At 41.1% G+C, this 57,671-nt stretch carries 54 protein-coding genes (2 of these 54 cut by a window edge); 29 read left to right on the top strand and 25 right to left on the bottom strand.

From position 1 onward, the window contains the following. A protein-coding gene (locus VK664_RS02350; RefSeq protein WP_461396989.1) for a S8 family serine peptidase crosses the window boundary here: on the top strand, positions 1-734 show its 3' portion. The gene continues 988 nt to the left of window position 1, outside the view; 734 of the gene's 1,722 nt are visible here — the last part of the coding sequence; its start codon lies beyond the left edge, outside the window; its stop codon occupies positions 732-734. Positions 735-953: 219 nt separating this feature from the next. Then, a complete protein-coding gene (locus VK664_RS02345) occupies positions 954-1,511 on the top strand; it encodes a DinB family protein (RefSeq protein WP_461396988.1) in 558 nt (185 codons plus the stop codon). A 23-nt stretch (positions 1,512-1,534) separates the two neighbouring features. On the opposite strand, the gene VK664_RS02340 is transcribed toward VK664_RS02345, so the two are convergent. Continuing rightward, complete coding sequence (locus VK664_RS02340) at positions 1,535-2,341, bottom strand: Rossmann-like and DUF2520 domain-containing protein (RefSeq protein ID WP_461396987.1); 807 nt, start codon at positions 2,339-2,341, stop codon at positions 1,535-1,537. Between the two features lie 58 nt (positions 2,342-2,399). On the opposite strand from VK664_RS02340, the gene VK664_RS02335 reads away from it, so the two are divergent. Then, positions 2,400-3,248, top strand: a complete 849-nt coding sequence (locus VK664_RS02335) for an alpha/beta hydrolase (RefSeq protein ID WP_461396986.1) — start codon at positions 2,400-2,402, stop codon at positions 3,246-3,248. 58 nt (positions 3,249-3,306) lie between these two features. Here the strand turns inward: VK664_RS02335 and VK664_RS02330 are convergent, their stop codons facing one another. From VK664_RS02330 to epsC, 13 genes are all read right to left on the bottom strand, one after another. After that, the gene (locus tag VK664_RS02330; protein WP_461396985.1) at positions 3,307-3,963 is read right to left on the bottom strand and encodes a protein-L-isoaspartate(D-aspartate) O-methyltransferase; all 657 of its coding nucleotides are present in this window, start codon (positions 3,961-3,963) and stop codon (positions 3,307-3,309) included. A 42-nt stretch (positions 3,964-4,005) separates the two neighbouring features. Then, positions 4,006-5,172 carry a THUMP domain-containing class I SAM-dependent RNA methyltransferase gene (locus tag VK664_RS02325; protein WP_461396984.1) on the bottom strand — a complete coding sequence of 389 codons (1,167 nt, stop codon included), beginning with the start codon at positions 5,170-5,172 and terminating at the stop codon, positions 4,006-4,008. 90 nt (positions 5,173-5,262) lie between these two features. After that, positions 5,263-6,612 carry an alpha-L-fucosidase gene (locus VK664_RS02320; protein ID WP_461396983.1) on the bottom strand — a complete coding sequence of 450 codons (1,350 nt, stop codon included), beginning with the start codon at positions 6,610-6,612 and terminating at the stop codon, positions 5,263-5,265. 103 nt (positions 6,613-6,715) lie between these two features. Next, positions 6,716-9,013: a S41 family peptidase gene (locus tag VK664_RS02315; protein ID WP_461396982.1), complete on the bottom strand. Its 2,298-nt coding sequence runs from the start codon at positions 9,011-9,013 to the stop codon at positions 6,716-6,718. Between the two features lie 136 nt (positions 9,014-9,149). Further along, positions 9,150-10,466 carry a sensor histidine kinase gene (locus tag VK664_RS02310; protein ID WP_461396981.1) on the bottom strand — a complete coding sequence of 439 codons (1,317 nt, stop codon included), beginning with the start codon at positions 10,464-10,466 and terminating at the stop codon, positions 9,150-9,152. An 84-nt stretch (positions 10,467-10,550) separates the two neighbouring features. Then, positions 10,551-11,924, bottom strand: coding sequence for a sigma-54-dependent transcriptional regulator (locus VK664_RS02305; RefSeq protein ID WP_461396980.1), 1,374 nt, complete (start codon positions 11,922-11,924; stop codon positions 10,551-10,553). Between the two features lie 21 nt (positions 11,925-11,945). Then, positions 11,946-13,133 (bottom strand): ABC transporter permease, encoded by a 1,188-nt coding sequence (locus tag VK664_RS02300; protein WP_461396979.1) that lies wholly within the window; start codon positions 13,131-13,133, stop codon positions 11,946-11,948. 20 nt (positions 13,134-13,153) lie between these two features. Beyond that, positions 13,154-14,389, bottom strand: a complete 1,236-nt coding sequence (locus VK664_RS02295; RefSeq protein WP_461396978.1) for an ABC transporter permease — start codon at positions 14,387-14,389, stop codon at positions 13,154-13,156. A 28-nt stretch (positions 14,390-14,417) separates the two neighbouring features. Then, positions 14,418-15,083, bottom strand: a complete 666-nt coding sequence (locus tag VK664_RS02290; protein WP_461396977.1) for an ABC transporter ATP-binding protein — start codon at positions 15,081-15,083, stop codon at positions 14,418-14,420. Between the two features lie 171 nt (positions 15,084-15,254). Beyond that, entirely contained in the window at positions 15,255-16,835 is a 1,581-nt protein-coding gene (locus tag VK664_RS02285; protein WP_461396976.1) for a TolC family protein, read from the bottom strand. 80 nt (positions 16,836-16,915) lie between these two features. Further along, positions 16,916-18,163, bottom strand: coding sequence for an efflux RND transporter periplasmic adaptor subunit (locus VK664_RS02280; protein WP_461396975.1), 1,248 nt, complete (start codon positions 18,161-18,163; stop codon positions 16,916-16,918). A gap of 239 nt (positions 18,164-18,402) precedes the next feature. Further along, positions 18,403-19,275 (bottom strand): cysteine synthase CysM, encoded by an 873-nt coding sequence (gene cysM, locus VK664_RS02275; RefSeq protein ID WP_461396974.1) that lies wholly within the window; start codon positions 19,273-19,275, stop codon positions 18,403-18,405. A 4-nt stretch (positions 19,276-19,279) separates the two neighbouring features. Next, positions 19,280-20,092 (bottom strand): serine O-acetyltransferase EpsC, encoded by an 813-nt coding sequence (gene epsC, locus VK664_RS02270; protein ID WP_461396973.1) that lies wholly within the window; start codon positions 20,090-20,092, stop codon positions 19,280-19,282. A 268-nt stretch (positions 20,093-20,360) separates the two neighbouring features. Between epsC and VK664_RS02265 the strand changes: the two genes are divergently transcribed. Together VK664_RS02265 and VK664_RS02260 are read left to right on the top strand one after the other, a co-directional pair. Continuing rightward, on the top strand, positions 20,361-20,687 hold the full coding sequence (locus VK664_RS02265; protein ID WP_461396993.1) for an SRPBCC domain-containing protein: 327 nt from the start codon (positions 20,361-20,363) through the stop codon (positions 20,685-20,687). 84 nt (positions 20,688-20,771) lie between these two features. Continuing rightward, positions 20,772-21,803 carry an LLM class flavin-dependent oxidoreductase gene (locus VK664_RS02260; RefSeq protein ID WP_461396972.1) on the top strand — a complete coding sequence of 344 codons (1,032 nt, stop codon included), beginning with the start codon at positions 20,772-20,774 and terminating at the stop codon, positions 21,801-21,803. Here the strand turns inward: VK664_RS02260 and VK664_RS02255 are convergent. Next, positions 21,800-23,269: a hypothetical protein gene (locus tag VK664_RS02255; protein WP_461396971.1), complete on the bottom strand. Its 1,470-nt coding sequence runs from the start codon at positions 23,267-23,269 to the stop codon at positions 21,800-21,802. The genes VK664_RS02260 and VK664_RS02255 overlap by 4 nt on opposite strands. Next, positions 23,257-23,829, bottom strand: coding sequence for an RNA polymerase sigma factor (locus VK664_RS02250; protein WP_461396970.1), 573 nt, complete (start codon positions 23,827-23,829; stop codon positions 23,257-23,259). Before VK664_RS02250 ends, VK664_RS02255 begins: the two co-directional genes overlap by 13 nt. Positions 23,830-24,018: 189 nt before the next feature. On the opposite strand from VK664_RS02250, the gene VK664_RS02245 reads away from it, so the two are divergent. The 6 genes from VK664_RS02245 to VK664_RS02220 all read left to right on the top strand — a co-directional run bounded on the left by VK664_RS02245 (position 24,019) and on the right by VK664_RS02220 (position 27,816). Beyond that, entirely contained in the window at positions 24,019-24,393 is a 375-nt protein-coding gene (locus VK664_RS02245; RefSeq protein WP_461396969.1) for a hypothetical protein, read from the top strand. Position 24,394: 1 nt separating this feature from the next. Continuing rightward, positions 24,395-24,859 carry an OB-fold protein gene (locus VK664_RS02240; protein WP_461396968.1) on the top strand — a complete coding sequence of 155 codons (465 nt, stop codon included), beginning with the start codon at positions 24,395-24,397 and terminating at the stop codon, positions 24,857-24,859. Positions 24,860-24,865: 6 nt separating this feature from the next. Next, positions 24,866-25,426, top strand: a complete 561-nt coding sequence (locus VK664_RS02235; protein ID WP_461396967.1) for a YceI family protein — start codon at positions 24,866-24,868, stop codon at positions 25,424-25,426. A gap of 50 nt (positions 25,427-25,476) precedes the next feature. Further along, positions 25,477-26,364, top strand: a complete 888-nt coding sequence (locus VK664_RS02230; RefSeq protein WP_461396992.1) for a DUF5777 family beta-barrel protein — start codon at positions 25,477-25,479, stop codon at positions 26,362-26,364. An 88-nt stretch (positions 26,365-26,452) separates the two neighbouring features. Beyond that, positions 26,453-26,800 carry a hypothetical protein gene (locus VK664_RS02225; RefSeq protein ID WP_461396966.1) on the top strand — a complete coding sequence of 116 codons (348 nt, stop codon included), beginning with the start codon at positions 26,453-26,455 and terminating at the stop codon, positions 26,798-26,800. A 137-nt stretch (positions 26,801-26,937) separates the two neighbouring features. After that, positions 26,938-27,816: a CE1 family esterase gene (locus VK664_RS02220; RefSeq protein ID WP_461396965.1), complete on the top strand. Its 879-nt coding sequence runs from the start codon at positions 26,938-26,940 to the stop codon at positions 27,814-27,816. Between the two features lie 51 nt (positions 27,817-27,867). On the opposite strand, the gene VK664_RS02215 is transcribed toward VK664_RS02220, so the two are convergent. Beyond that, on the bottom strand, positions 27,868-30,009 hold the full coding sequence (locus tag VK664_RS02215) for a T9SS type B sorting domain-containing protein (protein ID WP_461396964.1): 2,142 nt from the start codon (positions 30,007-30,009) through the stop codon (positions 27,868-27,870). Positions 30,010-30,270: 261 nt separating this feature from the next. Here VK664_RS02215 and VK664_RS02210 point away from each other — a divergent pair, with 261 nt between their 5' ends. Next, positions 30,271-31,083 (top strand): PIG-L deacetylase family protein, encoded by an 813-nt coding sequence (locus tag VK664_RS02210; RefSeq protein ID WP_461396963.1) that lies wholly within the window; start codon positions 30,271-30,273, stop codon positions 31,081-31,083. Between the two features lie 149 nt (positions 31,084-31,232). Here VK664_RS02210 and VK664_RS02205 read toward each other — a convergent pair whose 3' ends face one another. Then, positions 31,233-32,216: an ankyrin repeat domain-containing protein gene (locus tag VK664_RS02205; RefSeq protein ID WP_461396962.1), complete on the bottom strand. Its 984-nt coding sequence runs from the start codon at positions 32,214-32,216 to the stop codon at positions 31,233-31,235. Positions 32,217-32,472: 256 nt separating this feature from the next. On the opposite strand from VK664_RS02205, the gene VK664_RS02200 reads away from it, so the two are divergent. Beyond that, a complete protein-coding gene (locus VK664_RS02200) occupies positions 32,473-32,652 on the top strand; it encodes a hypothetical protein (RefSeq protein ID WP_461396961.1) in 180 nt (59 codons plus the stop codon). 175 nt (positions 32,653-32,827) lie between these two features. Next, positions 32,828-33,883: an NAD(P)-dependent alcohol dehydrogenase gene (locus tag VK664_RS02195; protein ID WP_461396960.1), complete on the top strand. Its 1,056-nt coding sequence runs from the start codon at positions 32,828-32,830 to the stop codon at positions 33,881-33,883. Between the two features lie 263 nt (positions 33,884-34,146). Here VK664_RS02195 and VK664_RS02190 read toward each other — a convergent pair whose 3' ends face one another. The 3 genes from VK664_RS02190 to VK664_RS02180 are packed head-to-tail and all read right to left on the bottom strand — an operon-like array spanning position 34,147 to position 36,298. Continuing rightward, on the bottom strand, positions 34,147-34,782 hold the full coding sequence (locus VK664_RS02190) for an outer membrane beta-barrel protein (protein ID WP_461396959.1): 636 nt from the start codon (positions 34,780-34,782) through the stop codon (positions 34,147-34,149). 30 nt (positions 34,783-34,812) lie between these two features. Beyond that, positions 34,813-35,436, bottom strand: coding sequence for a DUF4136 domain-containing protein (locus tag VK664_RS02185; RefSeq protein WP_461396958.1), 624 nt, complete (start codon positions 35,434-35,436; stop codon positions 34,813-34,815). Positions 35,437-35,476: 40 nt separating this feature from the next. Then, entirely contained in the window at positions 35,477-36,298 is an 822-nt protein-coding gene (locus VK664_RS02180; protein WP_461396957.1) for a hypothetical protein, read from the bottom strand. Between the two features lie 459 nt (positions 36,299-36,757). Here VK664_RS02180 and VK664_RS02175 point away from each other — a divergent pair, with 459 nt between their 5' ends. The 15 genes from VK664_RS02175 to VK664_RS02105 all read left to right on the top strand — a co-directional run bounded on the left by VK664_RS02175 (position 36,758) and on the right by VK664_RS02105 (position 52,803). Then, positions 36,758-37,351 carry an RNA polymerase sigma factor gene (locus VK664_RS02175; protein ID WP_461396956.1) on the top strand — a complete coding sequence of 198 codons (594 nt, stop codon included), beginning with the start codon at positions 36,758-36,760 and terminating at the stop codon, positions 37,349-37,351. Between the two features lie 100 nt (positions 37,352-37,451). Continuing rightward, complete coding sequence (locus VK664_RS02170; protein WP_461396955.1) at positions 37,452-38,624, top strand: FecR family protein; 1,173 nt, start codon at positions 37,452-37,454, stop codon at positions 38,622-38,624. Positions 38,625-38,935: 311 nt separating this feature from the next. Next, positions 38,936-41,602, top strand: coding sequence for a TonB-dependent receptor domain-containing protein (locus VK664_RS02165; protein WP_461396954.1), 2,667 nt, complete (start codon positions 38,936-38,938; stop codon positions 41,600-41,602). A 661-nt stretch (positions 41,603-42,263) separates the two neighbouring features. Next, a complete protein-coding gene (locus tag VK664_RS02160) occupies positions 42,264-42,500 on the top strand; it encodes a hypothetical protein (protein ID WP_461396953.1) in 237 nt (78 codons plus the stop codon). A 131-nt stretch (positions 42,501-42,631) separates the two neighbouring features. Further along, positions 42,632-43,852: a DcaP family trimeric outer membrane transporter gene (locus tag VK664_RS02155; protein WP_461396952.1), complete on the top strand. Its 1,221-nt coding sequence runs from the start codon at positions 42,632-42,634 to the stop codon at positions 43,850-43,852. A gap of 88 nt (positions 43,853-43,940) precedes the next feature. Beyond that, entirely contained in the window at positions 43,941-45,014 is a 1,074-nt protein-coding gene (glsA, locus tag VK664_RS02150) for a glutaminase A (protein ID WP_461396951.1), read from the top strand. A 37-nt stretch (positions 45,015-45,051) separates the two neighbouring features. After that, entirely contained in the window at positions 45,052-46,359 is a 1,308-nt protein-coding gene (locus tag VK664_RS02145; protein ID WP_461396950.1) for a hypothetical protein, read from the top strand. Between the two features lie 77 nt (positions 46,360-46,436). After that, the gene (locus VK664_RS02140) at positions 46,437-47,531 is read left to right on the top strand and encodes an amidohydrolase family protein (protein WP_461396949.1); all 1,095 of its coding nucleotides are present in this window, start codon (positions 46,437-46,439) and stop codon (positions 47,529-47,531) included. Between the two features lie 104 nt (positions 47,532-47,635). After that, positions 47,636-48,520, top strand: a complete 885-nt coding sequence (locus VK664_RS02135; RefSeq protein WP_461396948.1) for a pentapeptide repeat-containing protein — start codon at positions 47,636-47,638, stop codon at positions 48,518-48,520. 67 nt (positions 48,521-48,587) lie between these two features. Further along, positions 48,588-48,989, top strand: coding sequence for a YidH family protein (locus VK664_RS02130; RefSeq protein WP_461396947.1), 402 nt, complete (start codon positions 48,588-48,590; stop codon positions 48,987-48,989). Positions 48,990-49,095: 106 nt separating this feature from the next. Then, positions 49,096-50,121 carry a DUF481 domain-containing protein gene (locus VK664_RS02125; protein ID WP_461396946.1) on the top strand — a complete coding sequence of 342 codons (1,026 nt, stop codon included), beginning with the start codon at positions 49,096-49,098 and terminating at the stop codon, positions 50,119-50,121. A gap of 108 nt (positions 50,122-50,229) precedes the next feature. Then, complete coding sequence (locus tag VK664_RS02120) at positions 50,230-50,910, top strand: outer membrane beta-barrel protein (RefSeq protein ID WP_461396945.1); 681 nt, start codon at positions 50,230-50,232, stop codon at positions 50,908-50,910. A 212-nt stretch (positions 50,911-51,122) separates the two neighbouring features. Then, positions 51,123-51,458, top strand: a complete 336-nt coding sequence (locus VK664_RS02115) for a DUF1622 domain-containing protein (protein ID WP_461396944.1) — start codon at positions 51,123-51,125, stop codon at positions 51,456-51,458. 199 nt (positions 51,459-51,657) lie between these two features. Beyond that, positions 51,658-51,960, top strand: coding sequence for a hypothetical protein (locus VK664_RS02110; RefSeq protein ID WP_461396943.1), 303 nt, complete (start codon positions 51,658-51,660; stop codon positions 51,958-51,960). Positions 51,961-52,236: 276 nt separating this feature from the next. Further along, positions 52,237-52,803, top strand: a complete 567-nt coding sequence (locus VK664_RS02105; RefSeq protein ID WP_461396942.1) for a carboxymuconolactone decarboxylase family protein — start codon at positions 52,237-52,239, stop codon at positions 52,801-52,803. A 228-nt stretch (positions 52,804-53,031) separates the two neighbouring features. Here the strand turns inward: VK664_RS02105 and VK664_RS02100 are convergent, their stop codons facing one another. The 4 genes from VK664_RS02100 to VK664_RS02085 form a co-directional block, all read right to left on the bottom strand. Beyond that, on the bottom strand, positions 53,032-54,396 hold the full coding sequence (locus tag VK664_RS02100; protein WP_461396941.1) for an enolase C-terminal domain-like protein: 1,365 nt from the start codon (positions 54,394-54,396) through the stop codon (positions 53,032-53,034). A gap of 25 nt (positions 54,397-54,421) precedes the next feature. Beyond that, the gene (locus VK664_RS02095) at positions 54,422-55,732 is read right to left on the bottom strand and encodes an MFS transporter (protein WP_461396940.1); all 1,311 of its coding nucleotides are present in this window, start codon (positions 55,730-55,732) and stop codon (positions 54,422-54,424) included. A gap of 89 nt (positions 55,733-55,821) precedes the next feature. Next, a complete protein-coding gene (locus tag VK664_RS02090; protein WP_461396939.1) occupies positions 55,822-57,360 on the bottom strand; it encodes a SusD/RagB family nutrient-binding outer membrane lipoprotein in 1,539 nt (512 codons plus the stop codon). A 38-nt stretch (positions 57,361-57,398) separates the two neighbouring features. After that, positions 57,399-57,671, bottom strand: partial view of a SusC/RagA family TonB-linked outer membrane protein gene (locus VK664_RS02085; RefSeq protein WP_461396938.1) — the 3' portion only. The gene runs 2,868 nt beyond the window's last position; 273 of the gene's 3,141 nt are visible here — the last part of the coding sequence; its start codon lies off the right edge, out of view; its stop codon occupies positions 57,399-57,401.

Here is a 57,671-nt window from a genome sequence, read left to right as displayed (position 1 = left end):
ACAATGTTAAGATCATGATGATCCGCGCCGTTCCTGATGGAGATGAACATGATAAAGATGTTGCACTCGGTATCCGCTACGCGGTAGATAATGGTGCAAAGGTTATCAATATGTCTTTCGGAAAGGATTTCTCACCTGAAAAGAAATGGGTTGATGAAGCGGTTAAATATGCTGAATCAAAAGGTGTTTTGCTTGTGCATGCAGCCGGAAATGACGCAAAGAATATTGACACGGCAGATAATTTTCCAAATAATATAGAAGCGGGTACAAACATCCGGGCTTCAAACTGGATAACAGTTGGTGCCAGCGGCGATGAAAAAGCTGGTGGTATTACCGCATCATTTTCAAACTTTGGCAAGGACCAGGTTGATGTTTTTGCTCCCGGTGTGAAGATCTATTCAACAATACCTGGTGGAACCACCTATGGCAATGCACAAGGTACTTCCATGGCCTCGCCGGTGGTTGCGGGCGCTGCAGCATTCCTGCTTGAATATTTCCCTTATCTAAGTCCGAAACAAGTGAAATATTGCCTTGAAAAATCTGCACAACCACTGAGTTCCAAGGTTAGAAAACCAGGAACTGATGAGATGATTAATCTTTCAGAAATCAGCCGCACCGGTGGTGTGATCAATGTATATGAAGCTGCAAAAATTGCTTCAACATTGAAACCTGAAGGAACAGAGACACCAGCTCCAAAAAATCCTAAGCCTACCATGAAAAACAAGAAAGGTTGATTTCGGCACGTTATTAAAATATTAACAATTTCAGTAAATAAGGGGAGCCATAAGATCACAGTTAGTGATTTTATGGCTCCTTTCTTTTTGCTATAGCCGAATTAAGCCATATTTGTATATATTTCATCCATTATTTTAACCACTTAGTAATTTCACCTAATGTAAACCCTTACATGGGCGTATCTATTTGATGAAACAGTTAATTTTTAATTGAGTAATATGATTTCCAGACCTGATGCTATTGCCGCCGAATCATTTTGGACCTATATCAATTTGGTGAACGAAAAGGATCCAGTACTTGCGCTGCAGAAAAACACAAAAAGTTTTCGTAAACTCCTAAAGAAGATACCCCGCAAAAAAATCAATTTCAGTTATGCTGATGGGAAATGGACATTAAAAGAAATGATGCAGCATATCGTAGATGCTGAACGGGTATTTGTATACCGGGCACTTACATTTTCGCGTAAGGATATTGCTCAATTACCTGGTTTTGATGAAAATGAATGGGCCATCACTTCAAAAGCGGTGAAACGTAAATGGGATGACCTGGTCGGCGAATTTGAATGTCTCCGGGCTTCTACAGAATTCATGTTTGCATCCCTTGATGAAGATCAACTGCTGCATGCCGGTATAGCCAACGGGAAAGGAATGAATGCGATGGCTTTGGCCTTTGTTTGTTCGGGACATGTGCAACATCACATGAACATCATGCTGGAAAGATATCTGTTTGATATTGACATCAAAGTGGATAAGAAAAAAAAGAAGAAAAACAACTGAGTGCCACACTTATATTTTAAGCGTTAAAGCGGGCCTGCTTTCTCCGGGTCTGATTCGGCGATATTGACGCCATCATAATATGCAAGTATTTTTTTTGTAAACAGCGAATAAACTTCAGATAGATCCGGATAATTCTTCAGTTTTTCAAGATGTTCGGTAATGGTTATCAAATCCTTCCTTATTGCAGGTCCGGTCTGCACCTGGTTTGGTTTCAGGTATTTTAATCTTTCAGCAGTTTCTGAAATAAGCGGTGTTAATAAACGGAAATCAAGATTTTCATTGCTGCAAAAATCTGCGGCAAGTGTATAAAGATGATTTGAAAAATTATTCATGATCACTGCCGCTATATGTAACTGCGACCTTTTTTTATCATCTGCAACCTGGACGTTACCCGATAGGGTTTGAGCGAATTGAAATAATGCTGTTTTTGTCAGATCATCATTGCCATCTATTAACAATGGAATCTCAGGCAGCGTATTTGATTCTTTTCTTATCGTTTGCAAAGGATAGATTACTCCGTAACGCGAACTGCAGCCTCTCAGTGCCTCTATTGAAACAGAACCAGCTGTATGGGCAACCAGCTTGTCCTTAACTTTTAACCATTCTGAAATACCTGGGATAGCACTATCAGAAACCGCTACCAGGTAAAGGTCAGCTGTCATATCAATCGCAACTGGTTCTATGCATGGTGCAGCACCGGTTTCCCTGGCCAGCCTGGCTGCAGCGCCGCCATTCCTGCTATAAACCTGTATGATGTCGTGACCGGCCACGTAAATTTTTCTACCCAGAACAGTAGCCACATTTCCCGATCCAATGATAACTGTACGCATAATATATTTTGGTATTCGTCACTCTGCCGATAGATTTGCGCTTACAACCTGCGAGATCATGAAGTTAGTACAAAAATTAGGGCTTGCATATTATCGCGCTAACCTACAACTGCTTTCCATGGTCTCCCCAAAAAAAGCAGCAAAAAAAGCCTTTAAGATATTTTCCACGCCTTTAAACAGATCAACATCAAAACCAGCAGCCGTATTTGAAGATGGAGAATTGCTGAGTTTCCGCCTTGAAAATATTCTGATCAGCGGTTTTCGCTGGAACCACCCGGCCCGGAAAAAAGTGCTGATTGTGCATGGCTTTGAGTCCAGCTCAAAAAACTTTCACCAGTATATCAGCGAACTAATAAAACTTGATTTTGAAGTGCTGGCCTTTGATGCACCGGCACATGGGCTATCAGGAGGGAAAAGGATTTTATTGCCCGATTATGTTAATACGATTCATACTGCGATCGGGAGATTCGGACCGATGGATTGTTATATCGCGCATTCATTTGGCGGCCTTGCCCTGATGCATGCACTGGAAACAATCCCTGATACCGAAACCAGCAAGGTTGCCCTGATCGCGCCGGCAACAGAAACAACTTCTGCCGTAGACAGGTTTTTCAGGATATTTAATTTGAACGAATCGGTGCGTGCACATTTTGATGAATTGGTAATTAAACGCGGTGGAGAAGAGACGGCCCATTACTCCATAAGACGGGCGATTAAACATACCAAAGCTTCGATTCTTTGGATACATGACGACACCGACAAAATAACGCCACTGGAGGATGCATTAAAAGTAAAAGATGACGGCCATGGGCATCTCGAATTTATTAAAACAACAGGGCTCGGTCATCGCAGGATTTACAAAGATGAAATTGTCATCAAAAAAGTGCTCGAATTCCTGAATAAATAATTGATGCAATTTCATAACTCATAACTCATAATTCATATCTCTCTTCACATAATTCTCTTCAGTTGTTCCTGCCTTTAATCATAGGCACAAAAGAAAAATTATCAAACACCTCCTCTTCAACTGTACCATCATTGAGTTTTGTTAATCGCAACATTTGCTGAACACCGGGACCGCCAACAGGTATCACCATCTTCCCATTAATTTTTAATTGTTCTACCAGTTTCGGAGGTATATACTCAGCGGCTGCGGTTACAATTATTTTGTCGAACGGGGCATAGGTTGGCAATCCTTCATAACCATCGCCATAAAAATACTTGATGTTTGTATATTTATTCCGAAGGATAAAGTTTTTATGCTGATCAAATAATTTTCGTTGTCTTTCAATGGTAAAAACCTGGGCACCAAGTTCTGCCAGAATAATAGCCTGGTATCCACTGCCTGTCCCAATTTCCAGCACCTTTTCAAAAGGTTTGAGTTCCAGGAGCTGTGATTGATAAGCGACAGTATAAGGCTGTGAAATAGTCTGATCTTCAGCAATGGGAAAGGCCTTGTCTTCGTAGGCTGATTTGTCGAAGGCTGAATCCAGGAAATAATGCCTTGGAACATTCATGATAGCAGCAAGCACACGTTCATCCGTAATGCCTTTATCACGCACTGTATCAACGAGTTTTTTTCTTAGTCCTTTATGGCGGTAATTGTCTTCAAATGTTCTCATAAGCAAAGGCAAATATACATCAAAACAAAAACGTTTAAATCATTAAACTACTCTCCTGCTACCTTCATATAATTCATATTCCATCAAACGACAATCGATCGTACTTGTATAGAATTCTATTTTTCTCGAAGCTTTCAAACCGATTTTTTTGGCAAGTTCAAGGTTACCCGTAAACACATAACCAAAATATCCGCCACATTTCTTTTTCATAAAGTCACCGATTCGGTTATATGTTTCCGTTAGTAAATCTGTTTGCCCGAGTCTTTCGCCATATTCCGGGTTAATAAACATCACTCCTTTCTTTCCTTCAGGAACCTCGGTCTCCGCAAAATCACAGACATCAAAGCGGATAATATCATCCACCCCTGCTGCCCGGGCATTTTTACGGGCATTTTCGATTGCCTGGTTGCTATAGTCGGTAGCAATTATAGAAAGATCCGGTACCTCTATAATCTGGTTTTCGAGCCTGCCTCTTTCTTCCAGGTATACCGTTTCGTTATATTGCCGGAGATGCATAAATGCAAAATTCGTCCTGAAAAGGCCTGGGCGCGTATTTGTAGCCAGCATTGCTGCTTCAATGGCTAAGGTGCCGGAGCCACACATGGGATTTACAAAAGGTGAGCTCCTGTTCCATTTTGTTGCCATTATAGTAGAAGCTGCCAACGCCTCGAGCATCGGGGCCCTGCCCGGGATGCGCCGGTAGCCATGTCTTGCCAGCGAATCACCGGAAGTGTCTACAAATATTTCTGCCTGGTCATTTTTCCAGAAAAGATGAATTACAGTGCCGTTAAGTTCGGCGCCTGTGGACGGCCTTGAACCACGCTGATCACGAAGGCGGTCAACAATGGCGTCTTTTACGCGCAGGTTGGCAAACATGCTGTTGTTGATGGTATCATTCATCACATTGCTTGTCACTGAAAAGTAGCCAGGATCGGGAAGCAGGTTTTCCCAGGGAAAGTCTTTGAGTTCCCGGTATATCGCATCAGCATTTTCTGCCTTAAACCTGCGCAGGCTATAAAGCACCTGGCTGGCAGAACGAAGACTGAGGTTAAGGCGAATACAGTCAGTAACTGTACCCGTGATCCGTACACCGGTGATAAAAGTTTCTTCTACCTGGAATCCAAGTTCTTTGACTTCTTCTTCAAGATATGGTGCCAGTCTTTTATGACAGGTGATGGTAACCGGTGCCTGGCTGGTAAATAAGTTCATAATCCGCGAAGGTAACCGCTTCCGGACTTAAACAAGAGCCAGCGTTATGAAATTATATTTTACCCGTAGTATTTGTGATAGATATAAAAATTATTTGGCACCATCTGCGGCTGACTGATTTGTTGCGGATTGACCGGTTGCATTGAAGGATGCATTTTCAATTTTTATCACTACCGCATTGGGCCAGCGGTTATTCGTATAAAGCCGCTGGCCATTTACTGCGCTTATTGCGAGCCCCAGCCTGGTACCGCTAAAGCGAAGCGAAGCATCAAACCCGTTTTTGTATTCTACCAGTTCGCTTTTATATCCAAGTATGCTTACCCTTGTTTTATCATTAGCAGTTATCATTGGCAATAGCAAATCCTTTCGCTCACCGTATTTCCAGTCATCAGGAGATTTCCGCGTAACTATAGCATAGATAGTTTTGCCGTCGTTTGATTGGGTGAACCAGGTTTGCTGATCACGGATCACCGGCAATGGTTTTACCTGGTAAATAGCTTCACGGTTCACAAAATTCCATAGAGCCACTTCTCTTAACCTTTCCTGTTGCTCAATCTGGATCTCACCATCAGGTTTTGGCCCGACATTCATCAGGAAATTTCCTCCCTTTGATCTGATCTCAATCAGCATATTGATAATCTCGGTGCCTGACTTATGCGGATCGTTGGTTGGTTTGTATTGCCAGTCCGTACCCATTGTATAACATGCCTCCCACGGGCGTGGCAGCGGCCTGTCGGGGATCTCCTGCTCAGGTGTTTTCATCAGGTCACGGGTAATCACAAGATCCGACTGCTGTTGCCAGGCAAATTCACGCAGGCCATCGCCAGGTCCGTCAATAAATAAGATGTCAATTTTTCCATAGTTATTCAACAGTTCTTTCAACTGCTGTTTATCATGCTCCATTAGCTCAGGATTATTGACCGGGTAATGTTTTGGATGCTGAAGTCTCCCTATTGGTATCTTTTGTTTATGAAGGAAGGTAAAATCCTCCGGTGAAAAATAGATCCCTATAGCAATACCCTGCTTTCTGAATGCATCAATAATTTCTTTTGTTATATCCCTTTTAAACGGGGTGTTCATAACATTGAACTTAGTCGTTTTCGTATCGAACATACAAAAACCGGAGTGGTGCTTTGTTGTGAATACCACATATTTCATTCCGGCCAGCCTTGCAAGCGTGGCCCATTCATCGGGATCGAATTTTTTCGGATTAAAAAAAGTTGGTATCTCTTTAATATATCTTTCTACATATTCATCTGAAGCACCCGCCAGCGAATGGCTGATCACTACACCCAGGGGTACATCCACGTTCCAGTGGATGAACATGCCGAATGCCAGGTCCTGGAACCAGGTCACCCGTTCCGGTTTGTTGGAAACCTGTTGTGAATAGGAAAAATTCACTAAAAGGATTAACGAAAAAGCCAGGATAATTTTTTTCATATAGCTAATATTGATGTAACCTTCGTAACCAGAAAGAAGAGTTATTTAGTTTCTGTATAAGCGGGAATATTTAAGAGTAAAGGAAATTAGTCCACAAGATATCTTAGTCTCCTGTACGAATATATTGCAATGCTCTTTCCAGCACTTCATCTTTGTTTGCTTTAATACCTTTTAATGTCGGCTTAACTTTAATATCTATTTTTATTCCTGTTCTCTGTGTTGGTGTTCCATCAGGATAATAAATGCCCAGGCCACTGAATGAAGCCGTGTAACCGCCCGGAATTACCACATCGGTTACATTTCCATCCGCGCCCGCAGTCTGGCTTCCTATAACAGTTGTTTTGGTAGCTCCCTGGAACATCATGATGGTGTATTCAGCCTGGCTTTGAGTTTGTTCATTGCACAACATAATGACTTTACCCTTGTATGGTTTTCGTTTTTTGTCTGGATAAACGGTGAAATATGATTTGAATGAGCCCTGGTCTTCCCCACCGGTGAGGTGGTTATAATCCACATAGGTTTTATCAAACATAACGGCATTAGTTATTTCTGAGGCAAGCCCCGGTACAATACTCCAGGAAGTTCCTCTCGGATAGTTCCTGATGTCAAAAACTATCGCGGTAGTTTTTTCAAACATCCTGAACATGCTATCAACCAGGTTTGTCCCCAGCTTACCCATATTAACATAACCTATGTTACCGGGCAGCATTTGCATCACCTTATAATTATCGTTGAAGTAAACGCTGTCCATTGTTGTTTCGGGACGACCGGATCGTTTAAGTTCCACATCCACTTTCTGACCATTACGCAAAAGGCCCAGTTTCAAAATTGAATTTTGCGGACCTCCACGAAGCATGTTGATCACATCGCGACTAAAAGTTGTTTCATTGCTGGTTGCAAAATAAAGCCTGAATTTTTCTGAAGCCTCTTTTACAGAACTCCCGTCTATGGATATTACCTGGTCCCACATCCGGATGCCGGTCATATCCTGTAAACTATCTTTCCCGATAGCCGTAATGTAAAGCCTTTCTTCAATGAAATTGAATTGTATCGGTGGAGAGTACCCGAACAATCTGCGGGCCGGTGTATTGGAATGAACAGTGCCTAAAAATCCATGACTATCGTGAATTTCACTAACCATTGCCCCGACTGCCAGGTTATATTTGATACTGTCATCTGCAGCAAGCATCACCGGAACATATTTATACAAAATGCTGTCCCAGTTATTTTGAATCAGATGTTTATACGGATTAAAATATTGAATCGCGTTCCACCAGTTGTACAGGCCATAAAGTCTCTTATCGGCGGATGGCAATTGATCTTCAGGGAACCTTCCGGGTTTAGGTAGGATAAATTGCATATCCAACTCTGTAGTTGCTGGGTTGAGATCTTTATAACCGGCAACCAATCCGAAGGCCCTGGTAATAAATGATGAATTCATCCCGGTATCAGCAAGGTGTTCCACTGTTAAATCGGGTTGAGGTAAAGTTTTGTTCCCGGTAATAATATAGTCACTGTACCTGAGATTTATCGTCACACTATCAGTAAGTTCAAATGGCGTACTGCTCCCGGTTAAAAACCCGTATCCATTACTTTCATAAATTATTGTGCAGACCCCACTCTGTCTTAAAGCCATTAACCTTATCACTACGTCAGGGCTTGTATTCTGGTTGATCACAAAACCGAAAGGTTTGCTTAAAGGCTTGCCTGGGGTTGATTCCGCCACATTCCCCTTGGTACCTGTGATCCATCCACTTTTATAAATATTTGAACTGCCATCAGTTTGTGGTACAAATCCACTGTGATAAATGTTCCGCTCAAAAACTTCTGCGAGCTTAGCCCCACCAGCAAGTTTTTTGATTAAGGCGGGCAAAAAATCATATAAAAAAGTATAGTAGTTATGGGGAGTTATCCCCGTTTCGTTTCTTAGATCCATTATGATCGCAGATGCGCTGTCCCAGCTATCAGGCATCAGTCCCGGAATTTTTACAACGTACTGATTCATTTCCATGGCAAATGTTGGTAACGCGATATACCATTTATTGCCCGCCAGTTTATGAACAAAGGGTACTGCAGGATCTTTTAAAAACAAAGTTGTTTTTTCTTCCTTTTTTTCGGGAACGATTATGGCATCTTTATCACCAATAATATCAAGCATCATTTGAACACTTTTTCTGAATCTTTTTTCTGACGGATCTGAAATCAAAGCGTTTATTGGTTCCAGTGCGAGTTTGTCTGTACTGACTTTACCTGATCCCATCTGCGGATGAAAATAATTCAATGCTCCCCAAAGCCGGCCAAGATCACCAAGTCTTTGTATTTCAGCGGGAGTATAAATTTTCTTTTGAGTATAACAATGAAAACTACTGAATAGAAAAACCAGCAGGAAAATCTTTTGCATAGTAAAAAGGGTTTAAGATCTTACCAATTTATGGAAAGTTCTCGTGAATCAGTTGTGAGTTGTGAGTGGAGTTATTGAGTTATGAGTGAGGAGTTATGAGTTATGAGTGATGTTCCTTTGAAAAGGAGAGCAAGAGTTAGAAGTGTATGGTAAAATTTGTATGTTTTTTTTGTTGGCCGTTGAGATTGGGAGGTTCATCGATTGTTTTTAAAGAGAAATTGAAACCGTGATTATATAGTACTTCGCGGATTAAGGTGAGGCCTATCCCCTGCCCGTCTTTTTTTGTGCTGAAAAATGGCTTAAACAGGTCTTGAGCCAGCTCGTTATCAATTCCGTTCCCGGTATCGGAAATAACCAGTGTACGTGAAGCCGGATCAATCTTAAAATTTATTTCACCAGCCTCTTCAATCGACTCCATGGCATTTTTGATGATGTTAATCAATACCTGTTCCAATTGTTGCTGATCAGCAGAGATAAAAAATGCAGTTGTATGATCCGGATAATTGAAACAAATCTTTTTTTCTCCCGCCCTTGTTTCCATAAGTCTTGCTGTTGACATTAGAATAGCCATAAGATCGACCTTTTGTTTCCGGGGTGGTGGCAAACGAACCAGGTCGGCAAAATTGCGCATGAAATTATTGAGATTGGTGTTCCTGTCTACTGCAATTTGCAAGGCTTCGCTCAATGACGTTTCACCCTGGATAGAAGAAATTTTCTTCAACGCTGAATCCATGATGGAATTAACCGGGCCTATGGTGTTGTTTACCTCATGGGCCATCATTCTTATTACTTTGCCGTAAGCATTTTTTTCCGCTTCCAGGATCTCCGCTGTCAGCACTTCGATCATCACAAACAACCTCGGAAAGCCCCGATCCATAAAATGAGATTTGTGAACTTTATAAGTTGCAGCTGCCATCTTTACCATTGCTGATTCCCCTGATTGCATGATATTAAGCTTCAGGAGTACCGGGTGGTCCATCTCATTAATTTGTTTGTCCACCAGTTTCTCAACCGCGATATCCAACAGATTTGCAGCCATCGGATTCACCTGTTCAATCTTTCCATCATAGTCGAGTACCATGATACCGGTTGGCGAAGTATGAATCAGCTTTTCAAGAAAAAAATGCTGTTCCTGTTGTTTTGTTCTCTCGATCCGGAGTTCATCCATCATACGGTTATAAACTTTTATGAGTTTATCCATTTCATAGGTTCCTGTTTCAATAAAGCTGGTATTAAAGTCCCGATCGGCAATGGCCTCAGCGCCCTGCACCAGCAGGTTGAGCGGCTGAATAAGTTGCTGATAAATTTGCCAGCTTATATAAATTGAAATCAGTATAAACGCCTCTGCAACCAGGAATATCCATTTCTCTTCAATAAAAACAAAAAAGGAAAGTACCAGTGCAGCCAGGTGTACAATTACAACAAACAATATATACTTAGTACTGATCTTCATTATATAATCCTGATCATAATTTTTTAGCCCTGGTCTTCATTATTAAATCCCTGGTCTTCACTATTTAATCCTCGTCTTCATTATTTAATCCTGGTCTTCATCGTAGGGAATTTGAAATTTATCCAGTCTTCGGTATAAAGCACTCCTTGTTAATCCAAGGGAAGCGGCTGCCCTTGAAATTTTTCTTTTATGAAACTCCATCGCTTTTTTAATCATCATGACTTCCAGTTCCTCCAGCGTTAACAATCCCACATCGGGAAGTTGAACCGCTCCTTTTTTACCCGGCGATAATTCAAGGTGTTTCTGGAAGTCAGCAATACCAAGTTCATCATTTTTACTGACGAGCACTGTTCTTTCCACGAGGTTTTTCAATTGCCTGATATTGCCGGGAAGATGAAGTTTTTGCAACCATTTGATCGCCTCACGGCTAACTGTAAGCGTCGGCCTTTTATAGATGACCTTAAGATTCGTTACAAAAAAATCAACCAGGCGCGGAATATCCGAAGGGCGTTCGCGCAGCGGTGGAACATGAAGGGTAATCAGGTTGATTCGATAAAGCAGGTCTTCCCTGAACGATCCTTTAGCAACCATTTCGTGAAGGTCCCTGTTGGTTGCACTCACTACACGTACATCAACTGTTTTGCTGCGGCTACTGCCAAGTACTTCGAAAGTCCGGTCCTGTAAAACGCGGAGTAACTTCACCTGGCTGCCCGGATCCAGGTCACCGATCTCATCAAGAAAAATCGTTCCCTTGTTTGCCATCTCGAATCGTCCTGTCCTGTCAGTACGTGCATCGGTAAAAGCACCGCGTACATGACCAAACATTTCACTTTCAAACAATGAAGTTGAAATACCACCGAGATTAACTTTTACAAATGGCTTTGAAACGCGGGGGCTGTTCTGATGTATTGCTTCAGCAATCAATTCTTTGCCTGTGCCACTTTCGCCCATTATTAAAACCGACGCATCTGTTGCCGCCACCCGGCCCGCAGTTTCAAGCAGTTCCAGCATTTTATCATCTTCCCCGATAATATGCATCAGGTTATAAATACTATCGAGCTCTTTCCTTTCCGGCCGGTTTATTGCCTGCGATTGTAACTTTATATGGGTTTTTATTGATTGCAGCAGGTGATCATTGCTCCAGGGTTTTGTAATAAAATCGTTTGCACCTTTTTTCATTCCTTCCACTGCCAGATCTATGCTGCCCCAGCCAGTTATCAGGATAACAGGTACTGTTGTGTTCATCTTCCTTATTTCTGTGAGTAGTTGCATACCCTCCCGGCCGGAGGTTTCGATAGTGAAATTGAGATCAAGAATAACGAGGGAAACCTGGTTTTTTATAAGATAGTCGAGCGCTTCTGATTGAACACCAAAAGAAGCCGTTTCGTATCCATTATCTCTCAGCAGCAGTATCAGCGAAGTTCTTACAGCAATATCGTCGTCAATAATCAGGATCATATTAAGGGGCAATATTAATAATTATTCCTCATGCAATGCAACCGCGGGATTAATGGCCGCCGCCTGCCTGCCGGGATAGAAGGCGCAAAGCATTACGAGAAGATAGATAAAGAGCAGTGACAACAGCCAGGCCATTATATAGACCCCTGATGGAAGATCAAAAAGATGAAGCAATGGAAACTGGATAGCAAAAAAAGATCCGATTATCAAAGAAAGCGTGGATAGCACCAGCGCTTCGCCAACCAATTGTTTTGAAATGGAAACACCACTTGCACCTACGGCTCTCCTGAGGCCTATCTCACCCCTGCGTTTGCTGATATTATACCATAAAACCCCAAATAATCCCAGCGCCACATTGATTATGAGAAACCCTGCAACTATAAGCAGTATGATCATAGGCACCAACGAGAGATTATTTCTTACTACCCTTTTCTCAGATAAATGTTCGATCTCAACATTTGCATTTTTTATCGCTGATGACATAGTTTTATGGAGCCGGCCTTCGAAATCTGTACTGGCGCCGGGTATAACTTTGACGATGAGCTGGCTCAGATATCTGTAAGACCCTGTGTCGGCACGGTGGAACATATCATATTCAACAGCCTGGAAATCTCCTTTAAATTTTGTGTCTTTTACCACTCCGACAATTTTATTCCTGCGCTCATCACCGGATACATCACCAATATATTGCCCCACAGCAGGCCCGGTTCCGAAAAGCCTTTCTCTAAGTGCCGAATTTATCACAACGGCATTGTCTTTTAAACCGAAATCAGCTTTGGTAAACCACCGCCCTTCTTTCAGTTCCAGGTCAAGTACATCATCATAGGAATCCTCCCCGGTATACCGATTCACCGAGGAAATTCCCTGTTTGTTATGATCAAGTGTACCGTTATGGGTTGACATCGAGAATGGCACATTGGCACTACTGTAAGAAACAGCTTTGATTTCAGGCATAGATTTTAACTGATTTCTTATCGCCTCCCTGAACATCAGGATTGTATCGAGACTGGCAATATTCTCTGAATTGTTGAAATTGATGACCCAGACATTATCTGATTCAAATCCCATTTCTCTCCGGTAATTCTGGTAATTATAAACCAGTAATGTGAAGACAGCAAATACGACCATGAAAGAGGCCAGCATCTCAACCATCAGCAGCATGTTTTGCTTTTTCTTGTTCCAGATCATTTTAAATAAATGCCTTATCATTTCAAAAGTTTTATTTGTTATTAATTCGCTTTAAGTGCGGTAACCACATGAAGCCGGGACATCCGCCATGCAGGGTACACACCGGATAAAAAGCCGAACACCAGGCAGCAAAGCACCCCTAGAAATACCACGCCAAAGTCAATAGTGAGATGGATATTCGGAATAAGATTGCTTTGATTGATATAGAAAATAATTCCCCATGATAACAACAGCCCGATAATACCTCCCAGGAACGTGAGGATAATATTTTCTGTTATAAACTGTAACACCAAAGTACCTGATGAAGCCCCGAAAGCTTTGCGAACTCCAATTTCAGATGAACGTTCCATGATTCGGCTTGTATTAATATTTACCAGGTTTATAGTAGGCAGTAACATAAAGAGGAAAGCAACCAATGAGAGTATCAGGAACATCTTCCCGATTCCTGACTCCATACCATCGCCAAGTAATATGCGGGTATAACTCGCAACATAAGTATCAGCATGGCTGTATAATTTATCAAACTCTTTGCCTTTTACGGGCACCTTAGAAACCACATCCTGGTATTCACTTTTCATTTGGTCAAGATCAGCCGCAGATTTAGCAAGAAGAACAGCAGTATAGTTGGAATTCAATTCTTTACTGAGGTAGTCCCTTTTGGAGAGTGTATAGGGGAGATACATATCACCGTATGCATATAACATCGTAACAGGCACGTCCTCTACCACTCCTATCACCCGGTATGTTTCATTGTCGGTCTCGATGTATTTACCAACTGCTGAAACCCCTTCACCAAAATAACTGTCCCTGGTATCGCGCGTAATGACCGTAACCTTATCCGCGTTTTTTATTTGTTGCGTGATATAAGGTTTGCCCTCAACAAAATCGAATTCCATCACATCCCAGAAAGCATCATTGGTATATTTTACATTGATCACAAGTTTCTTATTGTTGATATAAGTATTCGTCGCGTTGAACATTGAAGCAATCGAAATTTTTTCAGGCGTCTTCATCGATCCGACATAATGATCCAGGAAATAAAAACTCGGTGGGCCTGAGTTACGGCCATTTTTCTCCGAGCGTTGATCCATCAGCATTACATAAAGACTCCTGTCCCTTTTTTTATCAGGATATGCTGAACGGGCTATATTGTTTATAAATGCAGCCAATACAATGAGGATAGTCAGTGTAAAACTGATTCCGAACAGGCTGATAAAAGTGAAGAACTTTCTTCTTCTTAATACAGCAATCGCTATTTTAAAATAATTTTTGAGCATATTGAATTATTAATTAAATGCTGAATGGTTATTGAACCTGGCTGCCATCAAATAACCTGATAAGCCGATGTGTTTTCTTAGCCATCGATTCATCATGCGTCACCATTACAATCGTGGTATCTTCGGTGTTATTCAATTGAAGCAGGATGTTCATAATTTCATTTCCCATTGCGCTGTCAAGGTTACCGGTAGGTTCATCAGCGAGGATGATTTCCGGGTTCCCAACAATAGCTCTTGCAATTGCGACACGTTGCTTTTGTCCACCGGAAAGCTGTGAAGGGAAATGCCTCAACCTGTTACTAAGACCCACCTTTTCAAGCGCGCTTTTTGCAAGATCGCGGCGCTGCTTAGCTGATGTGCTCCTGTAAAGCAATGGCAACTCAACATTATCTATTACGTTAAGATCATTGATCAGGTGATAACTTTGAAAGATAAAACCGATCTGCTTATTCCTGAAACGGGCAAGCTCTTTATCGTTCAGCTTTGTGGTATTCTTGTCTGAAATAGTAACCAACCCGCTTGTAGGATTGTCCAGCAAACCCATGATGTTAAGCAACGTGCTTTTGCCGCAGCCGGACGGACCCATGATGGAAACAAATTCTTTTTTTTCGATATCGAGGTTAACCTGGTTCAGGGCCTGGGTTTGAACGGTGTCTGTTCTGTAAACTTTTTCGATGTTTCTTAATGTTATCATATAATGGAATTAAGGTTGTTCAATTTTGATTACTTAAATAATATTGTTTAAAGGTTTTTATATATAAGTTGAAGTGTCTGTTCATAATTTTTCTTTAATGCTTTTTTCCAGAAAAGTAAATGATGGCCAAATATTTTTTGCGAGTTGATAATGGAAACTGTTTGTAATCGCTTAATAATTTATCTTTTGATTCCTTTCAAAATCATATAATGAAAGATAACGAAGCTGGTAATAGGCCCCCCAGAAATCACGAAGCGCTGCGATATAGTCCCTTTTGCCCTGGTCCTTTTCCTGGAACGCAATACTGAGGTCAGTAATGCTCAGGTTTCCGAGCACGTATCTTTCCCGGGCGATATTATATTTCTCAGAGGCTATACTGTCTGCCTTTGCTGATATGGCCACCTGGTCCTTCATCATTTCATATAAGGTGACCTGCGTAACAATTTCCTGTGTGAAATTTTGCCTGTCCTGCTCAACGGTATATTCAGCCAGTTTTAGATTTGCTTCCGCTGTTTTTGTTCTCGATTTTGATCTGCCCCAATCAAGTATCGGGATCGTGAATTCGAGTTGAAGTAACTGCTGATCCTGTGGTGACCGATATGCTTTTGGTATTGACACCCCGGCTTGTGAATAACCTAACCTGGCAGTAAGGGCAGCATTCAGGCCGTTATCAGCTTTGGCTTTTGTGAGATCCCTTTTGGCTTCTGCAATTTGTCTCATAAAAGCTATCGCATCTGAACGGTTTGCATAGGCTTCAGCCAATACTTTATCTGTTTCCACCGTCATGGTTGTGATTGTTGCGGGCAGAGCCAGCTTGATGCTTTTCACAGCGTTCATGCCGGTATATGCTTTTAGATTCAGTAAGGCTATCTCCATATCCCTCCTGGAGATGCCTATTGATTTTTCGGCTTTTAATTGTTCAAGCTGCAACTGTAGAATTTCGTTTTTAGAAATCCTGCCGATTTCCAGTTTCTCCATGGCAACTGCCATTATCTTTTTTGTATTCTCAAGATTCGTTTTTGCAATATCGAAATTTACCTGGGCAATCAATAAGTTGAAAAAATAGTCAGTGGCAGAAATCGAAATATTCTCCATCGATTCAATAAATGCCTGGCGGCTTTCATTGTATTTTAAAGGCTCGATCTTTTTGTCCCATTTAAGCGTATTGAATTGAAACAAAGGTTGGCTATAACCTATACCGAAAGGGACTGAATTATATAACCTGTTTTTGCGATCGAAATCATCGAAACGTTGCAATTGCGTTGTACCAAAGATGGTACCTCCAGTCGCCGCAATACTCTGACTGAAATTTAATTCGAGTGAAGAGTTATTGTTATGTATAGGTTGAAACTGGATTGTTCCATCCGGTTGAATTACCTGGCTGAAAGTTTTGCTATAGGCAGGAAGTGTACCACTTAACAACAACTGGGGCTGGTAATTTGAACGATACACACGATATTCCCAATACTTTGTTTCCTTACGGGTAGAAGCCTGTTTTGATTCTATCGACTTCGCCTTCGCCATTGCGACGATCTGTGCCAGCGATACCTCCACTTCTGTTGAATCAGATTGGGCGGATAGTGACTGGGAAAAAAATAATATCAATATCATTAGCTGCCAGAATATCAAAATCAATAGCTGCCAGCTGAGTATCATCAACTGCGTTGTTGATCTCTTTAATTTCCGGGGGGATGTCAGCGACTGCAATGCGGATATCCGGAACTGCCCGACAGATGTCATTAACTGTGCCATAAATATTTCTATTGGCCGGCAAATTTTTATTAAATACATGTTCATGATTGGCATATGTAAATTCATGTTCATGTCTGGGATTAATTGGTAATAGTTATTTCCTCTACGTTTTTATACCTGGTCATATCAGAAATGATCAGTTTGTCGCCAGGCTTAACATTGTCTTTAAGCTCGATAAAATCAAAATTGGACATGCCGGTATTTACCTTAATCCTTTTTGCTTTCCCTTGCTCAACTACAAAAACATCCTGGGGTGAACTCCCTTTGAAGGCGGAACCATTAGATACACGCATTACATTGGCTTTGGACGATGTTACCAGGAACACATCAACCTTAAGATTGGGTCGCAATAGTTTGATAGCCTGGCTATCTGGTTTTATATCAAACTGAACAATATTGTTTTGAACTGATGGATAAATATGTGACACATGGCCGCGTAGCTGGGTTTCATTTATTTTGATGATAGCAACCATGCCTTCCTGCAAGTCATTCATGAAATTGTCTGATATACTGCCGGTTATTTTGAAGCCAGATAAGTCTGCTATCCTGGCCAGCGGTTCGCCTTCAGTTACCTGCGCGCCGATGTTTTTATTTACCCAGGTAATTACGCCGGGCCTGGTGGTAAGTATGTCAGCGTTATTTAATTTCCTTTGAAGTTCTGCCAGGGCATTTTGTTGGATAGCTGCTTCTATTTCAGACTCACGCATTTCCACCTGCATGGTCTGCTGTTTGCTTTTTATTTCATTCTCCAGTTGTTGCTTTTCCAGCCTGGCAACCTTCAGATTAAGCTCTGCTTTATCGATATCTTCCTGGGTTCCACCACCGGCCTTGTATAGCCGCTTTGCGTTTTCAACTTCAGCTATAAGACTGTTGATCCGAAGTTGTTTGATATCATTATTCGACCTGATATCATAAAAACTTTTGTCCAGCTCAAGTTTTAGTTTTTTGATATTGTTTTTCTTTGATTCGAGCTGGAACTTTTGTTTTTCAAGTTCGTTGGCCGTAGCAGATTTATCAAGTGCGAGAATCGACTCCCCGGCATTTACCGAAGTACCGGCATTTTTGATGACGCTTTTTATGGAAGCAACGATAGGACTGCTGATAATTTCTTCAAACTCCGGCACCACTTCTCCGGAAGCGTTGAGCGTATTTTCAATAGTACCTGTTTCAACGACTGCAGTACTAAAGCTTGAAGGAGCCATTGATGCGGACAAACCGGATCTCATAAAAAATATGACTGCAGCTATGATAAATACAGTAACGCCGGTTGTAAAAATCAGTCGTTTCCTTTTCTTCCTGTTAACCTGCTGTTCGATGTCAGTATCCATTGTGGTGCATATTTGCACTATAATGATCCAATCAAAGTGCCAGAGTCAGCACGTTGAAAACGAAGCAATTACGAGGTTTGAAGCAAAAAAAAATGTCCGATTCCGGACAAATAGTCTGTTTTTGGAGTGATGAGTTATGAGTGATGAGTTAGTTATGAATTAGTTATGAATGGCGAATAGTTATGGTGGCCTGTATTCCCACTCATCACTCATCACTCATAACTCATAACTCTTTTAAACTATCCAAACAATGATGAACTTAAGTACCTGTCCCCACGGTCGCAGCAAATGAAAACGATAAGACCGGAGTCAAGTTCTTCACTAAGTTTTAGAGCGGCAGATAAAGCGCCACCACTACTCATTCCTGCGAAGATACCTTCCTCTTTTGCCAGCCTTCGGGTATATGCAGTGGCATCCTGTTCAGATATATCCATCACCCGGTCGACCCTGGAAGGATCAAAAATTTTGGGCAGATATGCAGGGGGCCAGCGCCTGATCCCAGGTATGGACGATTCATCAGTTGGCTGACAACCTATTATCTGGATACCTGGGTTCTTTTCTTTAAGAAACATGGAAGTACCCATGATTGTACCGGTTGTACCCATCGAACTTACAAAATGGGTTATGCCACCGTTTGTATCCCGCCATATTTCCGGACCGGTCGTTTTATAATGAGCGATATAATTATCAGGATTGGCAAATTGATTCAGCATAAAATATTTACCGGTAGCGGCCTGTTGTTCCGCATAATCACGGCAAACTTCCATATTGTCTAGCAACACCACTTTAGCACCAAATGCTTCCATTGAAAGCACCCTTTCCCTGGTTGAAGTTGAAGGCATAATCAGTTCGATCTTAAGATCGAAAAGATTTGCAATCAACGCCATGGCTATTCCGGTATTCCCACTGGTTGCCTCTATGAGTGTGATATCTTTATTGATTTCGCCGCGCTCGACCGCACTCCTGATCATGTTCAGGGCAGGCCGGTCTTTTACACTTCCTCCCGGATTATTACCTTCAAGTTTCGCAAATATTTTAACGCGGGGATTTCGATTGAGTTTTAGAATTTCGACGGTCGGAGTATTTCCAACAGTATCAAGAACACTTGCCATGTAATTAATTTAATATTTTGTTTTCTGCTACAACAATCTCAGGGTTATGATAAACCAGTGATCCGGGAGGAACACTCCTTGTTAACCATACGTTGCCTCCAATAATACTGTGATGTCCAACAACGGTGTCACCACCAAGAATGGTAGCGCCGGCATATAAAATTACATGGTCCTCAACAGTCGGATGACGTTTTGTGTTCGCCATGTTTTTTTCAACACTCAAAGCGCCCAGGGTTACACCCTGGTACATCTTGACATGGTTGCCAATCTTTGCTGTTTCACCAACAACTGAGCCCGTTCCATGATCAATATAACAATATTCACCAATCTCGGCAGCAGGATGTATGTCTATCCCGGTACGACAATGCGCAAACTCACTTAATATCCTTGGTAACAAAGGCACATCCAGTTTTAATAATTTATGGGCAATACGGTAAAAACACAATGTATAAAATCCCGGGTAAGCCCTGATCACTTCAAACTCATTTTTAGCAGCAGGATCACCATTCATAATAGCGTCTATATCGGTGTTGAGTAACCGAAGAAGTTCCGGCACATGTTCAAAGAACCGCTTTACAACAAATCTATTGTTACAATCAACACAGGCCGTAGTAGCATTTAAGATATCCAGTAATTCTTTCTCCAGCTTTAAAAAGGCCTGGCTCATCTCTTCAATCGAACTAAACTTGTTGGTAGACATTTCAGGATACAATAAATGTATCACCCGCGTGGCCCATCCCGCAATTACATCGTTTGAGGGTACAGATTCCTTGTCCTGTTGACGGGCAAGTAGTCTTAAAAGAAAGTTTTTATCCAAAGGTGTTATTTTTAATATGATACCAAACGAAGAAAATACCGGGCATTTTCGCAATAAAAATAAGTCAGATTTTGTTGAATTTCATCGTTTTGCTGTTAAAGAGCACACAAATCTACCAAAATGGTGGGTTAAATCAGGCACCTTCTGGTTCAATGGCTTAGACAAATTTTAACCGGCAGTTGAAAATTATTTTTGCGTAAGCAATTGCTTACTTATATATTTGTAAGGGAACGCTTACGCATTTGCGGATAAGCATTAAAATTTCAAAATTGAAAAGTTTGAGCCCTATACGGGTGGTTCCTATCGTTACATCCACACAGATAAAGACGGGAATGAATATGCATTCCGTGGTGTGGTGCATGAATCTATAGCACCTGAACTTAGCATACAAACCTTTGAGTACGAAGGCATGCCAGAGAAAGGACATGTAGTACTGGAAACAACGAGATTTGAGTCTTTGCCCGGTAAAAGAACCAGGCTCACAGTACAGTCCGTTTTTCAATCAGTCGCTGACCGCGATGGTATGATACAGTCCGGAATGGAAACAGGTATCGTTGATTCGTATGAAAGGCTTGACGAAATATTAGCCGGCTAAGGCCAAAGGTTGAACATTAATTTCTGACTACATTTGCAGGTCTTAGTTGATTTACACAACAGCGATCTGCAAAAGAAGAAATTTATGGAATTCGGACTCAGCACATTTGGAGAGGTACAACCCGAACAGGGAACAGGAAATGCAAAGAACGCATATCGCCGCACCCAGGAACTAATTCTTGAAGCCAGGCTGGCAGATCGCATTGGCCTGGATGTATTTGCACTTGGCGAACATCATCGGCCGGACTATTTGATTTCGGCACCCGAGGTTTTACTTGGAGCGATGGCTGCAGTAACTGACCGGATAAAACTGTCGAGCGCAGTGACAGTCCTAAGCTCCGCGGATCCTGTTCGTACTTACCAGAATTTTGCTACGCTGGACCTGGTTTCAGGTGGCCGGGCAGAGATTATGGCCGGAAGAGGGTCGTTTATCGAATCATTCCCCTTGTTTGGATATGACCTGGAAGACTATGACGACTTGTTTAGCGAGAAGCTGGACCTGTTACTCAATATCAACCAGCACCAAATCATAAACTGGAAAGGAAAATTCCGTTCTCCACTGAAACAGACCGGTATATTTCCCCGACCTTACCAACCCAAGCTGCCGGTTTGGATTGCAGTTGGGGGAACCCCGGCCTCTGTAATCCGGGCAGGTCAACTGAACCTTCCTTTAACTATAGCAATACTTGGCGGAGAACCTGCAAGTTTTGCACAGCTGACAAATCTTTATCGTCAATCGGCGGCGGAAGCCGGCCATGAATTGTCTAAACTGCAGGTTGCTATAAACGAACACATGTATATAGCCGATACTTCAGAACAAGCCGCGGATGAATTCTGGCCCATCTATGAAAAGATGATGAATCGTGTTGGCAGGGAAAGGGGCTGGTCTCCATTGACCCGACCGCAGTTTGAGCACCTGCGTTTACCCAAAGGTCCTCTTCTTGTTGGCAGCCCTGCAGATGTAATAGAAAAACTTGTTTATCAATATTCGATTTTCAAAAATACCCGTTTCCTTGCACAGATTATTTCAGGTGATATTGAACATAGTAAACTCCTGAGATCAATTGAATTATTTGGAACACAGGTAGCCCCTGAAGTAAAGAGACAAATCGTTTAAAAAATTCTCCTGAAAATACCTGCATTGATTCCGCCACTCATAAGATTCAAGTCGCCATGACCCACACCGCTCACGGGGATGTTGAAATATGGTTCTATTCGAACTGAAAAACTTTTTGGAAGTTTAAGTGAGTACCCACCCGTGATCCTTATTTCAGAAAACAGGTTCGTAGAAGAATTTTTATAGCTATAAGGATGAAGCGCCTTTGATCCGGAAGAGTTGTATAAGTATAATATATCATAATCTTCATTTTTCATGATATAGGATGATAGTCCGCCGGTTACAAAAAAGTTTGATTTGTAAGTATTGGTGATATCATATTTGAAGCTGACCGGTATTTCAAACATCCTGCAACTACCATCAACTGAAAGGACAGTAGCATTAGCCCGATATGGTAGTTTGCCTTTCTCAAAATGTTTAGCATCGCTGTAATAATATTTTTTGTCAACAAAAAATCCAAGCTCGACGCTCCATTTTTTTGCAAATGAGTAGCCAGCGAGGCCACCAAATTGACTACCAATTTTCGAAGTTTGCTGGAAACTGACAGTTGTCATATCGATGCCACCGACGAATCCAACATAAAAATTCTTGTTTTTGACAGGATGTTTTGACACAGGGCCGGGTGACAATTTTGTCATCTCCGGTACAGGAATTGTCGAAACTTCAGGAGTCATATCAAATAGTGCAAGTCCTGTTTTTGTATATGGATAAATTGCATAAAAATCAGGCGCAGGAGATTCATTCAACGATGAATTAATAGCTGCGCCCGTATTCGTAGTCCCGGGTAGAGCAGACGATTTAGGGTTTGAGGTTTTACGATTGATATCTGAAGTTTTGTTTTTTTGGCTGATTCCATTGCCTGAACTCCTGTATCGGGAATTTGAAAGCGTTGGTTGCCCGGTCGGAATTTTCCGCGCCTTTGACGATTGATCTCTTCCCTTATTTAAAGGTGCCGATAACTCAACGGGTGATCTCGAGGTCTCAGATGGTAGTGGTTTGCCTTCCACACCTACATTCGGATCTTGTCCGGCTTTACCGTTATTTTTCTCTGAACCTGGTTCTTTTTCATCTAAACGCAGTTCTTTATCATCTAATCCTGGCTCCTGCCCTTCTGAACCTGGTTCACGATCCTTTAAGTTTGGTTGATCCTTGCTCTTGTTTTTGTTCATCTCAACCTCATTACTATTGGTACCATTGGTACCATGGGTACTGTTGGTACTATTGGTACTATTGGTTATTTGTTTAAATAAACCGGGATCATAGATCCGGTTACATATGAATGCAAAAGGCAAAAGCAGCAATAACCAGGTATATTTTCTATAAGACCTTTTAACAGGAGGTTCAGGATTTTTCTCCTGCGAAAGACCCTCGGCGACTTTGTTCCAGTCAGGATTACCCGTATTCAGCGGATAATCATCCGCAGCTTTCCGGAACATCTCATCCATATCGTCGTTCAGATGTTGCATATCCTAACCTGGTCGTTTTTTTTAATAATATTTTGCAGGATTACCCTGGCTTTTGAAAGATTGGACTTTGATGTACCGATAGAGATACCCAGTTGTTCAGCGATTTCTTTATGGGTGAATCCATCCACCACATACATATTAAACACTGCCCTGTAACCAGGAGGGAGTTTTTTGATTTCTTTGATAAGCTCTTTATATAAAAGATGCTGATCCGAAGACTGGGATTTATCATGGCATTCCCATACATGTTCCGAGATCTCCCCTATCTCAGGCATGAAATTATTCTGGCGGAGATGGTCGATGGCAGTGTTGACCATGATCATACGCATCCATCCCATCAATAGCATCTGAACGTTTACGTCCTGTTTAAATTCAAATTTGTGCAGGTTGCGGAAAACTTTAATAAACCCATCGTTAACTATATCCACCGCTTTGTCGTAATGGTATATATAACGGAAAACAGTTTTAAGGCAATAGCCATAAAACTGCTCATAGAGAATCTTCTGATCTCTATGGTTGTTGTGAACGCAGTTTAAAATGATCTCCTTTAGATTTTCCAATTGGTAAACTCAGCTTGTAACAAAATACGATTTTATTCATAGATGGTTGCCTGGTGGTTTAAATAAAAAAATTTCCGGCTAGCAGTCAGAAAAAAACAGTAATCAGGTGTTTTATTGAGGCAACCCTTCCGGGATATAGCCGTTTTTAATACCAAATGAACAAGACAACCACAAAAAAATTTAGAAAGCATGTTTAGGAAATCCGTTTTTGCTTTTGCTGCCCTTTGCCTGGCCCTGGCAAGTTGCAGTTCTGATTCAGAAGATTTACTCACGAGTCCAACGCCTACCGTCTGTGACACAACAACAGTATCTTATTCAGCAACCATCACTCCCCTCATCACTAAATATGGCTGCCTGAGTTGTCATAGTGGAACAGCACCTGTTGGCGGCTTTGTACTTTCAAGCTACAATGCTGTAAAGGCAAAGGTAACTGACGGTCGCCTGCTTGGAGCCATTTCTCATGCAAACGGTTTCAGCCCTATGCCGCAGGGTGGAAACAAAATGAGTGAATGTGATATAAATCAGTTCAGAGCCTGGGTCAATCGTGGCGCTTTAAACAACTAAGATGAACCGGACGAAAAAAACCTCATTGATTGTAATCGTTTTCCTGCTGCTTGGGTTAGCGCTTACCGCTTACCTTATGTATACCCATGAAAATCCCGACCAGGTTTCAAAAACGCCGGACCATATCGTAACAGCAAATCAATTGCTTACTGAATTTGAAAAGGATGTTGCAACCGCTTCGGCCAGGTACATTGATAAAATAATTCAATTCTCAGGTTCATTAAAAAACATCGACACATCAGGATCAATCATAGTCGGTGCACCGGAAACTCAGGGAGAAATCATTGTGGCTATCGATCCGAGGTATAAAAAGTCATTGGCCGGTCGTACAAAAGATGAAATAGTTATTGTACAGGGAGTATGTGGCAGCTATATAAGGGATGAAGCATCGCCCGATGATTTGCTTGCGGGCCTGGGCGCCACGATCAGATTCAGGTCCGGAGGTATCAAAGACATACAAAAATAATCCACAATGAAACTAAAAACGCTGTTTTTTATTACAGGATGTATTCTCATCACTGGTGTTGGTTATGCGCAGGACAGGTATTTTACCAAAACAGGAACGATCCGGTTTTTCGCTAGTACGGATCTTGAAAATGTAGAGGCAACTAATCAAATAGTGACTGCAGTGCTTGATATCAAATCAGGAGCGATTCAATTTTCTGCGCCTATGAAAGCATTTGAATTTAAGAAAGGATTGATGCAGGAACATTTCAATGAAAACTATGTCGAAAGCGACAAGTACCCCAATTCGACCTTCAAAGGAAAAATCACAAACAATGCTGATATTAAGTATGGCACACCGGGCACCTATGATGCAAATGTTGAAGGTGATCTCACTATTCACGGGGTTACCAAACCCGTGTCTGCAAAAGCAAAATTAAATATATCAGCAAAAGATATTGAAGCCGGCACTTCATTTACTGTGTTGGTTGCTGATTATAACATATCTATTCCATCATTGGTTGCAGATAAGATTTCTAAATCCGTGCAAATAAATGTGACGACCAGGCTTGAGCCATTTACCCGTTGAACCAACTACCTGTTGAACCAATTACCATTATTAAAAATTCATGAATCGTGATGAAATCTATCTTGTATTTTTTGATTATCAGTTTAATTTCAATAAAAGGCCTTAGCCAGGATACCGATCTGCTGAAAGGCATCGCTGACACCACGAAGGCCCGTGAATATGTAACAGGTGCATATAAATCTACCAGGGTCATCATGTCTCAAAGTCTTGAGATGCTCAAACCTGGTGTGCTGGATTTTCGTATCCTGCACCGGTTTGGAAATATAAACCAGGGAATTTCCGAATTTTTCGGACTGGACGAAGCAACGATCAGGCTCGGTCTCGACTATGGTATTACGAAAAACCTCACAGTCGGTATAGGTCGTGCCAGTTTTCACAAGGAAGTAGATGGATTTTTAAAATATCGCGCAATTCAACAATCTGCTGGTTCAGGCAATGTTCCTGTATCGCTGTTGTTTGTGGGAGGAATGACGATGATTGGTGAATCCTGGAGCAACAAGGATCCGGAACCGGAATTCAAGCACCGGCTAGGATATTATTTTCAAGCCATCATCGGGCGGAAGTTCAATGAAATATTTACGCTCCAGTTAAATCCCACTTTCCTGCATCGGAACATGGTTCCAACCACCGGGGATCCGAATGACGTTTTCGCTACTGGTATCGGGGGCAGATTAAAATTATCAAAGCGTATATCATTAAATGTTGACTACTACTATGTGTTTGACCAGCCAGTCAGCTACGATTTTCATAATCCGCTTTCCATTGGGTTTGATATTGAAACAGGCGGGCACGTATTCCAGCTTCATTTTACAAATGCAGCGGGTATGAACGAAAAGGTATTTCTTACAGAAACCTTCAACGACTGGCTCAATGGGGACATCCAGTTTGGCTTCAACATTTCAAGATCATTCCAACTGGGGGGTAAAAAGAAAAAATAGCTGTTACTGTTCTTCATCAAATTGCGACTAATCTCAGTGGAGTGCTTCGGCACCCCATAAACAGTTTCCGTTAATTAATATTCGGACTATGAGATTTATAGCGATGTTTTTGCCGGCAATCCTTTTGCTAAGTTGCGCAAAGCCGGGCCAGGATGAAGTTATTACCGGCACGGCAATCACCGGTTGGGATGGAATAACAGTTATTAAGGCTTTCCAGGAAAGATATTCAAACCTGGTAGAAGTGCACATCATGATGCGGCCGGAAATGAAAAACAACATTTATGTATTGTGGCAAAGCATCGACACTAAACATAAAACCCGCCAATACAAATCTGTAATTCAGATAGGTAAACCGATGGGCGTTAATATTGAAGTAACACCTGGCTCACAAATCAGCGAAATTCACATTACAGGTTACGAGAAGGTTGCTGCGTGATAGCAGGACCTGGTCCGATATATGAATATAAAAGGCAAATGTTGTGAAACTGTTATTGCAAATAATCGAAAATTGCAAATAATCGAAAAAAATGAAGCCGGATCATTAGTTTGAAACGACCATCTTATATTTGGTCCATGAATAAAAGCCTGCTTTTTGTATTTTTTTTACTCTCAGCTTCAATACCAGTTACCGCACAGTTTCAGTCTGATTCAATCCTGGTTGAAGGTCGTTATCGTAGCTTTCATTTTATCAAACCAGCAAGCCTGGTACCTGGAGGCAACCTTCTTTTTCTGATGCATGGCTCCGGGGGCACCGGGTTGGGTATGGCAAAAACTACCACAAAACTTCAGGCTAAATCAGGCGGCGAAAACCTGTTGATTGTTTATCCGGATGGGTACCTGAATTTCTGGAACGAATGCCGCCGCTATTCCACCGCCATCGCGAACAAGGAGAATGTAAATGAAGAGGCGTTTTTCAAATCCATGATCAATTATTTTGACAGTTTATATAAGATCGATGTTAAAAAAGTGTTTGCAGCTGGAATGTCCGGTGGCGGACACATGGCATACAAACTTGGTTTAACGATGCCTGGTACTATCCACGCAATCGCAGCCATCATTGCAAATTTGCCGGACTCAGCTTCTATGGACTGCACCCCTTCTGGTAAACCATTACCTGTAATGATTGTGAATGGCACTCTCGATGAAACAAATCCTTATAACGGCGGAGAAATGTTTGTAAATAATTCAAGCTTTGGCGTGGTACGAAGTACAGAAAATAGTTTTGAATACTGGTCCCGCCTGGCTGGTTATAAAGGAAAACCTGTGAAAAGTTTGTTGCCCGATGTTGATCCGGCCGATAAAAAACTTATCGAATCTTATACTTATAAAAAAAGAAAAAAACCGGAAGTCACTTTGCTTAAAGTGATTGGCGGCCATCATGATTATCCGAATGACATTGATGTATTTCTTTATATCTGGGACTTTTTTAAGAGATCTTCTGTGAAGAACTAATAATTCCTTTTGATTCCTTATAAAATAAACATTTTCTTCCAGGCATCTCTTTTACCTTACCAGGACAACTGTACCCTTTTCAATTTTTTGAACGCCTGCAGCATCTTCATATTTGCACAACCAGATATAGACACCTGTGCTGGAAGATTTACTATTACTTGTCCCATTCCAGCCCAGGCTTTGCAAGGAAGAATTAAAGATCAGTGAGCCATAACGGTCATAGACTGAGAACTGGTAATTCTTTACAGTTCCTAAAATGACTGGTTTGAAAACATCATTCCTATTGTCATTGTTGGGAGAAAAAGCATTACCAATATAAAATCCTTTGGGAGGACAGTTTTTTGTAACGACAATAATGGAATCACGGTTGATGCAGTTGTTTTCATCCGTGCCCTGCAGCCAATAAAGCCCCGGATGATCAACAGTAATGCTTTCCGATGTTGAAAAATTATTCCATTCATAAGATTTAAATTCCTTCGCAGGCCGGATACTTATGTTATCATATGAACAGATGATGGTATCTGAAGGTAAAAATTTATTAACATGAGGATAGAATGAAACTGTAATCGTATCACTCATTATATTATTACATGCATCTGTTACCTGCAAATGATATCTTCCATCACGGTTCACAAGCAAAGCCGGTTGCGTTGAATTATCCTGCCACCTGTAAGACGAATAAGTAGATTGTGCCTGTAGCAGAACCTCTTTACCCCGGCAAATACTCAGATCATTTCCTAGCGCCGGAGGCAGCCTGTTGGTAACAGTCATCTCAATAATATTACTTGTGTCCGTACCTGGTAATGTACAGCCAAGATCAGATCCAAGTATACAGGTCACCTTATCACCATCTAGAATTGTTGTGCTTTTAAATGTTGGATCGGTATCACCAACCTTGCTGCCATTGATTAACCATTTAAATACCGGGTTAACAATCTGGTTTGTATTTGCAGCAGTAAATGTAACCAGGTCACCAGGACAAATATTGATAGCTGAAGCTGTAATGTTGGTTTCAGGATTTTGTGTGGCAATCACCTTGATGGAGGATGTAGTTGAAGGGCAACAGGCATAGTTTGCCGTTACCGTATAAGTACCTGGAACCATTGGAGTAATCCTGGTATCGATACTATTTGAAAATCGTTGAACGCGATGATTGGAATAGTCTGCTACATAGAGATAGTTATTGCCGACAATAAAAACACCAACCGGGTTATTTAACTGGTTAGCCGCATTTCCCTGGCCATTATTACCGGCGACTGTTGTACCAACTGAAGACCCGGGAGGATATTTCAGAACCTGGTGCGTCATATATTCGGCGACATATATATTGCCGCTACAATCAACAGCAACATCCAGGGGACGATAACCAAAACTTCCTGTAACCGTAGTTCCGGAGCTGGCTCCAGGTGCCCATTTCTGAAGCCGGTAATTATCGGTATCACAAATGTAAATATTACCTGCCTGGTCAACATAAATACCAGTTGGTGCATTTAGGCCAGAAGCGCCGGAATTGATACCATAATCACCGGCCACCACTATCCCAAAATTCGCGCCTGGTGAAAACCTGACTACGACATTTTCAAGTTGATCGGAAACATATAAAACTCCGTTTTTATCAACAAATAAATCAGTGGGATATGAAAGGACATTTAAAGAACCGCCGGCAACAGTTATGCCCGTTGCGGCACCAGGGACCCATTTCTGCACCCGGCCATTTCCCTGGTCAGCTATAAACACGTTTCCGGCATCATCAACAAATACACTGGAAGGCCGGTTAAGTTGATTTGGTGCAGCTCCTACTCCATTTCCACCGGCCACGGTCACCCCCGCGATTGCACCTGGCAGCCATTTTTGCACACGGTTATTAAACTGGTCTGCTACATAAATAATCCCCGTGGCATCAACGAAAATTCTGTCTGCATTTTGAAACTGGCCCGAGCCGGCACCTGTTCCGTTACCCCCGGCTACCGTAGTTGCGTTTACACTCAGTAAGACATTTTGGGTGGAAATAACTGTTCCATTTAATTGCCATTCTATGGATTCAGGCATCACATTAGTACTTAACCTTAATTCATTGGTAACACAGCCAGCTCCGGTAATAGAAGCCTGGGGAGTTAAAAGGCATTGGGAAATGACTTGTAAAGGATATGAAAGAGTTAGGTAAATAAAAAGCAGGTAAAATCTGGTTTGCATAAACAGGCTCGGAAGATTAGATCTGACATAAATATAGTGAACAACTGTCGTGAAACATAATACTGATGGCTGAGCCGGATGATGCACAATCCGACTGATAAATGTACCTGCTGATGTACGGTCTTGCTGATGCCTGATACCGGATCTCGGATCTCAACTGTTTACATTTAAGATGAGATAGATTTTAACTGCGGGTATTAAGATGAGATAGATTTTCACTGCGAATATTTAAGATGAAACAGATTTAGTAACTTGGTTGATATGAAATCTTCCAACCTTGCCATTTTTGCCCTTGGACTTGTTTTCAGCCTGCTGCAATTATCTCCTGCTTGTATAGCCCAGGACAACAAAGTGATACTTGCCATTTTTGCGCACCCTGATGATGAATCAACTGTTTCGCCTGTATTGGCTAAATATGCAGCAGAAGGGGCAGCTGTTTATATCGCTGTTGCCACAGATGGCAGGTATGGTTTCACTCCGCATTTTGGAATGAAAAATCCTGACAGTCTCGCAATAGTACGTGCTGCCGAAATGAATTGCCTGGCTTCAACGCTTGGCATCAATAAGCCGATCATCATGGGACTTCATGACCAGATGCGGATGAAAGAAGGTATGGATAGCCTGGGCAGCCAGCTTGGTAAAATGCGTAACAGGATCATCATGTTGTTTAACGAACTGAAACCCGATCTCGTTATCACCTGGGGTTCTTCAGGTTTAACCGGGCATCCCGATCATCGCAGCGTAAGCGACGTGGTAACAGAAGTGTTCGCAATGAAACGATGGGCGAAACCTGTAAACCTATATTATACAGAAGTGCCTTCGGGATCAATAACCGGGAACAATTTTTATTTGGCCACAGTTGACAGTTCCTATCTTAATGTTCGTGTAACAGTATCGCCGGCTGAACTTCAAAAGGCTCGTACCGCATGGGACTGTCATAAAAGTCAATACACCAAAGAGGGAATCGACGAATTGCAAAGGTTATTCTGGAACACCAAAAACGGTAACTTTTACTTTCGGTCTTATCGCGGGACTGAAATACGGAAGACCGGTTTATTTGATGAGATAAAATGATGCAATCAACAAATTTGCATGATTAACTCCTTGTCATTTGAGCTTAACGTTTATTGAAAAGTCTTTTGATCGGAAAGTTTATTGACAAGTATTGTGATTTGAAAGTTTATTGGAAAGTCTTTTGATCGGAAGTCTTTTGATAGGAAAGTCTATTGAGAGGCGCCGGCTTTTTCCAGGATCTCAACAATTGTATCATGGCCTTTCTTTTTTGACCAAGCCAACGGTGTGCTCCATGAACGTCCTCCTTTACCAGGATCTGCACCATGGTCAAGTAAATAATTAACCGCTTCTACCTGGCCCCATCGGGCAGCGAGACCCAGGGGTGTTGACTTATACTCTTCATCTATCGCTTCAATGTTTGCCCCGAATTGTAACAACAACTGCAATTTTGCTATATCACCTTTTTGTGCCATGTCATGTAAAATGGTAACATGATGGCAATTCATAACGTTGGGGCTCATCCCATTTTTTAGCATGTAAGCTGCGCCATCGTATTGTTCAAAATAATAGGCCTGTGTCCATTTCAGAATTGATGGAACTGTTGCTCCATAAGAAATAAGTAAATCGATCATTCCATACTGAGCCTCCTTTGCAGGCATCATCAATATACCTTCTCCCCAGAAATAAGTCTCGTCTTTTGCAAATTCAGGATGTTGTTTCAATATACTTTCGACGATGGCAAGATCATTTTGATCTACAGCATCTTCAAAATGCTGCCCGTCCTCTGACCGCGGAAAATGAATACGACCATAGTCACCCTCAAATTGCTGCCTCGAAGATTCTTTAGCATAGTCTGATAACTCCTCCGCTATCGGAACATAACCCGAGTCTTCCGCGATGACTTCCAGGCTATCCCGGAAACGATAATTACGGTAAGAAGGATCGTATGCACCGAGTGAAAGTAAATAACTTACCAGTTCCAGGTGACCCTCCCGCACTGCCAGGTGAATCGGGGGCATATAATTATATTGAGCATAGGCAAGATTCGGCTCTTCGGAAATAAAGTTCCGGACAACCTCAAGATTACCCTTATAGGTCGCCCATAACAATTCCCAGACCCTGGTTGCAGGTATCTTTTTGTTCCCCGGAATCTCAATGGGAAACCCTGATTTTAATTCATTAGGTTGTACCATCTGTTAATTAAATATAGAATAGTTTAGCTAATAATTTTGTTAACCAAATCAGATATACTTTGCATGATCCTTTTTGACGAAGTCAATACAGGATCATGGTGAATAAGCCTATAAATACATTAAGTTCGTTAATCAGTTATTTTTTGGGGATCTAATATGAATCAAATAAAAACCATACTGATAACAGGCAGCACTAGCGGAATAGGATTAGGTATTGCAAAAGTTTTTGCAGAAAAAGGACCCAATATAATTTTCAATGGCTTTGAAACAAATGAACCTGAAATGGAGCCAGGTCAGGATTATTACACGAACAAAACTATTACACGAAGATAAATCCGGCAATTTCAAAGAAGGAAATAGATCAGTAACTATTGAATTGCTGCTTATATTATCATGGTTTGCAGATCATAGTATTTATAAATATCGTAGTTATTAAAACCTATAGTTAAAATAAATTAATAGTTATTTATAGTTATAATAAATTATTAGCTACCACAAATTATTAGCTATCTCAAATTGATAGTTATAATAAATCAATAGAATCATAAATCTATAGCATCATAAATCTATAGTTATTTTAAAACTATAGTAATTATAAAACTCTATTAATCTTGAAGGCAATCGTTCAATCAAAATATGGAGGTACAGAAGTACTGCAACTCAAAGAGATCGAAAAACCATTTCCAAAAAACGATGAAGTATTGATAAAGGTTTGTGCTGTATCGATCAATGATTGGGATTGGGGGCTTATCCAGGGAGATTTTATCAACCGACTGCTATTTGGACTTTTCAAACCCAAAAAAATAATAGTCGGTTCTGATATTTCCGGTCGCATAGAATCTGTAGGCAAAAATGTAAAAAAGTTTAAGATAGGTGAAGCGGTATATGGCGATCTCAGCGGCACTTGGGGCGGTTTTGCTGAGTATGCCTGTGCCCCTGAAAACTCAGTTGCCTTAAAACCAGACAGTATGAGCTTTGAGCAGGCAGCAGCAATACCTCAGGCCGCTATGCTAGCCGTACAGGGACTAATCGATAAAGGCGAAATAGCCTCCCGGCAAATCACCACTGGTCAAAACACCTCCGGTCAAATCACCTCCAGCCAAATCTCCCCTGGCCAGATGGCCAACGGCCAAATCTCCAGCCGGCAAAAGTTATTGATTAACGGAGCTGGTGGCGGCGTTGGAACCTTCGCGTTGCAAATTGCAAAATTGTATGGACTCGAAATCACTGGTGTCGATAGCCCTGCAAAACTCGACATGTTGCGCTCCATCGGTTTTGATCATGTCATTGATTACACAAAAGAAGATTTCACAAAAAACGGCCAATGTTATGACCTTATCCTGGATGTCAAAACCAATCGTTCCCTATTCGATTATACACGTTGCCTGAATCCAAATGGTATATATGTTACAGTTGGGGGTTCGATAAGCCGGCTTTTACAAGCAGCTATTCTCGCACCAATGATCTCCCGGCTAACCAAAAAACAAATATGTATTGTTGCCTTAAAACCCAACAAAGACCTCGCCTACATAAATGAATTATTCGAAGCCGGAAAACTCAAACCAGTAATAGATGGAACCTTCACACTACCTGAAGTACCTGAAGCATTCAGGATTTTCAGCAAAGGAGAACAAAAAGGAAAGCTGGTTATCTCGGTCGTTACTTAACAAGTTACTAGTGATGAGTTATGAGTGAGTGATGACTGAGTTAAGAGTTGAGTTATAAGTTACGATTTACGGCTCTAGGTTTCATAATTCATAACTCATAACTCATAATTCTCTTACAGGCTGTCTGACCAAACCGACAGCCTGATATATAACAACCACCGCTACCCAGAATCTAATATACTTTCCAGAGCATTTGCAACTTCACCCCGGTTTACAATATGTATCGAGTATTGGTGGAAATGGTGCTTAAAGAATTGCCATATCTAATCCAACAGAAAGGCAATTCCGACATTAAAAACGACTTGCTTAAGACTACTGACTCCCAGCGCATCCATTTTATTAGTGGAATAATTATAACCAACACTTGCAATACCCGCAATTTTCTCATTGATCCTGGCAAGGGTTCCAATCTCAGGTCTCGCAACAAAACCCCAGTCATCATTTTCAATGACATAAATATTATAATACACATCCTGCGATGAGTATTGCGCGCCGAGGCCAATGCCGATATAAGGTTTGAATATATGACTTGGTAATTGCGGATAATAGTGCGCAGTCGCCATCATCGGAAGATTAAATGCCTGACGGATCATATCAGTAGTTACGGCAACACTGCCATCCGTTTTTTCATATGTTTTAGTGGGGAAATATTGTTCAACAGTGTTCCATCCAATAGCAATTCCTGCAGAAAACTGGTCACTGAAAAATTTGCGGTATTCAAATTTAAAGCCCGACAAACTTGTTTTCGAAATATAATTATTGCCTGCTGGTACATTGATCTCCCAGTTCAGTCCTATCAATTGGTCAATTTCAAACGATGATTTTGATTCCTTCTGTGCAAAACCACTGCTCCCGGCAAATACCAAAGTAATGAAGGTGATTAAATATTTTGCTTTCATCTCTAACGTTTTATTAATTTAATAATGTAATTATTTGGATTGGATATACTTGGACTGAACAAAGGCCTGGTCAATCGCATCGATTGCCATGTCGATATTTACTGTTGTAGAAGTTGCAAGGCCACCACCTATGAAAGCGTTCCAGATAACCACAAGTTTTTGCTTTGGAACGGCGCTTTTGAGATCAACAATATCAACAATTACATTACCACTGGTAATAACATAAGTTATACTGTATGGATAGTAAGGGTAGTACCCGCCCCAATAACCGCCACCCCACCAACCAGGATAGCCATACCACCAACCGGGATAAATCACACCAACATCTGTATCCTTTAAGGCTCCAAGGCTGACACCAAGATCAGGTTTGGCAGCTTTTGGTACAAACGTGTAGCCCCTTGTTGACATGTTTGCCTTGACAGCATCTACCAGTTTTTTCGCTTCCGCAGCCGGAAGCATTGAATCTTTGGAGGTTCCTGAATGGTAGGGAACCGTGTCGGAGATAAAGTAGGTTTTGTAAGTTCCAAAATCTACTTCAAGGTCGCGGTTTGTGGTAACCGTAAAGTTGTCTGACAGTTCTTCATAGGCCGGCTCCTTATAACAGCCCGCAAGCATGACCACCAGAAATAACGAAAGTGCAATCTTAATTCTCATAAAAATCATCATTTAGTATAGTGAATATTAGTGTGTGAGTTTATATGACATGCTTGTGCCATTCCTGGAAAATTATCCCATAACAATCCGCAGCAAAACCCATAAAATTCCTGGCCATATCGTCTTTGGTTTCAAAAAAATCGCTCGAAGTAATATTCTTTTCGAAAGATTTACATAATAATACTTCCCCTGTATCTGTAACCAGCAGATTGATCAAAACGCGGATTCTTTGGCCGATATAGGTCAGGCTACCGGTTATTATATAGTCAGCTCCGGCCAACTTACCAGCCTCGAGTATATTCTCCTTAATCTTTGCTTTCATTTCCAGCGAATAATATCCGATGACAGAGATGTCATGGAAACTTAAAAGCTCCTCGCTCATTTGTTCTTTCAGCACCAGTATGAATTCATTGATACCTTCTCTTTGTGAGGCTACCCTGAATGGAAAAATCGCTACCAGGGGTTTATTGACTTGTTCTATCAACAAAGGCAATACGTCGTTCGTTGATTTTGCTGTTCCACTTTCGGCAAATTCCGGAACATAACCACCTTTTGGAATCTGGATAATGATCGGATCATAAATTCCCTGGGTGAGATAATAATCATTTAATGCCCTTCTTAACCTGCCCGCATGGATCCGCACAATAGAATCACCATTTGGATTGAAATCCCGCGAACGATGAAGCACATTGATCGCAATGGAATACTCCTTTATCTGTACTTCCTTTTTTTGAATTGTCTCATGAATGATAAACTCAAGAAATCTGCTTAGAACAGGTGAGCTTCGGAATAGGGAAAAACCAAGGATCCGCTTTGTTTGCTGGTTGATGGCTTCAGCTGAGAACATAGTCTTGACTTCCATGTTAGATAGTTAAGGTTAATAGCAGTGCTTTATCCTATAGTGCATATTTCTTATCACAAATCAGGCTTCTTTTGTTGTCATTAACACCTGGAGCTCAATACAGCCAATCGTTCCCTTATTTTGTCCGCCCCGGATTTGCATATTGCTATTACGTGCCTGGAAATAAAATCCTCTGCTCTGCAGTATTTTTTTTTAGTTTTTTGTTTCGGATTGGTACCAGGCTTTATTAAATTCTGCAAAACCAGTGGGACAGCTATGGGTTTTAACGTAAAAGGACAGCCGAAAATCAAATGGGCATAAAATTTTCACTCAATGTCACTATGCAGGAACTAGATAGTTTCATCACATAAAAGATTAAACGTTTAATCAGTTAACAATCATGTAATATCGCATCAGAGGGTTTTTTCGGCAGGTTCATAATAATGCGCTAATTTCACTCCGATAATTAACTGTTTAGTTTTGTTGAACTCACTCCACGAGGAAAAAGACATTTTGTTAGACTTGCTTAACGGCAATGAAAATGCTTTTGAAAAAATTTATCAGTTATATAGCCCCCGCTTATTCGGCAAATTGCTTAAATTAGTCAAGTCAGAATCCCACGCCAAAGAAATCCTGCAGGATGTGTTTTTGAAATTATGGGAACACCGGAAGTCGATAGATCCTGAAAAATCATTTCGTTCATACCTCTTTAAGATTGCAGAAAATAAGGTTTATGATTTCTTCCGGAAAGCGGCAAGAGAAAAAATCATGGCTTCTCAGCTAATAGCTTTATCTACTGCTAATTACAATGTTATTGACGAATTTATTTCGGGAGATGAGAACCTGGCCATGCTTCAACGGGCCATTGATTTACTTCCCCCGCAAAGACAACAGATAATAAGACTTTGTAAACTGGAGGGTAAAAGTTATAAGGAGGTTAGCGAAATGCTTGGGATCAGTGTTTCAACTATCAGCGATCATATAGTGAAAGGTACCAAGGCAATCCGCGAGTATTTTGACAAAAATCATAAAACATTGGTTACCATCGTGGTGCTTTTCCTGGCGCTGCGCTAAAACCGAAATAAATTAAAATACTAAAAACATAAAAAAAAGCGGCAATTGAGCAGAGGATTTCTTAAAGGCAGTCGTAATAGCTATGGACCGTTCTGATAGTATGCAAGAGTTATTTAGAAAATACCTTAATAATCAATGTTCACCTGAAGAGGTGAAGGAATTTCTGGCCTATTTCAATAACCCCGAAAATGAGTCTCAACTCAGGGAACTGATTAGTGAAACGCTGGAAAATATTGATGTTGACGATGATGGGAGCCGATGGAGCCCAGCTACGGATGAATCCCTGGCTGTACTAAAAATGGAACTGTCTGCCGAAAAAAGCAATGTGGTACCAATTTACAGGAAGACCTGGGTAAAGATAGCTGTAGCAGCGATATTATTAGTGGGTGCATTTTCAATTTACAACCTGATAAATAACTCTAATCAAAAAAAAGGGTTAGTCATTACCAATAATACCCTGCAGAACCCTGGAAGCAACAAGGCTACTCTTACCCTTGCCGATGGATCTTCTGTTATCCTGGCAAATGTTCCGGAGGGCATAGTTACTGAACAGGGACAATCCCAGATTCTAAAAACCGTTGAGGGCGAGTTGGCCTATAAAAAATTAATTGAAAAACCAACCGAAGTTCTTTTAAATACACTTGCCACTCCAAGAGGCGGTAAATACCAGCTGATACTTGCAGATGGTTCGAAAGTCTGGCTAAATGCCGCAACATCTTTGCGTTTTCCTGCGGCTTTTGTTGGAACTGAAAGAAAAGTAGAGTTGAATGGAGAAGCATATTTCGAAGTAGCAAAGAATGCATCGATGCCTTTCAAAGTGGCAATAGCCGGCAAAGGTGAAGTGGAAGTACTGGGAACACATTTCAATGTTAATGCTTACATTGACGAGACTACATTGAAAACAACCTTATTAGAAGGGAGTGTAAAAGTAACGGGTATGGACAATGAAGATTCCCAAATCCTTAATCCCGGCGAGCAGGCGCAGGTAAGTCGAGACCACCGGATTACGATAAACAAAAATGCCGATATAGATTTGGCTATAGCCTGGAAAAACGGCGCTTTCAATTTTAGCAACGCGGATGTAACGATGGTAATGCGACAACTTTCCCGCTGGTATGATGTAGATATTGTTTTTGAAGGTTCAATTCCGCAAAGGAGGTTTAACGGCGAGATTCAGCGCGATCTGAAACTTTCGCAGGTATTGAAATTGTTAGAAAAAAACAATATTTACTGTAGGCTTAACGGTAAGACTCTGATAGTACAAAAACCTTAGTCCCACCCCTTTTAGGTTAACATCCAATGGCGACACCCTGATGGTGAAAAGTCGTCATTATATTAGTCCCCCGAAATACAAACATCTTAAGGTAAGACTCTGCTAGTGCACAACTAATCGTTTTTTAGGAGTAGATCCAAAAAAAACCAGAAATGCTGTTACATTTCTGGCCAATAATTTGGGTCAACTTTAAATAAATAAAACGCTTGAAGAGTCATTCATTCGAGGACCCAAACATTGCAAAGCTATGCAATTGATTAACTTGATTAATCTTTTTTTTAGCAAGTCAAGCCAGGCAAGCGATGAAATGGATGGGTTCAATTTTGATGACTGTTTTGTTACAGGTGTCTCTTGCAGGGGAGGCCCAAACCGTTAGCATCAGCGGCAAAGAACTTCCCCTAAAGGAGATTTTCTCCATTGTCAAAAATCAGACAGGTCTTCTGTTCTTTTATGATGCAACTATATTGCTGGACGCGAAACCAGTTACTATTAAATTAAAAAATGCGAGTCTGGAGATGGCTTTAAACGAAGTTTTTAAAGATCAACCCCTGACCTGGGTACTTGAAGATAAAACGGTTACCATTATCCGAAAACCATTGAAGTTTACCGCCCTATCCACAACACCTCCTTCCCAATCACCCTTATCAATTTCCATAAAGGGAGTTATAACAGATTTGAACGGAAATCCAATCAGCGATGTAAGCGTTCTGATTAAAGGCACAAAACGGGGAACAGTTTCCGACAAGACAGGAGGATTTTCAATCGAAGCGAAACCCAAAAATATCCTAATCCTTTCGTCTGTCAATTATAGCAGCAAAGAAGTAAAGGTGGAGAAAGGAAAAATGAATATCAAACTGGAACTGGACGTCAAACCAATGGAATCGTTTTTGGTTGGTGGTAACTTCAGTGCCATGAAAAGAAAAACGGATGCGACAACCGTAACCGTAATTGACTCTAAAAAACTGGAGCGAATACCAAACAACACGCTTGACCAGATTTTCAGGGGCTGGGCCCCTGGCACAAACAGCTTTGATGTTGGAGATGAAACCGAAAGCTTCCCCACTTTAAGTATCAGGGGTGCTGCGAGTTCGACTTCCCTGTCAACCATTGCCGTCTATATCGATGGTATCGAGTATGCGGGGGGCTCAGGCTATTTATCGCAGTTGGATAAAAACAATATTGACCGCGTTGAAATTGTGAAAGGGCCGGGTGCAGCCACCATGTATGGTACCGGCAGTAACGCAGGGATTGTACAAATATTTACCAAGAAGGGGCCAGCTAATCAAAATAGTGTAAACCTGACCAGCAGCGCAGGTTATTATAAAAGCAAATGGGTTGAATCAAATCCTTTTCAACAAATGCATAACCTGGAAACAATAACCAGCTTTAAAAATGTGACACTGAGACTGGGAGGATCATTTAGATCCGTGGATGCTTACCTGCCGGATGGAGGTGAAAAAAATAAGGGATTTTATGCAAGTGCAAGATTCAATAAGGACAAATGGGAATTGAATGTTTCCTCCCGTTATAATGACAGGAATTATAGTTTATCCAGGAGACCATACTATGATACCGCGGTTAACCCAAGGCAGGACATTTTGTTAGAGCCAGTACCCGGCCTTATTATCCCGGCTTATATTTGGATGAACGTAATGCCCAGCTCTTCGAGATATAAAAACGGTATCACCCAGACCTATGTTAATGGCCTAAATCTGTCTCATAAAACTAAGAATAATTGGACAAATCATTTTGACGCGGGATTTACCGTAAATGACAGTAGAGAGGTTCCCGCGCCCGTAGCAGGAGCCCCACTTCAAAGGCAATATTTCACTGTAAAAAATAACATAACAACCATCCGGTATTCAAATGTACTCAACCTGGATAACAGCAATGGCTTAGAGACAATAATTTCCAGCGGAGTTGAATATAAAAAATACTCCGCTTCAACAACCATAACACGTGCAACAGCAGCTGCCACTTTATTTATCAAAGACCCTGATAATGAAAACTATGGTGCGTTTGTGCAATTGAATCCATCCTATAAGAACATCTTTTTGACGATGGGATTGCGATATGAAAAAAACAACCTGTTCAAAGCGGCGTGGAACCACAGAGTCGGTCTGACCACAAATTTTAAAACAGGTTTGCTGACGATAAAGCCAAGAATTTCCTGGGGTAAGGGAATCACTTCTCCCCAATATGAGCAAAGATTTGGGACCCCGGCAAATATCAGTACTATAGTTTACGCTAACCCTGATATCAAACCACAAAGCCAACAAGGCTTTGATTATGGAGTCGAGCTCTATGACAGGAAAGGAAAATTTAAACTGGAAGTGGTGTACTACGATAACATTTTGAAAGATATGATTGCTCAGGAAGAGCTTGGAGCTTATCCAAAAGATACCACCGTGGTAGCTTTTATATATAGGAATGTGGGTAAGGTAGCAAACAAAGGATGGGAATTTTCGGGTGAATACAAGGTGGGACGTTTCAGCCTGGGTGCAAATTTTTCAATCATGAGTTCTACAATTAAGGACACGACTGGTGCTTTCCGCATTTATCAATTCAAAAATAAAGCGCCCGGTACAGAAATGATGAATCTGCCCAGGCATACCGCAGGCCTGGAGCTGCAATATTCCTTTTATAAATTATTCGGCAAATCAGACAAAGGCGTCATCTCACTGAGTGTAACGGAGGTGGACGGCATCAAAACAACCGACTATCGTTCTTACGCCATAGATGTGGCATATGGTCGTACTCCTTATGACCCTGGTGGTTTAAGTTACCCGGTCATAACCGCACCTGTTTTCAGGGTAGGTCTTTATGCCGACTATTGCTTGCTGCCTAACCTGCGTCTTTTTACACAAGGGTATAATATTCTGAACGATTATGATTACGAATATTCAAGTGATTATCCAACTCATGGTGCGACCTGGTTATTTGGATTAAAATATAGTTTTTCTAAAGCGAATAATTAAGCAGTATAAATTTTCTCATATACAGTTAGTTTTGGTAAAGGGGGTGTTTCTACACCCCCTTTCATTTTCAGTAACACCAGGTACAGGAAGTTTTGCAACTACATTAAAGATTTTTTTTGAGAAATGCCATTTAACTGTGAATTACTGCTGTTATTTGGATAACACCTGTAAAAGATATTAATTTTGTCTTTTAATATAATTGCCTTCCATAACTATGTTACAAACCATAGTTACATAACATAGTTCCCTATCATAATAGTCTTACGATTTTTGAAGATCAGCCTTCCAAATCACAAGAATATTATTTCGTTTTTATAAATTGGTAAACACAGGAAATATTTTTATCTACAATATGCGATTAGAAAAAAAGTATAGATAAATCCCGGTAAAAAAAAATCGCCGCGCTTAGTTCAGATACTTAAGACAGTTTTCTCATATAGCAGTTAGTTTTGGTTAAAGGGGATGTTTCTACATTCCCTTTTTTGTTTTAAAATACTTACCGGGTAAAGCTTTCAACTGCTTTATACTTTCATAATGATTAAATGAATTTAAATAAGTTAAACGTCCTGTTTAACAGTGAATTACTCCTATTATTTGGCTACAGTATACAAATGATACTACTATTGTCTTTTATAATTTATGGCAGTCAATACTCATACAAATGATTCCAAAAGCTTTGAATACTTCTCAGTTTGCTGAATACATCGAGACCATCAAGATGCTGTATAAAGTTGATGACGACTTCAAAACACTTTGCGACGATTATCTGACAAGTAAAACAAGTCTTGAAAAATTCAAGGAAAAGTCAGTAGAAGACAAGCAAAGGGAATTGGAATATAAACGCCTTTCCCTGGATCTCGAAAAAGAAATCCTTGAATATGTAATTAAACGGAGTTGAACCTCGTCCGGGACACCGCTTAGCCTAAACATCAAACCAGCCCAGAAGAACATTTGACAATAACGATAACAACCATTTGAAAAAATAATACCCAGGAGATTTTCACATCAAATTCTTAAACAATGATTAAAATGAAACATTTATTCCGATTGAAAACAATGGCTTTGGTTGTAACAATTGCTTTGTCGGTTGTGACCAATACCCTGCAGGCCCAGGAAGAAGAAAAAAAAGCGATGGATATTTATGGCTTTATCATGATGGATGCCGGTTATAATTTTAACCAGATCCATCCTGATTGGTTTGATGTTATCCGCACTACCAAATTACCTTCCTTCAAAAATCAATATGGAACAGATGGAAATTTCTATGCCTCTGTTCGCCAGACAAGGTTAGGATTCAAAAATTATTTTCAAACCGGATTGGGTGAGTTGAAAACTCATTTTGAATTTGAAATGTTTGGGACGGGAGTTGATGCCGGGCAAACCACCATGCGTTTGCGTCATGCTTATGCTGAACTCGGAAAGTTTGGAGCAGGTCAGACCTGGAGCCCCTTCATGGACATTGATGTGTTCCCTAATACAGCTGAATACTGGGGGCCTCCGGGAATGGTATTCTTCCGTAACATTCAGTTTCGTTTTATGCCAATCCAGGGAGATAGCAAGCTCACCATTGCATTGGAAAGACCAGGTGCGAGTGCTGACCAGGGAGTATACTCAGACCGTGTTGAACTTGATGGCGTGGTTCCAAGATTTCAATATCCTGATCTTTCTGCAGAATACAGGCATGGCGGAAAATGGGGTTATGTTGAACTGGCTGGTATACTGAGAAGAATGGAGTGGGTTGATCAGAACAATGATCCACTGGAATTATCAGGTGAGGCCACTGGTTGGGGACTTAATCTTAGTACCAACCTTAACATCGGAAAAAAGGATGTGTTCAGGGGCCAGGTAGTTTACGGTGAGGGAATACAAAACTATATGAACGATGCACCGGTTGACGTTGGTATCAAAAACAATTTCTCCAATCCCACAACCCCGGTTAAAGGTGTTGCACTGCCGGTTCTTGGTGTTGTAGCGTTTCTTGATCATACCTGGAATGAAAAGTTCAGTTCTGCAATCGGTTATTCTATGATTGATATCGACAATTCGGATGGCCAGACTGCGGACGCCTTCAAAAAGGGTCAGTATATAGTTGGTAACCTGATGTACTATCCTGTTAAAAATGCGATGGTAGGTGTCGAGTTTCAATGGGGCGACCGCGAAAACAACAGCGACGGATGGAGCACTTCTATTTCCAAGGTCCAGTTTTCTTTTAAATATAATTTCTCACAAACTTTTTATAGAAAGCCATAAGACTGTGATTGCAGGATAATCCACTATTAGGTGGATTCCTTCTTCGCGAAGCATTAATCAAGAATCGTAAAAAATAAAATAACGTAAAATGAAAAAGATAATCAAACTGGCCGGAGCGTTTATGCTTGTAGTCAGTATTTCTATGCCTTCAGCAACAGTCATAGCACAAGCCACAAGCACCAAAGCTTCGGCCAAAACAACCGCCAATAAAGCAACGGCTCAACCTGCACTTGATTACAAGGGAGCTATCGACCGTGCCTTTGCGAAGTTTAAGGATCTAAAGGAAGGCAAAAACGCAGATTACATAAAAGAGCTGGCAAATGTTGATCCAAACATCTTTGGTATATCGATCGTAACTGCCGATGGCCAGGTATTCTCAGCCGGGGACCTTGACTCAAGGGTTTCAATTCAATCCATCTCAAAAGTTTTTACACTTGCACGTGTTATTGAAGAACAGGGAGCAAAAGCTGTAATGGATAAGATAGGTGTTGATGCTACCGGCCTTCGATTCAATTCTATTGTTGCAATAGAATTGCAGAAAGGCAAAGAAATCAATCCGCTTGTTAATCCGGGAGCAATTGCAGCCGTGAGTATGATCAATGGCACAGACTCCGCGGCCAAATGGAAAAGTATATTGAAAACACACAGCGATTTTGCAGGGGAATCTTTGCAGTTGAACATGCCCGTGTATATCAGTGAGGCTGGCGATAACCTGAGAAACCAGGCTATTGCACATTTGCTATTGGCTTATGGCCGTATGTATTTCGACCCTGTTCAATCAACTGATGTTTACACTAAGGCTTGTGCTATCAATGTTAATGCAAAGGACCTTGGAATAATGGCTGCAACCCTTGCAAATGGTGGAACTAACCCAATTACAAAAGTGAAAGTTGTATCTCCTGAAACCTGTGCCTTCACGATGTCTGTCATGGCTTCAGCTGGTTTATATGATGATTCAGGCCAGTGGCTCTATGCCGTAGGATTACCTGCCAAGAGCGGAGTTGGTGGTGGAATTATCGCCGTATGCCCTGGCAAGTTTGGGATTGCGGTTATCTCTCCCCCATTGAATGTAGTTGGTAACAGTGTAAAAGCCCAGAAAGTTATTTATGAAATAGTAAAGGAGCTTAAAGTGAATCCTTATATGGTTGAGGTAAAACAATAATGGATCATACCATTCAGATAATCTAAAATCTTTTATATTGAAAACAATTGTTTATATCACGTGCCTGCTTTGTTTGTCCGTGATTTTGGCACATGCACAAAATTCGGCACCTGATACAACCAAGCCTCCCGATGGAAAATTGATGAGCTATCCAAACGAAATTGCTGCCGGTGAATTTACTCCCGGAAGTGGCTTTCAGATAGTGAAGTCTAAATATGCCAGCCTGAACATAAGTTTGTATGGGATGGCCCGCTACGTAAATCAATTGCCTGGAACCGAAACCTGGAGTGACCATCGTGATAGTGTAAGGGTTTTTGATGGCCGCAATGATATTCACTGGCATCGCAACATGATTTGGTTCTCGGGCTTTTTAGGTACTCCAAAACTTACTTACACGCTCACAGTCTGGACGGTCATGACCACTCAGCAGACGTTGCTTTATGGTAATATCCAGTATCGCTTCAATAAACATTTCCGGGCTGGAATTGGTGTGATACCCAATACGAGCGTAAGGACAATGCAAGGGCCATTTCCATTTTTTAGTTCTACGGACCGAACCATGGGTGAAGAAGCACTACGTGGAGGATTTACCAATGGCGTTTTTCTGAGCGGTGAAATCGTACCACGTCTGTACTACACAACAATGTTAGGAAACAACCTGAGCACACTTGGTGTTCAGTCAGCAAAATTAACCAGGAATCTATCTCACGGCCTTATGCTTATGTGGATGCCAACAACAGGCGAATTCGGTCCTCGCGGTGGCAATGGCGACTTCGAACATCATGAAAAACTGGCCACTCGTTTTGGCGGGAACTACAGTCATAGCCGTGAAAATCGCTTCAACAACACGGGTACACCAAGCCCTGATAATACACAGGTCCGTTTGTCTGATGGTGTTTTGTTTTTTGAAACTGGGGCGCTGGCTTCCAAAACCACTGTTAATGAAGCCGATTACAATTTGTTCACTGTTGACCTTGGGTTCAAGTACAAAGGATTTGCACTGCATACCGAATTCTACAATCGCACCCTTTCTGATTTTGATGCGGATGGTCCTGTTCCGATCAATAGAATTGAGGATAGAGGTTATAGCATACAGGCACTTTATATGGCGGTACCGAAAATCCTATGTGTGTATGGAGTTTATTCGGGATTGGTTGATGAATTCAAACGTAATCCCTGGGAAATCGGTGGCGGCGTAAACATCTACCCGCTTAAATCCAGGAGCTGGAGACTGAATGCACAGGCTATGTTTATTCAAAAAAGTGCTGGCGGAGGAACTTTTGGGCTCTATAATTCCGGACAATCCGGAACGACGCTGACCATTGGAACAGATATTCTTTTATAGTCAGATTCAGATTTCACGGTTGGCGAATATCCGATAGCAACCCATGTAAATATTAAATAAACCATGCTAATATGAAGATGGCCGGTAAAATAATCATTGCTCTTCTATTGATTAACAATCAAGCTTCATCACAAAGCAATGTAAAAGCTGATACCTGGCTGTTCAATGATAGCCATTTCCACCTGACAAATTATATACAGGAAGGAATCAGTGCTAAGAAATTTATTGAGTTGATGGGCAATAAAGTAGGACGTTCAACCCTTTTTGGAATACCCGTGCAGCAGCAATGGTCTTACCAGAATTCTGGAAAATATGCACCCAGCTATTATCTGCAAACAGATGCACCATTGTATTACTACTCTTTTACCGATGCCTATATAGCAATGCAGTATCGGTCACTTAGCAAAGAGCAGCAAAGTAGGCTTGATCCTATGATCACCGGTTTCAATCCTGCTGATATGTATGCGGCCAAACATATTGAACGTGTTCTCCGGAGTTTCCCTGATGTCTTTACAGGCATCGGGGAATTCTCCATTCACAAAGAGTTTGTTTCATCAAAGATAGCCGGCGAGGTTGCCAGTCTCACTAACCCTGCACTTGACAGCATCCTTGAATTTGCTGGTAAAGCAGGATTAGTGGTCGTGTTGCACAATGATATGGATATGCCAATGGCAAAGGATAAAACGGAACCAGTATATCTAGAACAAATGAAAGATGTTTTGAAGCGACATCCGAAAACCACAATCATCTGGGCGCATATTGGTCTCGGCCGTATTGTGCACCCGGTCGGACTTTCATCTACTCCTACCGGTGAAAGATCTTCAACGCATATTGATATTGTAAAACAGATTCTTGATGATGCTTCTATGCCAAATGTGTATTTTGATATTTCCTGGGACGAAGTGGCGAAATATATAATCAGTAGTTCAAGATCAATTGAGAACACCGCGAAACTAATGAACAATTATCCTGACAGGTTTTTGTTTGGTACCGATGTAGTGGCCCCCCCGGATCAACCATTCTACATGGCAGTTTATGATATGTACACGCCTTTATGGAAAGCACTTACACCGGAAGCAAGCGAAAAAATAAGAAAGGGAAACTATATCCGGCTTTTTGATGAAGCAAGGAAAAAGGTCAGGGCCTGGGAAAAAAATAACATTGTCCCTTAAGAGGATTACTTGCTATGGGTACAGATATGGGTTCTCGCTACAGCCACTTGGGAAAAATACGCAGGAATTACGCCGGATGGTTGATATCTCATAACAAGAAAATTATGAACCAAATACCTCCAAATATGTTGACGGTTGACTACTCGAAGAAAAATCTTCAAAAGTCATCTTTCAAAAATAAGAACCTCGCCAATGTCAGCTTCGTTGATAGCGATCTCCGCGGTGCAGATTTTAGCGGCGCAGATTTGAGTGGTGCTGATTTTACTCATGTTAAAACGGGGATTACTCCGGTTAACACTGCCCTGTTGTTTCTGTTTGCGCTGGCTATCTCGTTGGTTTCAGGCTATGTTGCGATGCTTGCCGGTACTACTGTCCAGGGAATGCTGAAATCTGATGATCATAAAGTAAAACTTGCGGGCTATGTTTCTATCGTGCTCATTGTTGTTTTTATCGTCTATAGCTATTTAAAAGGAGGCAGAAGTGTCATCAGGAACTTACTAATCCCTGTTATCATTATTTCTGTATTAATTGGTGTTGCAGGTTATATCTCAGGTATCGGTACAGGCCGGGGAATGTTTTATATTATTCTCTCTTTGGTATTGGTGTTCATTATGTTTCTCATTGGCACCATTGCCAGGGCCTCCGCAGGAGTATTGTCTTCTTCCCTACTGTTCCTGGTTGTTGCAATTGCAGGAAGCGTATTTGGCAAAAGCGTTGGTGGTGGAATCGGAACGGTAATCATGGCCATTGCCTGTGCACTTATCAGCAAAAGAGCACTAAGCGGTGCAAAGGGTTTTAGGGGATTAAGAAAAATAGCATCTTTTATTACAAACAAATTCGGAACATCTTTCCGAAATGCAAAACTTACAAATGCCAATTTTGCTGAATCAAAAATTCATAATGCTGATTTCACTAATGCAGATTTATCATCGGTAAATTGGGGAGATTCAAAAAAGATAAACTGTAGTCCGGGGTTGGAAAAATATTAGTATAGAAACTTAAACAAATACTGCAGGAGATAAAGAAAATAGGTGGAATTAACATAAAACAATTCAAATGACAGGCATAGAAAATACGGGTCAGGTAATTCCTCATATTCCAAACAGCAACGAACTGGCAGTCGAAAGAACATTGCTTGCGCATGAACGCACATTGTTAGCATGGGTGAGAACTGCTATCTCGATGATTTCATTTGGATTCACTATATATAAATTTTTCCAGGAAACGAGCAAAACTCCGGAGGGGGCTGAACGTTGGGTGAGCCCACGTATTGTAGGAATGACCATGATCTCCTTTGGCATTTTAGCTTTGATGTTAGCTCACTGGCAACAACAATTGGCTATGAGGAAACTTAAAAAGAATTCTCCGGATCTTCAAAGGTCGATTTCATCAATACTTAGTACGCTTGTGTTGGTATTTGGTCTTTTATTGTTTTTAGGAGCATTATTCAGGCAATGATGATTATCCATATACATTGCTTAACAAAACAGCATTCAGATGCCAAACCTTGAATTATTTTATTAATTTTTTTTAATCCGCAGGCAGATTGTTCAACTATTCATGAATGAAAATTATCACGGTATGCTTCGCTTTGCTTTTCTGTGGTTCTGCTTATTCACAGGCTTTAAAGGATACATTATTTTTTAGCAATGGTTCTGTGATAGTTGGGAAACTGGAGTCAGTTAAGCTTGGTGTAGTATTATTTGATCCGGATGATGCAAACGACATCACCGTTCAACTGAGAAGACTTAAAACTATTTCGGCCAATAGAAAGATTTTCAGGATTGAGACGGTGGCAGAAGAGGTACATTTTGGAACGATGCTGGCACATCCTGATATGAACAAAGTTTATGTTGCAACAAGTCTGGATACTTTAATAATAAATGTGGAAGATATTTCGGTTTTATATGCATTTGATCAAACAATAGCTGAAAGATTTTCCGGCTCTGTTGGCCTGGGCTATACATATACAAAATCAAGTGGGTTCGGAAGGTTGAATTTTGATGCAAAAATAAAATACACTTCAAAAAAGGCTGAATTGAGCCTGGCTACACTCGGGATCTATACTATATATGACAGTTTGTTAAGCAGGGAAAAAGAAGAGGTAAGCATCAAATACAATTATTATTTTATCAGGAAATGGTTTGCCACTGCATTCGTGGTTTATCAACGAAACCTTGAACTGGGCCTCGAAAGAAGGTACCAGGAGGGCCTTGGCATTGGAAATAAATTCATAACGAGCAAACATGTATACTCCTGGGCCAGAAGCGGTGTGGTAATTAACCAGGAAAGAGGTACAGATGATATCAATTCAGGCGTGCTGACCGAATTATTCGGACAATTGGAGATCAATTTTTTCAGGTTTGCAAAACCAAAAATAAACGTACTCCTTGCCGAAAATTTTTATTATAGCCTTTCGCAAACAGGTCGTTTTAGAAACGATGGTTCATTAAATGTTACCTGGGAAATTTTTAAAGATTTCAATTTAAGTCTTGAACCATATAATAACTATGATAGCAAACCACCAATTTCAGGAGGTGACAAATTTGACTTTGGAATCGTTTTCGGGATTAATTATAAATTCTATTAATTAAAACAAGTATCGCGTACAAATCAGGCCCATTAAGAATTTAGCTATTGAACAAAAATCGAAATAAACAAAACGGTATCTAGTCTTTCTTAAATAAAATAATTGGTTATGAAAAAATTAAGTTTAATCCTTTTGATGTTTTGTGCATTTGAAGGGAGAGCCCAGAAACAACCCGAATTCAGGTTGAACATTTATGGAAGTTATGTTTTTGATGACAGGGTCGATTCGTATTATTCAAATACTTCTTATTATGAGGGAACCGTCAAAGGCAATCTTCTTTGGGGTCTTGGAGTAGAATATATGATTCAGCCTACTATGGGCATTGAACTAACATATTTACGCGAAGACACCAAAGCGCCAACTACCTATTATGATGATCAGGTGATTGTTAATAACGTAAAGACAAAGGAATTCGACCTTGGCATTAATTATCTCATGCTTGGTACTACCAAATATTTCCCGCTGAGTGAAGTTATCGAGCCATTCTTTGGCCTGGCATTGGGTATTGGTATAATAAACGGCTCTGATCCTTCAACCAGTGAAGAACGTAATGCCACTAAGTTCGCCTGGACAATAAAAGGGGGAACAAATATCTGGGCATCGGAAAAAGTGGGAATAAAACTGCAGGCCGGTCTGACATCCATAGCGCAGGGAGCTGGTGGGGGAATATATTTTGGAACAGGTGGAGTAAGTCCTGGTTTATCTACCTATTCTTCTATATTCCAGTTTTCACTTGGCGGTGGGGTTGTTTTCAAGTTGGGTGGCAAAAGAAATCAATCACAACAATAATTTGTTGTTTGATTCCTCGAAATCAGATTTTAATAAATAAGTGGGATCTGCCTATCATCGTTACCAAACATGCGTGATTCATCTCAGTTTAAGCAATGGTACTTTGTTACCGTGAAATAAATTACAACTCCGCAACGATAAACCTGGTACTCATATCTGAATAATGGAAATAATTAAACATATTGTAGTGGTTCGCTCTGGGAATTGAATTGTTGGCTGTTGCGGTCATTGTTGGCGGTGTGTTGATAGTGGGCATTACCCGTGGCACTGTCCGCTACCTATTCCGCCTGGGGGAAGAACGCGCGTTCGAAAATTACAAAATTCAACTAATCAGGCCGCTTTTGCTTGGTCTTGAATTAATGGTGGCAGCGGATGTAATCAGAACTGTCATTTTGGAACTGACGCTGGCCAATGTCGCTATACTTGGACTCCTGGTACTTATTCGTACTTTATTGAGTTGGTCTCTGGCAGTAGAACTGGAAGGGCATTGGCCCTGGCAAGCATCTTCAAATGAAGCAAGGGCAAAAGAAAATAAACAGGGGCTTTGACCCACCCTTTAATCCATATCACTGTCAATATATAAACCCGATTCACCCAAAATTTAATATTGTTATTTCTTCGGAATTATAATAAGAAAATGGTTGAATCAGGTAAAGTTGTCCAGTGTTTAATTTTCACAATGAATCCCGATTCCTCTCAGCCCATAATATCGGGTCACGACATTCATTACTTTTGCCGGAAAAAATTATGGCAGGAAAAACATCACCGCATATTTTAAGCACATCCACAAATCTGTTGGGATTTTGCCTGGTTGTAATCACTTCGTTGCATATCGCACAAAAATCTCAAACTACCCTTGTTGATGAGTTTACTTCCCTGGTAGCCCTTTTACTTACGTTTTCAAGCATCTTGTCTTTCATTTCGATCAGAACAAATAAACCACGCATCGAAAAAGCCTTTGAAACGATTGCTGACCTGCTTTTTTTCACATCACTGACCGGCACAGCCGTCATCATCATTTATATCACTATTAGCTTTTGGAACATTTGAAACCAGCAATCTTTAACCTAATATGCCCTGTTCACCCGGTACTGCCGGATTGATGGCCATAAAAATATTTAAATAATATAAATTTTTCATATTTTCATTTCGTTGAAGAAACTAATTGCCATAATTCTTTTTACTATTTAGAAAACAGCCTGTACAGGTTGTTAAACTTGTCTATACAAACCAATAACTGGTCTGTAATACCTGCTTTCGTTTTTAAAAACAGGTGGCAAACCATAGCCTCATAGCAATCAACTATCAAAAAAACAACTACCAGATATGCCTTATATTCCACTGGAAGCGCATTTGCCGGGAATTACCGGGCTGCTTGAATACAGGAAAGACACTGCAGCTCCCATTCGTGAACTGACTCAGGTTCTATTACGCGGACCATCTTCATTAACGGAGGGGGAAAGAGAATTAATTGCAACCATCGTATCTCACCGGAACGAATGTACATTTTGTGCGACGGCCCATACTGCCGCAGCTGATGTTTTACTGCAGGAGTCAGAAACCTCCGAAAAAGTAAAAGAAAACATTGCAACTGCCCCGGTAAGTGATAAAATGAAAGCACTACTCACTATTGCTGCCCAGACACAACAAAGCGGCCTTGCGGTAACAGAAGAATCAATACAAGTTGCAAAAGCTGCCGGTGCTACTGACATTGAAATTCATGATACAGTATTAATTGCTGCACTTTTCTGTTTGTACAACCGCTATGTAGACGGCCTGGCCACCGTTACACCATCCGACCCTGGCTTTTACACAGGATTGGGCGAGCGTCTCAAAAATCATGGTTACACCAGGTTGCCTCAGGGTTATGATCATTTAAAAAATAACTCATGAATCAACAGGAAAAAATAACTTCCTATCATTGGATATTATTTAATGTGTGATTCCTGGCAACTGCTTTAGCCGGGATAAATTCCCGTTGCCGCTCACAGAACAGTAAATAAACTATATCACCCTTTGCCAATCGAATAATAAATTCGATTGGCAAAGGGTGATATAAAAATTATCGTTTAAGCAACAACGTTAAAGCTGGCGATTTTTATGGTATAATACATAAATTACTTATGGCCTGATAATGGTTCCATCGCTTTTTCGAACCTGCCACCTTGATTTTGTGCCAATAGGATATTTTGCGGCCTCCTTTTCATTAACATCCACTCCAAGACCGGGAACTTCGTTTACAGACATATATCCGTTGCTCATAGTAGGGCAACCAGTAAATATGCTTTTTAATTTGTCTGAAAAATTTACTGCCTCCTGGATGCCAAAATTCCAAACTGCTAAATCAATATGGGCATGAGCAGCATGACCTACCGGAGATACATCGCCAGGACCATGAAAAGCCGTTTTTATATTAAACCATTCCCCCAGCCTGGCGATTTTCATAGCTGGTGTAATACCGCCAATTTGTGAAACGTGCACGCGTATATAATCAAACCATTGATTTACCATCGGCATCTTGAACTCGTTGATATTATTAAATAGCTCACCCATGGCTATCGGAACCGTGGTACTTGCCCTGAGTTGTTTAAACCATTCCATGTTTTCAGGTGAGAACGGATCTTCCATAAAATAAGGACGGTAATCTTCCACGGCCTTTATCATATTAATTGCATCCATAGGCTGAACCCTTTCATGGATATCATGGAGCAGCTCCACTTCATCGCCACAAACCTTGCGGGCCATCTCAAACATCTTTGGAACTGCTTTGAGATAAGCCCGTTCATTCATAAAACTATCTCCTTCATAACCATATCCGGCTGCCTGGTAATCGGGTTTCTGGGCCAGCGCACCTACTCCACCATAACCACCTTGCTGTATCCGCACATGACGATAACCCTGGGCCATGAATTTTTGTACACTTTCGGCAACGGCTTCAGGTGTGGTTCCACTTGCATGTCCATAACAATCCACTGCGAAGCGGCTTTTTCCCCCTAATAACTGGTAAACCGGCATATTAGCGCGTTTGCCCTTTATATCCCATAAGGCTTCATCGAGCCCGCTCAATGCATTATTTAATACAGGTCCGTTTCGCCAATATGAACTGACATAAGCGGAGTTCCACATGTCTTCTATATTGTCTACATCTTTGCCAACACAAAATTCATTTAGATAGCTGTTGATAGCAGCAACAACAGCCACCGCCCTTTGAGTGAAGGTGGCACAACCTAACCCGTACAAACCAGGCTCTGTGGTTTCAACCTTTACAACTATAAGATTGATGCCTTCGGGTGCGGTTGCAATTGCTTTCACACTTTTTATCTTTACCGGGGGCACACCAACCTTATAGCCCGCATGTACATGCGAATCCTGCGCGTTAAGAACAGGACTTCCAAGCAGGCCAAATAAACCTGCGGTTGAGCCTAAGGCAAGCTTTTTAATCGTGTCTCTCCGGCTTGATGAAAATTCGGTTTCAGTTTTTTTCATGGACTTTTTTTTTAATATTATCCGATCAGGTTAAACTACTAAGATTTACTTTTCCCTTTTTACGGGTAAGCAGATGAATGATAATCCAGGCAATCAAATAGGTGAAGCCGCAAAGTGTAAAGATCAAATGATACCCCCCGGCCAGGTTACCCGCAGCTTTATAACTGTCAAGTAAACTTCCGATTAATATCGGAAATAAAATGCCGCCGACTGCACCGGCCGTACCTGCGATACCTGTTACTGAACTAACGGCTTCCGTCGGGAACATATCCGAAGCCATGGTAAATACGTTTGTTGCCCAGGCCTGGTGCGCGGCCACTGCGAGGCTTATGAGACTAACAGCTATCCATGCTTCGGTAGCAAATTGCGCAAGTATGATTGAGACTTCCAGCACTGCAAAAATGATTAGAGCTGTTTTCCTGGCCTTAAGAACGGGCCATCCTTTTTTGATTAACCAGGATGACAAGTACCCACCCCCAATGCTTCCCACAGTGGTGGCTGCATAAATAATCATCAACTGGAGGCTTGGTTTTTTAAGGTCGAGACTAAAAATGGATGAAAAATAAGAGGGCAACCAAAATAGAAAAAACCAAAAAATAGGATCAATAAGACCTTTACCGGTAATCATTGCCCAGGTTTGCGGAAACAAAAACAACTTTTGCCATTTTATTTTATTAATAGCACCTGCATTGGCAATTTCAGTATCCTGCCCACTTGTAATTAAATGAAGTTCCTCAGCTGACAAGCGTTTTTGTTTCGAAGGAATATCATAAAATATCAACCAGAAAATTAACCATATAAAACCCAAAGCACCTGTGATCCAAAATACCTCCTGCCAGCCATAATAATTTAAAATTAATGGCACAATAAACAAGGCGGCCACTACGCCGATACTTGTACCTGCGTTGAATAAACCGGTTGCTAATGCCCTTTCTTTTTTTGGAAACCATTCAGCTACCGTTTTCATGGCAGCCGGAAAATTACCTGCTTCCCCTAAACCTAATCCAACCCTGGCTAATCCAAATCCAAAAGCACTACGGGCTAAAGCATGAAGCATACCGGCTATACTCCAGACAACCACAGTAATGGTATAACCCAGTTTCGTTCCTATTTTATCTATCAGCCATCCAAAAAATAAAAGGCCTGCGGCATAGGCCGCAGTAAAGGCCATGATAATATGGGCAAAATCGGTTTCTGTCCAGTTAAATTCCTTCTCCAGTAAAGGTTTCAGCAGACCTATAATCTGCCGGTCGATATAATTAATGGTAGTCGCAAAAAACAATAAAACAACAATAAGCCATCTGTAGTTCCGGATTTTTTTTGTAGCAACAACCATTAGTTTTGGTTTGATAAAACAAGATTCATGAATTTACTTCTTCCGTCTTAATATAATTTATCAATTATTCATCCTACGTATTTAATCAATTACTTATCCCACCAGACCCTTGTATTCAGATCATTTTTTCCCTGTTGCGCAATTGCAGCATTTAAGTTAGTTGAATTTGTAATGATCTCGCTATCCGGATAAGGCATCCTGCGAATAAAATCGCCGGTAATTTCTGATCCTGGATAGGGATTTTTGGTAAGTGTAGGAAAGCCGCTTCTCCGGAAGTTAGCAAATAATTCAGGCCCGTTCATAAACGCCGATACCCAGTATTGGGTATTGATCTGCTCCAGAGCCGTAGCCATATTGAGCGGGTTAGCAGTGATATAAGTCTGAATATTGGTTTCACTAATGGCAGCGCTGGCATCATAGTCGCCCATTTGCCTCATATGAGATCTGATACCCGATTGGAATAGCAGGTTTGCATCACCGGTAGTCCATCCCCTCACAACGGCTTCGGCTAATAGTAGCTGAGTTTGGGAGAAAGTTACATGATACTCCTGGGCTGTTACCTTGAGAATCGTGTTTAGGTTTACCTGGGAATAGTCATATAAGCTGGCTGTTCCATAAGTTGGGAAAGTGTTTTTTATGGAAACATCATCATAGCCCATCGGCATACCAAGCTGTAAGGCCGGATCTGAAGTGGTCCGGGGAGGGGCCTGGTCAGCGCCGGACTTCGCACCGACATGTCTTACCGAAATCGATACCAGGCGTGGATCATTTTTGCTTTTTAGAAAATCGACAAATGGCTTTGCGAGGTAAAAGTTTGCTTTTTCCCTGGCAGTCAAATGAACAGCGATCCAGTTATTGTATAAACCTGTATGCCGCAAAATAGCATCATCATTGTTTGATAGCATCAATCCACCTGCGACAGCTTTAGCGACATAAGTTTTAGCGATATCAGGCGCAACCTTTGAAAGCCGCATGGCAGCTCTTAACAACAGCGAATTTCCAAATCGTTTCCATTTTATTATGTCACCACCATACAAAATATCACCGGTCGAGGTAGGTTTTGCAGCATCTAAGGCAACAGTGGCTTCATCAATCTCTTTTAATATGTCCTTATAGATCGTTTCCTGCTTGTCGTATTTGGGCTGAATGATTCCTGAAATAAAACCTTGTGCTGCTTCGGTATAAGGTATATCACCATAGGTATCAGTCAATATCATGAAAGCGTAAGCTTTCCATATCCTGGCTTGATTATAAAGGTTAGTAAGGGCGTTATTTTCCTTTGTTTTTTCAATTACATCAAAATTTTGTTTCAACACGTTCCTGTAAAAATTTATCCATACCGGGGTGGTGTTTCCGGGGTTAAATATATTATAATTACCACCCGACAATGAACTTCCAAATGGAGTAATAATCTGTTGAACAATTCCAAAATTGTAAGTCAACATCTGTAAGGTGGCAAAATTATCCGGGTATGTTGATTCGATAATCGCACGGTTCATAATGAACTGGGGATCCAGCGTGGTTGGATCAACCGTGTTTACGTTTAATTCATCGAAATCTTTATCGCAGCCTGAAAGCATACACATCGCTGTGATCATTCCAAGCATATAGATTTTAATCTTTTTCATAACTATTTTTTTTCTTGTACTTAAAATAATTACTCACTTCAGAACTTGATATTCAGGTTAACACCTATACTTCTTGTTGGTGGAACTGCGGTCCAGAAATCAAGCCCTGTCTCATTATCAGATATGTTGGCAATGTTCTCAGGATCCATATTTTCGGTCCACTTCTTCAGTATGGCTACATTGTTTGCAACAGCGCTGAGCTTTAGCCCTTTTATAAACTTTAAATTTTTGAGATGCCTGGTAAAGTCGTAACCCAGTGTAATCTGGCGCAGCTTCCAGAATCCCGACTCAAATACAAAATCTTCATTTAC

The sequence above is a fragment of the Flavitalea sp. genome (assembly GCF_035489435.1).
Taxonomy (GTDB): Bacteria; Bacteroidota; Bacteroidia; order Chitinophagales; family Chitinophagaceae; genus DATHKG01.
This window is presented reverse-complemented; position numbering and strand designations above follow the sequence as displayed.

Excerpts from the sequence above, each read along its gene's own strand:
- VK664_RS02345 (WP_461396988.1), top strand. The coding sequence starts at position 954 with ATGATTTCCAGACCTGATGCTATTGCCGCCGAATCATTTTGGACCTAT.
- VK664_RS02340 (WP_461396987.1), bottom strand. The coding sequence starts at position 2,341 with ATGCGTACAGTTATCATTGGATCGGGAAATGTGGCTACTGTTCTGGGT.
- VK664_RS02335 (WP_461396986.1), top strand. The coding sequence starts at position 2,400 with ATGAAGTTAGTACAAAAATTAGGGCTTGCATATTATCGCGCTAACCTA.
- VK664_RS02330 (WP_461396985.1), bottom strand. The coding sequence starts at position 3,963 with ATGAGAACATTTGAAGACAATTACCGCCATAAAGGACTAAGAAAAAAA.
- VK664_RS02325 (WP_461396984.1), bottom strand. The coding sequence starts at position 5,172 with ATGAACTTATTTACCAGCCAGGCACCGGTTACCATCACCTGTCATAAA.
- VK664_RS02320 (WP_461396983.1), bottom strand. The coding sequence starts at position 6,612 with ATGAAAAAAATTATCCTGGCTTTTTCGTTAATCCTTTTAGTGAATTTT.
- VK664_RS02315 (WP_461396982.1), bottom strand. The coding sequence starts at position 9,013 with ATGCAAAAGATTTTCCTGCTGGTTTTTCTATTCAGTAGTTTTCATTGT.
- VK664_RS02310 (WP_461396981.1), bottom strand. The coding sequence starts at position 10,466 with ATGAAGATCAGTACTAAGTATATATTGTTTGTTGTAATTGTACACCTG.
- VK664_RS02305 (WP_461396980.1), bottom strand. The coding sequence starts at position 11,924 with ATGATCCTGATTATTGACGACGATATTGCTGTAAGAACTTCGCTGATA.
- VK664_RS02300 (WP_461396979.1), bottom strand. The coding sequence starts at position 13,133 with ATGATAAGGCATTTATTTAAAATGATCTGGAACAAGAAAAAGCAAAAC.
- VK664_RS02295 (WP_461396978.1), bottom strand. The coding sequence starts at position 14,389 with ATGCTCAAAAATTATTTTAAAATAGCGATTGCTGTATTAAGAAGAAGA.
- VK664_RS02290 (WP_461396977.1), bottom strand. The coding sequence starts at position 15,083 with ATGATAACATTAAGAAACATCGAAAAAGTTTACAGAACAGACACCGTT.
- VK664_RS02285 (WP_461396976.1), bottom strand. The coding sequence starts at position 16,835 with ATGGCACAGTTAATGACATCTGTCGGGCAGTTCCGGATATCCGCATTG.
- VK664_RS02280 (WP_461396975.1), bottom strand. The coding sequence starts at position 18,163 with ATGGATACTGACATCGAACAGCAGGTTAACAGGAAGAAAAGGAAACGA.
- cysM (WP_461396974.1), bottom strand. The coding sequence starts at position 19,275 with ATGGCAAGTGTTCTTGATACTGTTGGAAATACTCCGACCGTCGAAATT.
- VK664_RS02260 (WP_461396972.1), top strand. The coding sequence starts at position 20,772 with ATGGAATTCGGACTCAGCACATTTGGAGAGGTACAACCCGAACAGGGA.
- VK664_RS02255 (WP_461396971.1), bottom strand. The coding sequence starts at position 23,269 with ATGCAACATCTGAACGACGATATGGATGAGATGTTCCGGAAAGCTGCG.
- VK664_RS02245 (WP_461396969.1), top strand. The coding sequence starts at position 24,019 with ATGTTTAGGAAATCCGTTTTTGCTTTTGCTGCCCTTTGCCTGGCCCTG.
- VK664_RS02240 (WP_461396968.1), top strand. The coding sequence starts at position 24,395 with ATGAACCGGACGAAAAAAACCTCATTGATTGTAATCGTTTTCCTGCTG.
- VK664_RS02235 (WP_461396967.1), top strand. The coding sequence starts at position 24,866 with ATGAAACTAAAAACGCTGTTTTTTATTACAGGATGTATTCTCATCACT.
- VK664_RS02230 (WP_461396992.1), top strand. The coding sequence starts at position 25,477 with ATGAAATCTATCTTGTATTTTTTGATTATCAGTTTAATTTCAATAAAA.
- VK664_RS02225 (WP_461396966.1), top strand. The coding sequence starts at position 26,453 with ATGAGATTTATAGCGATGTTTTTGCCGGCAATCCTTTTGCTAAGTTGC.
- VK664_RS02220 (WP_461396965.1), top strand. The coding sequence starts at position 26,938 with ATGAATAAAAGCCTGCTTTTTGTATTTTTTTTACTCTCAGCTTCAATA.
- VK664_RS02215 (WP_461396964.1), bottom strand. The coding sequence starts at position 30,009 with ATGCAAACCAGATTTTACCTGCTTTTTATTTACCTAACTCTTTCATAT.
- VK664_RS02210 (WP_461396963.1), top strand. The coding sequence starts at position 30,271 with ATGAAATCTTCCAACCTTGCCATTTTTGCCCTTGGACTTGTTTTCAGC.
- VK664_RS02205 (WP_461396962.1), bottom strand. The coding sequence starts at position 32,216 with ATGGTACAACCTAATGAATTAAAATCAGGGTTTCCCATTGAGATTCCG.
- VK664_RS02200 (WP_461396961.1), top strand. The coding sequence starts at position 32,473 with ATGGCTTTGAAACAAATGAACCTGAAATGGAGCCAGGTCAGGATTATT.
- VK664_RS02190 (WP_461396959.1), bottom strand. The coding sequence starts at position 34,782 with ATGAAAGCAAAATATTTAATCACCTTCATTACTTTGGTATTTGCCGGG.
- VK664_RS02185 (WP_461396958.1), bottom strand. The coding sequence starts at position 35,436 with ATGAGAATTAAGATTGCACTTTCGTTATTTCTGGTGGTCATGCTTGCG.
- VK664_RS02180 (WP_461396957.1), bottom strand. The coding sequence starts at position 36,298 with ATGGAAGTCAAGACTATGTTCTCAGCTGAAGCCATCAACCAGCAAACA.
- VK664_RS02170 (WP_461396955.1), top strand. The coding sequence starts at position 37,452 with ATGCAAGAGTTATTTAGAAAATACCTTAATAATCAATGTTCACCTGAA.
- VK664_RS02165 (WP_461396954.1), top strand. The coding sequence starts at position 38,936 with ATGGGTTCAATTTTGATGACTGTTTTGTTACAGGTGTCTCTTGCAGGG.
- VK664_RS02160 (WP_461396953.1), top strand. The coding sequence starts at position 42,264 with ATGATTCCAAAAGCTTTGAATACTTCTCAGTTTGCTGAATACATCGAG.
- VK664_RS02155 (WP_461396952.1), top strand. The coding sequence starts at position 42,632 with ATGAAACATTTATTCCGATTGAAAACAATGGCTTTGGTTGTAACAATT.
- glsA (WP_461396951.1), top strand. The coding sequence starts at position 43,941 with ATGAAAAAGATAATCAAACTGGCCGGAGCGTTTATGCTTGTAGTCAGT.
- VK664_RS02140 (WP_461396949.1), top strand. The coding sequence starts at position 46,437 with ATGGCCGGTAAAATAATCATTGCTCTTCTATTGATTAACAATCAAGCT.
- VK664_RS02135 (WP_461396948.1), top strand. The coding sequence starts at position 47,636 with ATGAACCAAATACCTCCAAATATGTTGACGGTTGACTACTCGAAGAAA.
- VK664_RS02130 (WP_461396947.1), top strand. The coding sequence starts at position 48,588 with ATGACAGGCATAGAAAATACGGGTCAGGTAATTCCTCATATTCCAAAC.
- VK664_RS02125 (WP_461396946.1), top strand. The coding sequence starts at position 49,096 with ATGAAAATTATCACGGTATGCTTCGCTTTGCTTTTCTGTGGTTCTGCT.
- VK664_RS02120 (WP_461396945.1), top strand. The coding sequence starts at position 50,230 with ATGAAAAAATTAAGTTTAATCCTTTTGATGTTTTGTGCATTTGAAGGG.
- VK664_RS02110 (WP_461396943.1), top strand. The coding sequence starts at position 51,658 with ATGGCAGGAAAAACATCACCGCATATTTTAAGCACATCCACAAATCTG.
- VK664_RS02105 (WP_461396942.1), top strand. The coding sequence starts at position 52,237 with ATGCCTTATATTCCACTGGAAGCGCATTTGCCGGGAATTACCGGGCTG.
- VK664_RS02100 (WP_461396941.1), bottom strand. The coding sequence starts at position 54,396 with ATGAAAAAAACTGAAACCGAATTTTCATCAAGCCGGAGAGACACGATT.
- VK664_RS02095 (WP_461396940.1), bottom strand. The coding sequence starts at position 55,732 with ATGGTTGTTGCTACAAAAAAAATCCGGAACTACAGATGGCTTATTGTT.
- VK664_RS02090 (WP_461396939.1), bottom strand. The coding sequence starts at position 57,360 with ATGAAAAAGATTAAAATCTATATGCTTGGAATGATCACAGCGATGTGT.